Source organism: Streptacidiphilus jeojiense, assembly GCF_000719095.1.
In the GTDB taxonomy this organism is placed as follows: Bacteria; Actinomycetota; Actinomycetes; order Streptomycetales; family Streptomycetaceae; genus Streptacidiphilus; species Streptacidiphilus jeojiensis.
This window is the reverse complement of the sequence record NZ_JOEH01000005.1, coordinates 1-57,671: the sequence shown is the minus strand read 5'-3', so window position 1 is coordinate 57,671 and position 57,671 is coordinate 1. Positions and strand designations below refer to the sequence as shown.

At 71.1% G+C, this 57,671-nt stretch carries 39 protein-coding genes (1 of these 39 running past the window's edge); 31 read left to right on the top strand and 8 right to left on the bottom strand.

Annotation, left to right across the window (positions count from 1 at the left end; translation table 11 throughout):
* On the bottom strand, positions 1-1,513 hold the start of the coding sequence (locus IF29_RS0107840) for an ATP-binding protein (RefSeq protein ID WP_051725036.1). 1,763 nt of this gene lie to the left of the window's left edge; only the first 1,513 of its 3,276 coding nucleotides appear in the window; its start codon is at positions 1,511-1,513; the stop codon falls past the left edge of the window.
* Positions 1,514-1,595: 82 nt separating this feature from the next.
* Here IF29_RS0107840 and IF29_RS0107835 point away from each other — a divergent pair, with 82 nt between their 5' ends.
* The 7 genes from IF29_RS0107835 (at position 1,596) to IF29_RS0107805 (ending at position 7,806) form a co-directional block, all read left to right on the top strand.
* On the top strand, positions 1,596-1,964 hold the full coding sequence (locus IF29_RS0107835; protein WP_030251502.1) for a holo-ACP synthase: 369 nt from the start codon (positions 1,596-1,598) through the stop codon (positions 1,962-1,964).
* A 37-nt stretch (positions 1,965-2,001) separates the two neighbouring features.
* Positions 2,002-3,504 carry a bifunctional ADP-dependent NAD(P)H-hydrate dehydratase/NAD(P)H-hydrate epimerase gene (locus IF29_RS0107830; RefSeq protein WP_030251499.1) on the top strand — a complete coding sequence of 501 codons (1,503 nt, stop codon included), beginning with the start codon at positions 2,002-2,004 and terminating at the stop codon, positions 3,502-3,504.
* A gap of 106 nt (positions 3,505-3,610) precedes the next feature.
* On the top strand, positions 3,611-4,189 hold the full coding sequence (locus IF29_RS0107825; protein WP_051725035.1) for a L,D-transpeptidase: 579 nt from the start codon (positions 3,611-3,613) through the stop codon (positions 4,187-4,189).
* Between the two features lie 119 nt (positions 4,190-4,308).
* Positions 4,309-5,541 carry an alanine racemase gene (gene alr / locus IF29_RS0107820; protein WP_051725034.1) on the top strand — a complete coding sequence of 411 codons (1,233 nt, stop codon included), beginning with the start codon at positions 4,309-4,311 and terminating at the stop codon, positions 5,539-5,541.
* Entirely contained in the window at positions 5,538-6,953 is a 1,416-nt protein-coding gene (locus tag IF29_RS0107815) for an alpha/beta fold hydrolase (RefSeq protein ID WP_084713718.1), read from the top strand. The genes alr and IF29_RS0107815 overlap by 4 nt, the downstream gene beginning before the upstream one ends.
* Before the next feature lie 60 nt (positions 6,954-7,013).
* Positions 7,014-7,532 carry a tRNA (adenosine(37)-N6)-threonylcarbamoyltransferase complex ATPase subunit type 1 TsaE gene (gene tsaE, locus IF29_RS0107810; protein WP_030251488.1) on the top strand — a complete coding sequence of 173 codons (519 nt, stop codon included), beginning with the start codon at positions 7,014-7,016 and terminating at the stop codon, positions 7,530-7,532.
* Between the two features lie 94 nt (positions 7,533-7,626).
* Entirely contained in the window at positions 7,627-7,806 is a 180-nt protein-coding gene (locus IF29_RS0107805; protein WP_030251486.1) for a hypothetical protein, read from the top strand.
* 9 nt (positions 7,807-7,815) lie between these two features.
* On the opposite strand, the gene IF29_RS0107800 is transcribed toward IF29_RS0107805, so the two are convergent.
* Positions 7,816-8,382, bottom strand: a complete 567-nt coding sequence (locus IF29_RS0107800; RefSeq protein WP_051725033.1) for a hypothetical protein — start codon at positions 8,380-8,382, stop codon at positions 7,816-7,818.
* A 78-nt stretch (positions 8,383-8,460) separates the two neighbouring features.
* Here IF29_RS0107800 and tsaB point away from each other — a divergent pair, with 78 nt between their 5' ends.
* The 4 genes from tsaB to IF29_RS0107780 all read left to right on the top strand — a co-directional run bounded on the left by tsaB (position 8,461) and on the right by IF29_RS0107780 (position 11,787).
* Entirely contained in the window at positions 8,461-9,135 is a 675-nt protein-coding gene (gene tsaB, locus IF29_RS0107795; RefSeq protein WP_030251481.1) for a tRNA (adenosine(37)-N6)-threonylcarbamoyltransferase complex dimerization subunit type 1 TsaB, read from the top strand.
* Positions 9,132-9,686 (top strand): ribosomal protein S18-alanine N-acetyltransferase, encoded by a 555-nt coding sequence (gene rimI, locus IF29_RS0107790; protein ID WP_030251479.1) that lies wholly within the window; start codon positions 9,132-9,134, stop codon positions 9,684-9,686. Before tsaB ends, rimI begins: the two co-directional genes overlap by 4 nt.
* Entirely contained in the window at positions 9,679-10,761 is a 1,083-nt protein-coding gene (tsaD, locus tag IF29_RS0107785) for a tRNA (adenosine(37)-N6)-threonylcarbamoyltransferase complex transferase subunit TsaD (protein ID WP_030251477.1), read from the top strand. The genes rimI and tsaD overlap by 8 nt, the downstream gene beginning before the upstream one ends.
* Before the next feature lie 138 nt (positions 10,762-10,899).
* The gene (locus IF29_RS0107780) at positions 10,900-11,787 is read left to right on the top strand and encodes a polysaccharide deacetylase family protein (RefSeq protein ID WP_030251474.1); all 888 of its coding nucleotides are present in this window, start codon (positions 10,900-10,902) and stop codon (positions 11,785-11,787) included.
* Here the strand turns inward: IF29_RS0107780 and IF29_RS0107775 are convergent.
* A complete protein-coding gene (locus IF29_RS0107775; protein ID WP_030251471.1) occupies positions 11,784-13,025 on the bottom strand; it encodes a class I SAM-dependent methyltransferase in 1,242 nt (413 codons plus the stop codon). The two genes, IF29_RS0107780 and IF29_RS0107775, sit on opposite strands and share 4 nt — an antisense overlap.
* Positions 13,026-13,244: 219 nt before the next feature.
* On the opposite strand from IF29_RS0107775, the gene groES reads away from it, so the two are divergent.
* The 3 genes from groES (at position 13,245) to IF29_RS0107760 (ending at position 16,461) form a co-directional block, all read left to right on the top strand.
* On the top strand, positions 13,245-13,553 hold the full coding sequence (gene groES, locus IF29_RS0107770; RefSeq protein WP_030251468.1) for a co-chaperone GroES: 309 nt from the start codon (positions 13,245-13,247) through the stop codon (positions 13,551-13,553).
* 126 nt (positions 13,554-13,679) lie between these two features.
* Entirely contained in the window at positions 13,680-15,311 is a 1,632-nt protein-coding gene (gene groL, locus IF29_RS0107765) for a chaperonin GroEL (protein WP_030251466.1), read from the top strand.
* A gap of 151 nt (positions 15,312-15,462) precedes the next feature.
* A complete protein-coding gene (locus IF29_RS0107760) occupies positions 15,463-16,461 on the top strand; it encodes a LysR family transcriptional regulator (protein WP_030251464.1) in 999 nt (332 codons plus the stop codon).
* Between the two features lie 59 nt (positions 16,462-16,520).
* Here IF29_RS0107760 and IF29_RS0107755 read toward each other — a convergent pair whose 3' ends face one another.
* Entirely contained in the window at positions 16,521-16,898 is a 378-nt protein-coding gene (locus IF29_RS0107755) for a WhiB family transcriptional regulator (RefSeq protein WP_051725031.1), read from the bottom strand.
* Positions 16,899-17,405: 507 nt separating this feature from the next.
* Here IF29_RS0107755 and IF29_RS0107750 point away from each other — a divergent pair.
* The 9 genes from IF29_RS0107750 to IF29_RS0107710 all read left to right on the top strand — a co-directional run bounded on the left by IF29_RS0107750 (position 17,406) and on the right by IF29_RS0107710 (position 30,542).
* The gene (locus tag IF29_RS0107750; RefSeq protein ID WP_030251459.1) at positions 17,406-18,017 is read left to right on the top strand and encodes a response regulator transcription factor; all 612 of its coding nucleotides are present in this window, start codon (positions 17,406-17,408) and stop codon (positions 18,015-18,017) included.
* 294 nt (positions 18,018-18,311) lie between these two features.
* The gene (gene shbA, locus IF29_RS0107745; RefSeq protein WP_030251448.1) at positions 18,312-18,950 is read left to right on the top strand and encodes an RNA polymerase sigma factor ShbA; all 639 of its coding nucleotides are present in this window, start codon (positions 18,312-18,314) and stop codon (positions 18,948-18,950) included.
* A 225-nt stretch (positions 18,951-19,175) separates the two neighbouring features.
* Positions 19,176-20,678, top strand: coding sequence for an IMP dehydrogenase (gene guaB, locus IF29_RS0107740; RefSeq protein WP_030251444.1), 1,503 nt, complete (start codon positions 19,176-19,178; stop codon positions 20,676-20,678).
* Positions 20,679-20,773: 95 nt separating this feature from the next.
* Positions 20,774-21,898 carry a GuaB3 family IMP dehydrogenase-related protein gene (locus IF29_RS0107735; protein WP_030251441.1) on the top strand — a complete coding sequence of 375 codons (1,125 nt, stop codon included), beginning with the start codon at positions 20,774-20,776 and terminating at the stop codon, positions 21,896-21,898.
* 126 nt (positions 21,899-22,024) lie between these two features.
* A complete protein-coding gene (locus IF29_RS0107730) occupies positions 22,025-23,734 on the top strand; it encodes a glycerol-3-phosphate dehydrogenase/oxidase (RefSeq protein ID WP_030251438.1) in 1,710 nt (569 codons plus the stop codon).
* A gap of 47 nt (positions 23,735-23,781) precedes the next feature.
* Positions 23,782-25,563: a serine/threonine-protein kinase gene (locus IF29_RS0107725; protein ID WP_051725030.1), complete on the top strand. Its 1,782-nt coding sequence runs from the start codon at positions 23,782-23,784 to the stop codon at positions 25,561-25,563.
* 76 nt (positions 25,564-25,639) lie between these two features.
* On the top strand, positions 25,640-27,010 hold the full coding sequence (locus IF29_RS0107720; protein WP_051725029.1) for a hypothetical protein: 1,371 nt from the start codon (positions 25,640-25,642) through the stop codon (positions 27,008-27,010).
* A gap of 279 nt (positions 27,011-27,289) precedes the next feature.
* Entirely contained in the window at positions 27,290-29,062 is a 1,773-nt protein-coding gene (locus tag IF29_RS0107715) for a serine/threonine-protein kinase (RefSeq protein ID WP_030251431.1), read from the top strand.
* A gap of 100 nt (positions 29,063-29,162) precedes the next feature.
* On the top strand, positions 29,163-30,542 hold the full coding sequence (locus tag IF29_RS0107710; RefSeq protein ID WP_030251428.1) for a dihydrolipoyl dehydrogenase family protein: 1,380 nt from the start codon (positions 29,163-29,165) through the stop codon (positions 30,540-30,542).
* Between the two features lie 46 nt (positions 30,543-30,588).
* On the opposite strand, the gene IF29_RS0107705 is transcribed toward IF29_RS0107710, so the two are convergent.
* Positions 30,589-31,908, bottom strand: coding sequence for a UDP-glucose dehydrogenase family protein (locus tag IF29_RS0107705; protein ID WP_030251424.1), 1,320 nt, complete (start codon positions 31,906-31,908; stop codon positions 30,589-30,591).
* Positions 31,909-32,258: 350 nt separating this feature from the next.
* Between IF29_RS0107705 and IF29_RS43295 the strand changes: the two genes are divergently transcribed.
* From IF29_RS43295 to IF29_RS0107685, 3 genes are all read left to right on the top strand, one after another.
* Positions 32,259-33,662: a glycosyltransferase family 2 protein gene (locus tag IF29_RS43295; RefSeq protein WP_051725028.1), complete on the top strand. Its 1,404-nt coding sequence runs from the start codon at positions 32,259-32,261 to the stop codon at positions 33,660-33,662.
* 190 nt (positions 33,663-33,852) lie between these two features.
* Positions 33,853-35,268 carry a cellulose binding domain-containing protein gene (locus IF29_RS0107690; protein ID WP_232242062.1) on the top strand — a complete coding sequence of 472 codons (1,416 nt, stop codon included), beginning with the start codon at positions 33,853-33,855 and terminating at the stop codon, positions 35,266-35,268.
* A 263-nt stretch (positions 35,269-35,531) separates the two neighbouring features.
* On the top strand, positions 35,532-36,620 hold the full coding sequence (locus IF29_RS0107685) for a LamG domain-containing protein (protein ID WP_030251417.1): 1,089 nt from the start codon (positions 35,532-35,534) through the stop codon (positions 36,618-36,620).
* 100 nt (positions 36,621-36,720) lie between these two features.
* Here the strand turns inward: IF29_RS0107685 and IF29_RS0107680 are convergent, their stop codons facing one another.
* Together IF29_RS0107680 and IF29_RS0107675 are read right to left on the bottom strand one after the other, a co-directional pair.
* Positions 36,721-38,442, bottom strand: a complete 1,722-nt coding sequence (locus tag IF29_RS0107680) for a glycosyltransferase family 39 protein (RefSeq protein WP_051725027.1) — start codon at positions 38,440-38,442, stop codon at positions 36,721-36,723.
* Between the two features lie 181 nt (positions 38,443-38,623).
* On the bottom strand, positions 38,624-41,209 hold the full coding sequence (locus tag IF29_RS0107675) for a hypothetical protein (RefSeq protein ID WP_157623648.1): 2,586 nt from the start codon (positions 41,207-41,209) through the stop codon (positions 38,624-38,626).
* A 311-nt stretch (positions 41,210-41,520) separates the two neighbouring features.
* Here IF29_RS0107675 and IF29_RS0107670 point away from each other — a divergent pair, with 311 nt between their 5' ends.
* The 3 genes from IF29_RS0107670 (at position 41,521) to IF29_RS48775 (ending at position 54,358) form a co-directional block, all read left to right on the top strand.
* Positions 41,521-42,036 (top strand): BMP family ABC transporter substrate-binding protein, encoded by a 516-nt coding sequence (locus tag IF29_RS0107670; RefSeq protein ID WP_051725025.1) that lies wholly within the window; start codon positions 41,521-41,523, stop codon positions 42,034-42,036.
* 203 nt (positions 42,037-42,239) lie between these two features.
* Complete coding sequence (locus tag IF29_RS0107665) at positions 42,240-53,276, top strand: LamG-like jellyroll fold domain-containing protein (protein WP_157623646.1); 11,037 nt, start codon at positions 42,240-42,242, stop codon at positions 53,274-53,276.
* A gap of 449 nt (positions 53,277-53,725) precedes the next feature.
* Positions 53,726-54,358: a hypothetical protein gene (locus IF29_RS48775; protein WP_332262526.1), complete on the top strand. Its 633-nt coding sequence runs from the start codon at positions 53,726-53,728 to the stop codon at positions 54,356-54,358.
* 272 nt (positions 54,359-54,630) lie between these two features.
* On the opposite strand, the gene IF29_RS0107655 is transcribed toward IF29_RS48775, so the two are convergent.
* The gene (locus IF29_RS0107655) at positions 54,631-55,833 is read right to left on the bottom strand and encodes an NsdA family TPR-like regulatory protein (protein ID WP_030251399.1); all 1,203 of its coding nucleotides are present in this window, start codon (positions 55,831-55,833) and stop codon (positions 54,631-54,633) included.
* Positions 55,834-55,938: 105 nt separating this feature from the next.
* On the opposite strand from IF29_RS0107655, the gene IF29_RS46775 reads away from it, so the two are divergent.
* A complete protein-coding gene (locus IF29_RS46775) occupies positions 55,939-56,112 on the top strand; it encodes a hypothetical protein (protein WP_198037343.1) in 174 nt (57 codons plus the stop codon).
* Positions 56,109-56,351, top strand: coding sequence for a DUF7848 domain-containing protein (locus IF29_RS41650; RefSeq protein WP_157623645.1), 243 nt, complete (start codon positions 56,109-56,111; stop codon positions 56,349-56,351). Before IF29_RS46775 ends, IF29_RS41650 begins: the two co-directional genes overlap by 4 nt.
* Positions 56,352-57,671 lie beyond the last annotated feature (1,320 nt).

Genomic DNA, 57,671 nt, shown 5'->3' with positions numbered 1-57,671 from the left:
GCTCGGAGATCTGCGCCGGGGACAGGCTGCGGATCCGGGCGGCGGCGAGCTCCAGGGCCAGCGGCTGGCCGTCCAGGGCGCGGCAGACGGCGAGCACCGGCGGCAGGTCGGCGGCGGTCAGCCGGAAGCCGGGGCGGACGGCGGCGGCGCGCTCCTGGAACAGCCGCACGGCGGGGAAGGCCAGGGCCTGGTCCACCGTCAGCCGCGGGTCCTGCTGCGGGTCGGCGGGGAAGCCCAGCGGCAGCACCGGGTACTGCTGCTCGCCGGTGATGCCCAGCGGCTCCCGGCTGGTGGCCAGGATGCGCAGCCCCGGGCAGCCGGCCAGCAGCCGGGCCGAGAGGTCGGCGGCGGCCTCGACCAGGTGCTCGCAGTTGTCCAGCACGATCAGCAGTTCGCGCACCCCCAGCGAGTCGACGATCCGGTCCACCGTCTCGCCCGGCGGATGGGTCCGGCTGCCGGCCCGCTGGGCGCCGGTGGACTCGCGGAGCTGGAGCGCGGCGAGCAGGGTGGACGGGAGGTCGCCGGGGTTGGCCACCGGGGCCAGTTCCACCAGCCGGACCGGGGTGCGGTTCCGGGCGGCGACTTCCAGGGAGAGCCTGGTCTTGCCGGCCCCGCCGGGGCCGGTGAGGGTGACCAGCCGGGTCCGCAGCAGGGCGTCGGCGACCGCGGCGAGGTCGCTGTCGCGGCCGAGGAAGCTGGTGAGCTGGGCCGGGAGGCGGGGGGCCGCCGGTGCCGGCTCCGGGGGCGTCGCCGTCGCGGCGCGGCCGGGCTGCGGGCCCGGGGCGGTGGGCGGGGTCGGGGCCGCTGGCGTGGTCGGGTCCTCGGCGGTCAGCACCGCCTGGTGGGCCGCCCTGAGCAGCGGGGAAGGGTCGGCCCCCAGCTCCTCGGCGAGCAGGGCGCGGCCCTGCTCGTAGACGGTGAGCGCGTCGGAGCTGCGGCCGGCCTGGTGCAGCGCGCGCATCAGCAGGGCCCGGGGCCGGTCCCGGATCGGGGCGGCGGCGCTGAGGGCGTCCAGCTCGGCGACGGCCTCCGCGCCGCGGCCCGCGCCGATCCGGGCCTCGAAGAGGTCCTCGCGGGCATTGGCGCGCAGCGCCTCCAACCGGGCCGCGGTGGGCTCGAACCCGGGGACGTCGGCCAGCGCGGGGCCGCGCCAGAGGTCCAGTGCGGCGGCCAGTTGTTCCTCGGACGGCTGACCACCGAGCAACTGCTCGAAGCGGAGTGCGTCGACCTGTCCGGGGTCCAGCGCCAGCCGGTAGCCCTGCGGCGCGGCGGCCACCAGATCGCGGCCGACGGCCGAGCGCAGCCGGGAGACCAGGGCCTGCAGGGCGTTGGCCGGGTTGGCCGGTACCGCGCCGTCGGGCCAGAGCGCCTCGGTCAGCGCTGCTGCGGAGACGGAACGTCCCGCCTCCAGCGCCAGCGCGGTCAGCAGGACCCGCATCCGGGCGCCGGCGAGCTCGACCGGGTCACCGGCAGGGTCGGTGACCTGGAAGGGTCCGAGCAGCTGTATCCGCACCCGCCCATTGTCCAGGCAATCGGGCGCCCCTGGTGCACGATGGGGTGACCTTGCCGCCGGGCGGGGGACGAGGGAGTTGCGAATGATCATCGGGGTCGGCATCGATGTGGCGGAGATCGCACGCTTCGAGGCGTCGCTGCTGCGCACGCCGAACCTGGCCCAGCGGCTGTTCACCGAGGCCGAGCTGGTGCTGCCGAGCGGGGAGCGGCGCGGCGCGGCCTCGCTGGCGGCCCGGTTCGCGGCCAAGGAGGCGCTGGCCAAGGCGCTCGGCGCGCCGGGCGGAATGGCCTGGACCGACGCGGAGGTGAGCACCGAGCCGTCCGGCCGACCGCTGCTGGCGGTACGCGGCACGGTGGCGGCTCGGGCGGAGCAGTTGGGCGTGCGGTCGTGGCATCTCTCACTGAGCCATGACGCGGGCGTAGCGTCGGCGGTGGTGATCGCGGAGGGTTGAGCCGTGATCCGGGTCGTCGGCGGCTGAGGAGTGGGCCATGCGGTATGCGCACACGGTGGAGCGGGTGCGGGCGGCGGAGGAGTCGCTGATGCGGCGGCTGCCCGAGGGCGCGCTGATGCAGCGGGCGGCGGCCGGCCTGGCGGCCACCTGCCTGCAATTGCTGGCCGGGGGAGCGGAGCGGGGAGCCGGCCGAAGGGGCCGCGGCAGCCGCCGGGTCTACGGCAGCCGGGTGGTGCTGCTGGTCGGCAGCGGGGACAACGGTGGTGACGCCCTGTTCGCCGGCGCGCGGCTGGCGGCGCGCGGGGTCCGGGTGACCGCGGTGCTGCTGGCGGGGGAGCGGACCCATGCCGCCGGGTCGGCGGCCCTGCTCGGCGCCGGGGGCGTGCTGACGCAGGATCAGGCCGCGGGGCTGGCCCAGCTCGGGCGGGCCGACCTGGTGGTCGACGGGATCGTGGGCATCGGCGGCCGGGGCGGCCTGCGCGATTCGGCGCTGCCGTACGTACGGGCGGCGGAGCGGGCGGGGGTGCCGGTGGTGGCGGTGGACCTGCCCAGCGGGGTGGACGCGGACACCGGCGAGGTGGCCGGCGCGGCGGTGCGCGCGACGGTGACGGTGACCTTCGGGACGCACAAGCCGGGGCTGCTGGTCGATCCGGGGGCGCAGTACGCGGGCGTGGTGCGGCTGGTGGAGATCGGGATCGAGCCGGGCCCTGCCGCGGTGGAGGCGCTGCAGCACGCGGACGTCGCCGGGCTGCTGCCGCGGCCCACGGCCGAGAGCGACAAGTACCGGCGCGGTGTGGTCGGCATCGCGGCCGGCTCCGACCGCTACCCGGGGGCGGCCGTGCTCGCGGTCTCGTCCGCGCTGCACGGCGGCGCCGGAGCGGTGCGCTACGCCGGTCCGGCGGCGGCCGAGGTGGTCCGGGCGCATCCGGAGGTGCTGGTGACCCAGGGCGGCCCGAAGGCCGCCGGACGGGTGCAGGCCTGGGTGGTCGGCCCGGGGCTGTCGGACGGCCCGGAGGCCGAACGCACCCTGGAGGAGGCGCTGGCCGCGGGCGTGCCGGTGCTGGTGGACGCGGACGGGCTGCGGCTGCTGGCCCGCCGGGGCGCGGCGCCGCGTGCCGAGCTGCTGCTGACCCCGCACGCCGGGGAGGCGGTGGCGCTGCTGGCCGGGGCCGGGGTCGAGGCCACCCGGGAGCAGGTCGAGGGGGCCCGGATCGGCTACGCGCGCCGGATCGCCGAGCTCTACGGCTGCACGGTGCTGCTCAAGGGCTCCACCACGGTGGTCGCCGGACCCGATCCGGCGGCGCCGGTCCGGGTCAACCCGACCGGAACGCCCTGGCTGGCCACCGCGGGCAGCGGCGACGTGCTCTCCGGGCTGGCCGGGTCGCTGCTCGCGGCCGGGCTGGCGCCGGTCGACGCGGGTTCGGTGGCGGCCTATCTGCACGGCCTGGCGGCGCGGACGGTCGGCGAGGGCCCGGTCACCGCCGCGGAGGTGGCGGCGGCGCTCCCTGCGGCGTGGCGCGGGGTGACCGGGGCGGCCTGATCCGTACTGTCCGAAGCACTGTCCGAAGCGGAACAGGCGTCCCGCCGGCCGAGCGTGACGGTGTGCCGGCTTCGACGGACAGCGGGAAAGGGAACGGTGAGGGCAGGTGCTGGAGGGCAGGGTGCAGGAGGGCGGGGTGCAGCCGACCAGGAGGGTCCGGCGTGCGGGGGGACGGCTCGCCGGCCTGCGGCGGGCGGTGGTGCTGCTCGCGGTGGCGGGGATGGCCGCGGCCGGGATCGTCACCGGCGGGATCGTCGCGGGCGGTGGCGCCCGGGCCCAGGCCGCCGCCGGGCCGAACGCCTCCGGCCGGTGTCCCACCACGCAGGGCCGGATCGCCTGCGTGGACCTGACCCACCAGCGGATGTGGGTGCAGGTCGGCTCCCGGGTGGTCTTCGGCCCGGTCCCGGTCCGGACCGGTCGCCGGGGCCATGTGACCCGCACCGGGCTGTGGCACGTCTACTGGCGCGACGCCCACCACCGGTCCTCGCTCTACGGCGGCGTCGCCATGCCGTACAGCCAGTTCTTCTCCGGCGGCGAGGCGTTCCACGCCGTCCAGGAGGCCATGTCCACCCCGCCGGGCTCGCACGGCTGCGTCAACCTGAGCAACCGGGACGCCCGTGCGCTGTGGGGCGTGCTCCGGCTGCACGACCCGGTCGAGGTGTTCGGCCGCAAGCCCGGTACCTGACCGGCGTCCGAGCGGAGTCCGACCGGCGTCCGAGCGCCGCCGACCCGGTCCGGCCGGATCCGGGCCCGCCGTCGACCGGACTCCCGGGAGCCGCCCGCGGTCTGGGACAATGTCCGGCAATGGACTCCAACCTCCCGGGGAGCAACCCCCCGGACTCCCAGCCGGCGGTGCGCGCCGAAGCCCTGGTCGACCTGGCGGCGCTGCGGGGGAACCTCGACGCCCTGCGCGCCCGTACCGGGTCGGCCGCGGTCATGTCCGTGGTCAAGGCCGACGCCTACGGCCACGGACTGGTGCCCTGCGCCCTGGCGGCGCTGGACGCCGGGGTGACCTGGCTGGGTACGGCGACGCCCGAGGAGGCGCTGGCGCTGCGGGCGGCCGGGATCACCGCCGACCGGGCCAGGGTGCTCTGCTGGCTGTGGACCCCCTCGGGGCCCTGGGAGCAGGCCGTGACCGCCGAGATCGACATCTCGGTCAGCGGCGAGTGGGCGCTGCGCGAGGTCCTGGCCGCGGTACGGGCCACCGGCCGTCCGGCCAGGATCCACCTCAAGGCCGACACCGGGCTGGGCCGCAACGGCGCCCAGCCGCACGACTGGCCCGCCCTGGTCGCCGCCGCCCGCGCGGCCGAGGCCGAGGGGCTGCTCACCGTCGCCGGGGTCTGGTCCCACTTCGCCTGCGCGGACGAGCCGGGCCACCCCGCCAACGAGGCCCAACTCGCGGCCTTCCGCGAGGCGCTGGCGGTCGCCGAGGCGGCCGGGCTGCGTCCCGAGGTCCGCCATCTGGCCAACTCCCCGGCCACGCTGCTGATGCCGGAGGCGCACTTCGACCTGGTCCGGGCCGGGCTGGCCCAGTACGGCCTGTCCCCGGTCCCCGAGCTGGGCGGCCCCGCCGACTTCGGGCTGCGGCCGGTGATGACCCTTCAGGCCAGGCTGGCCCAGGTCAAGTCGGTCCCGGCCGGACACGGCGTCAGCTACGGCCACACCTACACCACCGCCGGCAGGACCACGCTGGCGCTGGTCCCGGTCGGCTACGCGGACGGCATCCCCCGGCACGCCAGCAGCACCGGACCGGTCTGGCTCGGCGGCAAGTGGCGCACCGTCGCCGGACGGGTCGCGATGGACCAGTTCGTGCTGGATCTGGGCGGCGACCAGGCCGAGGTCGGCGACCTGGCGGTGCTGTTCGGTCCCGGCGACCGGGGCGAGCCCACCGCCGAGGACTGGGCCAGGGCCTGCGGGACGATCTCCTACGAGATCGTCACCCGGATCGGGGTAAGAGTCCCCCGGCGCTATGTCGGGGCCCTGGGCGGGGCCTTGGGCGGAACCCCGGTCGAGCGCCTGGAGGGCGGTGGCGGATGAGCAGCGAGGAGGGCGGCCTCGCCGGGGCGGCCGCCGGAGCCGCGGTCGAGGCGGTCCAGCAGGTCAGGGCGGCGGCCGGTTCGGTGGCGAGCGACGTCGCCGCGGGCCGCTGGCGCCGGGCCGGGCTGGTCGGGCTCTCCCTGGGCGTGGTCGCCGCGGGCGCCGCCGCCGGTGTCGCCGTCGAGCGCCTCACCATCGGACGGGACATGCGCCGCCGGGCGGGCGCCGAGGTCGAGGCCGCCGCGACCTTCGGCTCGCTGCGCGGCCGACCGCGCACCGTCGCCGCCCCCGACGGCACCGAGCTGTACGTGGAACTGGACGGCACCGGCTGGCAGGAGGGGCCGCAGACCCCGCCCGCCGCCGTTGCGGCCGAGGCCTCCGCACCGCGCAAGGGCTGGCTGGGCCGGTTCCGCCCCGGCGGCGGCACCTCCTCCGCCGGACCGCTGGGCGGGGTGCTCTCCGGCGTCGGCAGCATGCTCGGCATGGTGCCCACACCACCGCTGACCGTGGTCTTCTGCCACGGCTACTGCCTCAACCAGGACTGCTGGCACTTCCAGCGGGCCGCCTTCCGCGAGGGCCTGCGGCTGGTGTTCTGGGACCAGCGCAGCCACGGCCGCTCCGAGCGCAGCCGCAGCCACCTGGCCGGCGAGCCCGCCAGCATCGACCAGCTCGGCGGCGACCTCAAGGCGGTGATCGACGCCGTCGCCCCGACCGGGCCGCTGGTCCTGGTGGGCCACTCGATGGGCGGCATGACCGTGATGGCGCTCGCCGACCAGCACCCCGAACTGTTCCGCGAGCGGGTGGCCGCCGTCGCCCTGCTCGGCACCACCGCCGGCGGCTGGTCCGGCGTCACCCTCGGCCTGCCCGCCTACGGGGCGAAGATGCTGCACCGGGTCGCCCCCGGGGTGCTGAAGGCGCTCGGGCGGCAGCGCGATCTGGTGGAGCGCAGCCGCCGCCTGGGCAGCGACCTGACCTCGGTGGTCTACCGCAAGTTCTCCTTCGGCCGGGAGGACGTCGACCCGGCCGTGGAGCGCTTCGCCCAAAGGCTGCTGGAGGCCACCCCGATCGACGTCGTCGCGGAGTTCTTCCCGGCCTTCGACCTGCACGAGAAGACCACCGCGCTGGCCGCCTTCCGCGACATCCCCACCCTGGTCATGGGCGGGGCCAAGGACCTGCTCACCCCGCCCCGGCACAGCGAGGCCATCGCCGCCGAGCTCCCGGACGCCGAGCTGATCATCGTCCCGGACGCCGGCCACCTGCTCATGCTGGAGCTGCCCGACCTGGTGAACACCCAGCTGGCGCTGCTGCTGGAGCAGGCCGCCCGGGGCTCGGGCGCACCGCTGCCGCAGCCGGTACGGGACCTCGCGCTCGGCACCGTCCCGGCCGTGGCCGTGGACGAGTCCCTGACCTGATGCGACCCGACCTGACCTGACCCGACCGCCGAGCACCCCGTCGAAAGGACCCACCGCACCATGGCCAGCAGCCGTACCACCGTGACCGTGCCCGACGCCGCGGCCATGCAGGACCTCGGCCGCGGGCTGGCCCCGCTGCTGCGCCCGGGCGACCTGGTGCTGCTCTCCGGCGAGCTGGGCGCGGGCAAGACCACCCTCGCCCGGGGCCTCGGCGCCGGCCTGGGCGTGCGCGGCGCGGTCACCTCGCCGACCTTCGTCATCGCCCGGGTGCACCCCTCGCTGACCGGCGGCCCGGCCCTGGTCCACGTCGACGCCTACCGGCTCGGCGGCGGCCTGGACCAGATGGAGGACCTGGACCTGGACGTCTCGCTGACGGACTCGGTGGTGGTCGTGGAGTGGGGCGAGGGCAGGGTCGAGGAGCTGTCCGAGACCCGGCTGGAGGTACGGATCGAACGGGCCCTGGGCGACGAGGCCCCGGACGAGGGCGAGGGCGACGACGAGCGCCGGGTCACCCTCACCGGTCTGGGCGACCGCTGGGCAGGCACCGACTGGGGTGTGCTGCGGCCTGCCGGCGTCTGAGCCCCGACAAGATCCCGGCCCCTGGTTGTTATTCCGACGCGCTGTCGGGAAGATGGTGCATGCCAGCACTTGGAAGCCGGTCACGGGAGGCGACATGTCCGGTACGACCCCCCGCCCCGGCGGGGACGAGCAGCCCGTCGGTGTGGCCGCCCTGCTGGCCGCGACGGGCGCGGCCGCAGCCGTGAGCACGCCGCCGACGGAGCCGGAAGCGGAGCAGGAGACGGCGGGCGAGGAGCCCGGGCTGATCGTCCTGGAGTCGCGCGAAGCCGCCTGACCTGCGCGGTCAGGCGATGACGACGACCTTGCTGCCGGCCACGGTGAAGTCGAACAGGGCCTGGCCGTCGCCCAGGGTCTCCCTGATGCCGCCGGTCTTCTTGGCCGGGTCCGGAGCCGGGGTGGTGCCGTCCGTCGCCGAGCTGAAGCCGAAGACGGTCGAGCCGCGCTGGGCGAAGATCACCACGTTCTTGATCTCCACACCGTCCGAACCGGTCCTGGTGTCGGCACTGTGGGAGTACACGTTGTAGGTCCCGGCGCTGGGGCTCAGCGTGCTGGGCTGGACCGTGAAGGTACGGGTGGCGGTGCCCGCCGCGGTCACCAGCCAGACCCGCTTGGCGCCCAGCGCGTACACCACCCGCTTGCCGGTCCCCGAACGCGCCGGGACGGCGACCGGCTTGGGGGCGCTCGCCTTCGCCGATGCGCCCGCCGAGGCGGAGGCCGAGGCCCCGGGCTTGCCGGAGGCGGCCGGGGTCACGTTGGCCGAGCTCTTGGCCTGCAGCGCCAGCACGGTGACAAGCGCGAGCGCAGACGCCGTCAGGGTGGTGACGACAGCGCCCGTACCGATCCTTGCCACTCTGTCCTCCAGCGGTGGTTGCCCTCAGCGGAGTCCCAGCTTCTCATCCCGCATCCCCGGAACGTCTAACCTGGTGCCGTGCTTCTGCTTGCGTTCGACACCGCGACCCCCGCCGTCACCGCCGCGCTCCTGGACACGGACGGCGGGGTGGTCCTCGCCGCCGAGGACCAGATCGACGCCCGGCGCCACGGTGAGCTGCTGCTTCCCGCCGTCGACCGGGTGCTGCGCACCGCCGGGGTCGGCAAGGAGCAGCTCGGCGCGCTGGTGGTGGGCGTCGGTCCGGGCCCGTACACCGGGCTGCGGGTGGGGCTGGCGACGGCCGCCGCGCTGGGCCACGCCCTCGGCATCCCGGTGCACGGCGTCTGCACGCTGGACGGCATCGCCCACGCCGCCCGCCTGGCGGGCCTGCAGGGCCCCTTCACCGCCGCCACGGACGCCCGGCGCAAAGAGGTGTACTGGGCCTCCTACGACGCCGCAGGGGCCCGCGTGGACGGTCCGCACGTGGACCGTCCGGCCGAGGTCGCCGAACGGCTCGGGCAGGTGCCGGCCGTGGGCGCCGGCGCGCTGCTGTACCCGGAGGTGTTCCGCGACGTGCCGGCGGGCATGCCCGAGCACCAGTCCGCGGCGGCGCTGGCGTCCTACGCGGCCGCCGAGCTCGCCGCCGGACGCCCGCTGCTCGCGCCGACGCCGCTGTACCTGCGCCGTCCGGACGCCGAGGTGCCCAAGAACTACAAGACGGTGCTCCCGGCATGAGCCCCGGCACCCACCCCGGCCCGGACGCCGTCCCGGCCCTGCGGGAGATGCGCTGGTGGGACATCGCCCCGGTGCTGGAGCTGGAGCGCGAGCTGTTCCCGGAGGACGCCTGGTCGGCCGGGATGTTCTGGTCCGAACTCGCCGACACCCGGCACCCCCGCGCCACCCGCTGGTACACCGTCGCCGAGGACGCCGCGGGGGCGGTCGTCGGCTACGCCGGGCTGATGGCGGTGGCCGGCAGCGGGGACGTGCAGACCATCGCCTCGGCCACGCCGTACTGGGGCAGCGGCCTGGGCGGACGGCTGCTGGCCCGGCTGATCGACCAGGCCGCAGCGGTCGGCTGCGAGGAGCTGCTGCTGGAGGTCAGGGTCGACAACCCGCGCGCCCAGCGGCTCTACGAGCGCTTCGGGTTCCGGCCGATCGGGATCCGGCCCAAGTACTACCAGCCCTCCGGGGTCGACGCCCTGGTGATGCGGCTGGACGAACCCGGAACGAAGCACGCCGCCACGAAGAACCACGACAACGTAGGAGCACTGAGCCAGGATGGCTGACGAACCGCTGGTCCTCGGCATCGAGACCTCCTGCGACGAGACCGGCGTCGGCATCGTCCGGGGCACCACCCTGCTCGCCGACGCGGTCGCCACCAGCGTCGAGGAGCACGGCCGCTTCGGCGGCGTGGTCCCGGAGATCGCCAGCCGGGCGCACCTGGAGGCGATGGTCCCCACCGTCCAGCGCGCCCTGGACCAGGCCGGGATCAAGGCCAGCGACCTGGACGGCATCGCCGTCACCGCCGGCCCCGGCCTGGCCGGTGCGCTGCTGGTCGGCGTCTCGGCCGCCAAGGCCTACGCCTACGCCCTGGACAAGCCGCTGTACGGGGTGAACCACCTGGCCTCGCACATCTGCGTGGACCAGCTGGAGCACGGACGGCTGCCCGAACCGACGATGGCGCTGCTGGTCTCCGGCGGGCACTCGTCGCTGCTGCTGACCTCCGACATCACCAGCGACGTCCGCCCGCTGGGCTCGACCATCGACGACGCGGCGGGCGAGGCCTTCGACAAGGTCGCCCGGGTGCTGGGCCTGGGCTTCCCCGGCGGTCCGGTGATCGACCGCTACGCCGCCGAGGGCGACCCGGCGGCGATCAGGTTCCCGCGCGGGCTGAGCGGTCCGCGCGACCCCGCCTACGACTTCTCCTTCTCCGGGCTGAAGACCGCCGTCGCCCGCTGGATCGAGGCCCGGCGGCGGGCGGGCGAGGAGGTGCCGGTGCGGGACGTCGCGGCGTCCTTCCAGGAGGCGGTCACCGATGTGCTGACCCGCAAGGCGGTCCGGGCCTGCCTGGACCAGGGCGTGGAGCATCTGATGATCGGCGGCGGGGTGGCCGCCAACTCCCGGCTGCGGGCCATGGCGCAGGAGCGCTGCGAGCGCGCCGGCATCGAGCTGCGGGTGCCCCGGATGAAGCTCTGCACCGACAACGGCGCGATGGTCGCCGCCCTGGGCTCGGAGATGGTGTGGCGCAACCGTCGGCCCTCCGCCTTCGACCTGTCCGCGGACTCCTCGCTGCCGGTGACCGAGACCCACGTCCCGGCCGCCCCGGTCTCCCACGACGAGCTGCACCGGATGTCGGAGTAGAGGTCGGAGTAGGTCGGAAAAGGTCGGAGCAATCCTTACCTGTTTGGTTACTGGGAACTGTCTGGGAGTCGCTAACGTCCTGTTCGTGCGTATGCGCATGCGTACGAACGGGCACGTCGGGCGGGGAGTGGACAGACGGTGGAACGGCACGGCAGGGCCCTGGGCACGGCAGCGGGGGCACTGGCCCTGACGGCGTTGGCGACGGCGTGCGGCGCGGGCGGCGGAGCGACCCCGACGGGCAGTCCCACGGCCGGAGCGGTGCCCGTGGTCGCCCCCTCGTCCGCCGCGACCCCGACCGGCTCCGTGGATCCCACGGCGATGTCCACCGATCCGGCGCTCTGGTCCAAGTGGGGCCTCAAGCCGATGCGGCCCTCGCCCGCGCCGCCCGCCGACAAGCCGATCAAGCTGACGAGGACCGGCAAGGTCCCGGTCTTCCGCTCGGTGCCGACCGACCAGAAGGTGGTCTTCATCACCCTGGACGACGGCGCCGAGAAGGACCCGCGCTTCGTCGCGATGATGCGCGACCTCAGGGTCCCGTTCACGATGTTCCTGATGAACGACACCATCAAGGACGACTACGGCTACTTCAAGCCGCTGCAGGCGCTGGGCAACAGCATCCAGAACCACACCCTGCACCACCCGGCGATGAGCACCGTCTCGGCGGCCCGGCAGCGGGAGGAGGTCTGCGGCGACCAGAAGGTCATCACCACCGAGTACGGCGTCGCGCCCTTCCTGTTCCGCCCGCCCTACGGCGACGGCGCCTACTCGTCCACCCTGAACTCCTCGGTCCAGGCCTGCGGTCCGCGCGCCATCGTCTACTGGAAGGAGACGATGCAGATAACCGGCCTGCAGTACCAGACCGGCGACCGGAAGCTGCAGGACGGCGACATCATCCTGGCCCACTTCCGCGGCCCCTCGGAGCTCAAGGGCGAGACCATGACCGCGATGTTCGTCAACCTGCTGAAGCGGATCCAGGAGCAGGGGTTCACCGTGGCCCGGCTGGACGACTACATCCGGAAGCCCTAGCCCGCCGGGGGAGTCGCCGGCTGACCCAGCAGCATGGTCGGGGCGCCGGCGACCCGGGTCAGGAAGACCGTGCAGGAGTTCGGCCCCTCCGGCTTGAGCTTGCGGCGCAGCTCCTCGGGCTCGATCGCGGAGCCGCGCTTCTTCACCACCACCGTGCCGACCCGGCGTTCGCGCAGCAGGGCCTTGAGCTTCTTCAGGCCGAAGGGGAGCACATCGGTGATCTCGTAGCCGGTGGCGAAGGGCGTGGGGCGCAGCTCATCCGCCGTCAGATAGGCGATGGTGGGGTCGATCAGGGCCGCGTCCAGCTGCTCGGCGACCTCGGCGACCAGGTGGGCCCGGATCACCGCGCCGTCCGGCTCGTAGAGGTAGCGGCGGACCGGTACGGCCTCCGGATCCGGGAGCCGACCACCCGTGAGGGTGACGCCGGCGGGAAGCAGGGTCGCCCGATGGGGTTGTCCCTGGGCGGGCCCGGTGCCGAACCAGAGCACGGCCTCCTTGACGTCCCCGCCGTCGGACACCCACTCGGCCTCGGCGCCCTCGGGGACCGCCTCGTGCGGGATGCCGGGGGCCACCTTGAGGGCGGCGAACCGGGTCTGCCGGGCGGCGCCGACGGCCCAGCTCAGGGGCGGTGAGTAAGCCTCGGGATCGAAGATCCGCCCGCCCGTCGCCCGACCACCACCCCTGCCCGAGGCGCTTCGCGCCGCACCTCTTGTTCCTCCACGTCGCGCGGGATCGACGAACACGGCGTCAAAACCGTTCAGCGGCACGTCCGCCACATCGCCGCAGTGCTGCTCGATCAGGCCGTCCAGGCCCAGTGCGGCGGCGTTGGCCTCGGCGACCGCGCAGGTCAGCGGGGAGCGGTCGACGGCGAGCACCTCGATGCCGGCCCGGGCCAGGGCGATCGCGTCGCCGCCGACGCCCGAGCAGAGGTCGGCGAGGCGGCGCACCCCCAGCGCCTTGAAACGCTCCGCGCGCCATGCGGCGACGCTGGTGCGGGTGGCCTGCTCGACCCCGTCCGGGGTGAAGTACATCCGGGCCGCGTCGGCGGCGCCGAACTTCGCCGCCGCCCGCTGCCGCAGCCGGGCCTGGCCGATCGCCGCCGACACCAGCTCGGCGTCGTGGTCGCGCCGCAGCCGGGTCGCAACCGCCAGCTCCTGCCCCGGCGAGTGGTCCGCCAGCTCGGCCAGCAGGGCCTGGCCCTCGTCGGTCAGCAGGGCACGGAACGATTCGATCTCCACCGCACCATCATCCACCGCGTCCCGGTCATCGAATAAGCGCGTCGTTGGCACTCTGGTTGACTGAGTGCTAACCGCGGCCTAGTGTCGTCGTTGGCACTCTCCCCCGGAGAGCGCTAACCGCGAGAGGGCAGGTCCGGCACCGCGACGACGGGCTTGCACCACACCTCTGGCACCCAAGACATGTATCACCCCGTGATCTCCGAAGGGGGAGGTCGGAACGTGACGACCACCAGCTCCAAGGTTGCCATCAAGCCGCTCGAGGACCGCATCGTGGTCCAGCCGCTCGAGGCCGAGCAGACCACGGCCTCTGGCCTGGTCATCCCGGACACTGCCAAGGAGAAGCCCCAGGAGGGCGTCGTCCTGGCCGTGGGCCCGGGTCGCTTCGAGGACGGCCAGCGTCTGCCGCTCGACGTCGCCGTCGGCGACATCGTGCTGTACAGCAAGTACGGCGGCACCGAGGTCAAGTACAACGGCCAGGAGTACCTGGTCCTCTCGGCCCGCGACGTGCTCGCGATCGTCGAGAAGTAGGCAGTACCGCACTACTGCAGCACCAGCTGACGCTGACCGCAGAGTCGTGACCCCGCCCGGGCCCCCAGTCTTCACTGTGTGAGACCGGGTGTCCGGGCTCGGTTGTTTGAGAGGGAAACCCTAAGCATGGCGAAGATCCTGAAGTTCGACGAGGACGCCCGCCGCTCGCTCGAGCGTGGCGTCAACAAGCTGGCCGACACCGTGAAGGTGACGCTCGGCCCCAAGGGCCGCAACGTCGTCATCGACAAGAAGTTCGGCGCCCCGACCATCACCAACGACGGTGTCACCATCGCCCGTGAGGTCGAGCTCGACGACCCGTACGAGAACCTTGGCGCGCAGCTCGTCAAGGAGGTCGCGACCAAGACCAACGACATCGCGGGTGACGGCACCACCACCGCGACCGTCCTGGCCCAGGCCCTGGTCAACGAGGGTCTGCGCAACGTCGCCGCCGGCGCGGGCCCCTCGGGCCTGAAGAAGGGCATCGACGCCGCCGTCAAGGCCGTGTCGGACCACCTGCTCTCGGTCGCCCGTGAGATCGACGGCAAGGAGGACATCGCCGCTGTCGCCGCGCTCTCCGCGCAGGACCAGCAGGTCGGTGACCTGATCGCCGAGGCCATGGACAAGGTCGGCAAGGACGGTGTGATCACCGTCGAGGAGTCGAACACCTTCGGCCTGGAGCTCGAGTTCACCGAGGGCATGCAGTTCGACAAGGGCTACCTGTCGCCCTACATGGTCACCGACCAGGAGCGGATGGAGGCCGTCCTGGAGGACCCCTACATCCTGATCCACCAGGGCAAGATCTCCTCGATCCAGGACCTGCTCCCGCTGCTGGAGAAGATCCTCCAGGGCGGCGCCAGCAAGCCGCTGCTGATCATCGCCGAGGACGTCGACGGCGAGGCGCTGTCCACCCTCGTGGTGAACAAGATCCGCGGCACCTTCAACGCCGTCGCGGTGAAGGCCCCCGGCTTCGGCGACCGCCGCAAGGCCATGCTCGGCGACCTGGCCACCCTCACCGGTGCCACCGTCATCGCCGAGGAGGTCGGCCTCAAGCTCGACCAGGCCGGTCTGGAGTCCCTGGGCTCCGCCCGCCGGGTCACCGTCTCCAAGGACAACACCACCGTCGTCGACGGCGCCGGTGACTCCTCCGAGGTGGCCGGCCGGGTCGCGCAGATCAAGGCCGAGATCGAGAACACCGACTCGGACTGGGACCGCGAGAAGCTGCAGGAGCGCTTGGCCAAGCTGGCCGGCGGGGTCTGCGTGATCAAGGTCGGCGCGGCCACCGAGGTCGAGCTCAAGGAGAAGAAGCACCGTCTCGAGGACGCCATCTCGGCGACCCGCGCGGCGGTCGAGGAGGGCATCGTCGCCGGTGGCGGCGCCTCCCTCGTGCACTCCCAGAAGGTGCTCGACGGCGGGCTCGGCCTGTCCGGCGACGAGGCCGTCGGTGTCGCGGTGGTCCGCCGCGCGCTGGTCGAGCCGCTGCGCTGGATCGCCCAGAACGCGGGCCTCGAGGGCTACGTCATCACCACCAAGGTGGCGGAGCTGGACGAGGGCCAGGGCTACAACGCCGCGACCGGCGAGTACGGCGACCTGATCAAGGCCGGCGTCATCGACCCGGTCAAGGTGACGCGCTCCGCGCTGCAGAACGCCGCGTCGATCGCCTCGCTGCTGCTCACGACCGAGACCCTGGTCGTCGAGAAGCCGGCCGAGGACGAGGGCGACGCGGGCCACAGCCACGGTGGGCACGGCCACAGCCACTAGGTCGTAGCGCGCCGATCGGGGCGCGGGGAGCTGTCTGCGGCGGGTGCACCTTTCGGGGCGGCCCGTCGCGCAGCTTCTCGCGCCCCTTGGCGTTTCATAAGCGCGTGCACAGGTTTCGGTCCGGTGTCATAGGGGCGCTTATGCTGGGGGGATGATCGAGGCCCGTCATCTTCGTGTGCTGCGCGCCGTCGCGCGCACCGGTTCGTTCTCCGCGGCCGCGCGGGAGCTGGGGTACACCCAGCCCGCGGTGAGCCAGCAGATGAAGGCGCTGGAGAAGTCGGTGGGGACCCCGCTGGTGGTCCGGGTCGGGCGCGGGGTGCAGCTCAGCGAGGCCGGCGAGGTGCTGGTGCGGCACGCCGCCGGGATCCTGGCGGGGCTCACCGCGGCCGAGGAGGAGCTGGCGGCGATCGCCGGGCTGCGGGCCGGGCGGGTGCGGCTGGTGTCCTTCCCCACCGCGAGCTCGACGCTGGTGCCGGCCGCGGTGGCCGGGGTGCGCGAGGCGCAGCCGGGCATCCGGGTCTCGCTGACCGAGGCCGAGCCGCCCGAGTCGCTGGCGATGCTGCGCGGCGGGGACTGCGAGGTGGCGCTGGCCTTCCGCTACCCGGGACGCGTTACGGAGCTGCATCTGCCGCTGGACGATGCGGGCGGGTCGCGGCGGCAGGCGCGGGCCGAGGCAGTGGTGGAGGCCTCCGTCTCGGCCGCCGCCTGTGACTGGTCCGACCTGGTGGTCCGGCCGCTGCTGGAGGACCGGCTGGTCGGCGTGGTCGCCGCCGGGCACCGGCTGGCCGGGCGCGGCGCCGACGATCCGGTGGAGCTGGCCGAGCTGGCCGACGAGCAGTGGATCGCGGGGTGCCCGCAGTGCCGGGGCCACCTGGTGGACATGTGCGCCGAGGAGGGGTTCGCGCCCCGGATCGACTTCGCCACCGACGACTACCCCGCGGTGCTGGGCCTGGTCGGCGCGGGGCTGGGCGTCGCCGTGCTGCCGGAGCTGGCGCTGGCGTCGGTGCGGTCGGCCGGGGTGGCCGTGGTGCCGCTGGCCTCGGGGGTGTTCCGCGAGGTCGTCGCGCTCACGCTGCCGGACCTGGCGCAGGTGCCCGCGGTGGAGCTGATGCTGGACCGGCTGGCCCGGGTGCCCGTCCCGTCCCGCTGACGCGTTCGGGGGCGGGGACCCGGGCGGTTGAAGAAACGATTCTTCTTTGTTTCCGCTGGTCAGCGCCGGACCGACTCGAAGACATCGGCGTCCAGGTCCACGTCCGCGTCCTCATCGGCGTCGGCCTCGGCGTCCCGGTCGGCGTTGGCGCTCGGCCGGTGCCGGGTCCGGCCCAGCAGCTCCTCGCGGTCGTCCTCGGTCAGTCCGCCCCAGACCCCGTACGGCTCGCGTACGGCCAGGGCGTGGGTGGCGCACTCGGTGCGCACCGGGCAGCGGGAGCAGACCTCCTTGGCGGACTGCTCGCGGGAGCTGCGTGCAGCCCCTCGCTCGCCCTCGGGGTGGAAGAAGAGGGAGCTGTCGACACCGCGGCAGGCGGCGGAGAGCTGCCAGTCCCAGAGATCGGCGTTGGGGCCGGGGAGGCGGGAGAAGTCTGCCATTGCTGCTCATTCCCTCAAGTTGTTGTGCGGTCCGGTCCTAGTAGCTGAAAATATGACTCACATAGATCTAATCGGACAAGAGGCCATCAGCGTTGCATATGTGTCGTATGTTCTGAAAATCTCATAAAACGGACGAAGGGAGTAGCCGCGTGTCCTGCGACTGGGGGTACTCGTTGGGGCTGGAGGTAGGCCGAATGCGGCCGCCACGCCGGGTCCGGTCGACGGCTGCGGAGCCGTGTGCGACGTGCGTGCGCTGTGCGCGCGGCGCCTGTGCGCCGGAGTGCACTGCGCGGTGGATGATCCGTAACGGGTCGACCACATAGAGTGGTGGAGGCGATCGTCGGGCCCGTAACTCATTCGGGTGACGGTCGTTGGTTGTGCGGAGGCGGTCAGCGGGTCGGACGTCGGGGAAGACGTCTGTCGCCACGGCCGTGCCGGTGACGCTTTGTACCAGCTCGTACCAGCCAGGAGGCTCAACGTGACGCGGATCAGCTGCGGAGGACGGTCATGACTTCCGTTCTCGTCTGTGACGATTCACCGCTTGCCCGGGAGGCGCTCCGCCGTGCGGTCGCGACCGTGCCCGGTGTCGACCGGGTGACCACCGCCACCAACGGTGAGGAGGTGCTCCGCCGCTGGGTGGCCGACCGGTCCGACCTGGTCCTCATGGACGTGCGGATGCCCGGCCTCGGCGGTGTCGAGACCGTGCGGCGGCTGCTGTCCGCCGACCCGGGTGCCCGCATCATCATGCTCACCGTCGCCGAGGACCTCGACGGTGTGGCACTCGCGGTGGCCGCCGGCGCGCGGGGCTACCTGCACAAGGACGCCTCACGGGCGGAGCTGCGCGCCACGGTCACCCAGGCCCTCGCCGACCCGACCTGGCGGCTCGCGCCCCGGCGGCTGCGCTGCGCCGAGATGGGGGCCGCGCCGACACTGACGGCGCGTGAGATCCAGGTGCTGGAGGGGATGAGCCACGGTCGCAGCAACGCCGAGATCGGCCGGGAGCTGTTCCTCTCCGAGGACACCGTCAAGACCCACGCCCGTCGCCTCTTCAAGAAGCTCGGCGCCTCGGACCGGGCCCACGCCGTCGCCCTCGGCTTCCGCTGGGGCCTGGTGCGCTGACGGTGGTGTGCAGCCCCCCGCCCGACGGGCGGGGGAGGGTTGCCCGGGTTCCGCCGGGTAGGCTCCGAGCGTGGCCCGTCCGCCACCCGGGGTCTGCGTGGGGGCGCGGGGGGTCGTTCCCCCGGAGACCGGAGCGCGGGGATTCCCGGCCGAGGGCGCACCATGGAGTACATGGACCGAATGCGGAGTCCGGCGGCCGGTGGGCGGGAGGGGTCAGTGGTGGCGCATAACGTTCCGATGCACAAGTCGGGGTGCGGTGCCGCGTTTTCCTCTGCGACCAGGCACCATGGACCGGTGCGTGACGACGAAGTGACGGCTGCCGCAGGCGGCGTCCAGACCACCGGTGGGGCTGCTGTTCCCATCGGTGCGCTCGTGGTCCGTGCGGTCGGCGGCGACGCCGAGGCCACCGACGAGCTGCTGGCCCGGGTCCACCCGCTGGTGCTGCGCTACTGCCGGGCCCGGCTGGTCCGGCTGCCCGGGGGCGCTCGGCACCATGTGGACGACGTGGCCCAGGAGGTCTGCCTCGCCGTGCTGTGCGCGTTGCCGCGCTACCGCGACCAGGGGCGTCCCTTCGAGGCCTTCGTGTACGGGATCGCCGCGCACAAGGTGGCCGATCTGCAGCGGGCCGCGATGAAGGGGCCCGGGCAGTCGGTGTTCCTCGCGGAGGAGCTGCCGGAGACCCCCGACGACGCGCTGGGGCCGGAGGAGCGGGCGCTGCTGAGCAGTGACGCGGCGTGGGCGCGGGAGCTTTTGGCCTGTCTGCCGGCCAGGCAGCGGGAGCTGGTGCTGCTGCGGGTGGCGGCGGGGCTGACGGCTGAGGAGACCGGGGAGGTGCTGGGGATGTCCGCGGGGGCTGTGCGGGTGGCTCAGCATCGGGCTCTTAGTCGGTTGCGGGCTTTGGCGCTGGGTGGGCCCGAAGGGCTGTCCGCGTAGCGGTGCGGCTTGTGCATGGTTGGCCGCGCAGTTCCTCGCGCCCCTGGGTGCTGCATGGCGGGGCGCCGGGAGAGTGTGGCGCTAAGCACATGAGGGGGTTGTGGCGCAAGAGGTCTTTCTGTGTACCGGTAGACTCAAGTATCGGTGCCTAAGCTGCCTTGCTGGAAGGCCCCCGGTGGCGCCGACGTCGAGTGGTTGATCGGGTCGGTACGGGAAGGTGCCCCAATGTCTTTGAATGCCGCAGGTGTCCCCGAGAAGTTCGCGATGCTCGGGCTCACCTACGACGACGTCCTGCTGCTCCCCGGAGCCTCCGAGGTGCTGCCGAACATGGTGGACACCTCGTCACGGGTGTCGCGGAACGTCCGGGTGAACATTCCTCTGCTGTCCGCCGCGATGGACAAGGTGACCGAGTCGCGGATGGCGATCGCCATGGCCCGTCAGGGCGGCGTCGGTGTGCTGCACCGCAATCTCTCCATCGAGGACCAGGTGAACCAGGTCGACCTGGTGAAGCGGTCCGAGTCCGGCATGGTCACCGACCCGATCACGGTCAGCCCCGAGGCCACGCTGGCCGAGGCGGACGCGCTCTGCGCCAAGTTCCGGATCAGCGGCGTACCGGTGACCGACCCGTCCGGGCGGCTGCTGGGCATCGTCACCAACCGTGACATGGCCTTCGAGTCGGACCGCAGCCGCCAGGTGCGCGAGGTCATGACCCCGATGCCGCTGATCACCGGAGAGGTCGGGATAAGCGGTGAGGACGCCATCGCCCGGCTGCGCCGCCACAAGATCGAGAAGCTGCCGCTGGTGGACGCGGAGGGCAGGCTCAAGGGCCTGATCACGGTCAAGGACTTCGTCAAGGCCGAGAAGTACCCGCTGGCCGCCAAGGACGCCGAGGGCCGGCTGCTGGTCGGTGCCGCGGTCGGTGCCAGCGCCGAGTCGCTGGAGCGGGCCCAGGCGCTGGCCGAGGTGGGCGTGGACTTCCTGGTGGTGGACACCTCGCACGGCCACAACAGCAACGCGCTGAGGTGGATGGCCAAGATCAAGTCCGCGGTGGACGTCGACGTGGTCGGCGGCAACGTCGCCACCCGGGACGGCGCCCAGGCGCTGATCGACGCCGGCGTGGACGGGGTCAAGGTCGGCGTGGGCCCCGGCTCGATCTGCACCACCCGGGTGGTCGCCGGCATCGGCGTCCCCCAGGTCACCGCGATCTACGAGGCGGCGCTGGCCTGTCGCGAGGCCGGCGTGCCGGTCATCGGCGACGGCGGCCTGCAGTACTCCGGCGACATCGGCAAGGCCCTGGCGGCCGGCGCCGACACGGTGATGCTGGGCAGCCTGCTCGCGGGCTGCGAGGAGTCGCCGGGCGAGCTGCTGTTCATCAACGGCAAGCAGTTCAAGTCCTACCGCGGCATGGGCTCGCTGGGCGCCATGCAGTCCCGCGGCCAGGCCAAGTCCTTCTCCAAGGACCGCTACTTCCAGGGCGACGTCAGCTCCGACGAGAAGCTGATCGCCGAGGGCATCGAGGGCCAGGTGCCCTACCGCGGCCCGCTGTCCGCGGTGCTGTACCAGCTGGTCGGCGGCCTGCGGCAGACCATGGGCTACGTCGGCGCGGGCACCGTCGCCGAGATGGAGTCCAAGGGCCGCTTCGTCCGGATCACCTCGGCGGGGCTCAAGGAGAGCCACCCGCACGACATCCAGATGACCGTCGAGGCACCGAACTACCACGGCAAGTAGCCGCGCGTTCCACCGGAAGGGCCGCCTCGGCGGCCCTTCCGTGGTTGTACGGGATACTGGGCGATGGCAGTAGCAGGTTGAGCGAAGGGCTGGACGTGACCGAGATCGAGATCGGGCGGGGCAAGCGGGGCCGGCGGGCGTACGCCTTCGACGACATCGCCGTCGTACCGAGCCGGCGGACCCGGGACCCGAAGGAGGTCTCGATCGCCTGGCAGATCGACGCCTACCGCTTCGAGCTCCCGTTCCTGGCCGCGCCGATGGACAGCGTGGTCTCGCCGGAGCAGGCCATCGTCTTCGGGCAGATGGGCGGCCTGGGGGTGCTCAACCTGGAGGGGCTGTGGACCCGCTACGAGGACCCGCAGCCGCTGCTGGACGAGATCACCGAGGTCAAGGACGAGGCCGTGGCCACCCGGCGGCTCCAGGAGATCTACCGGGAGCCGATCAAGGCCGAGCTCATCGGCCGCCGGCTCAAGGAGATCCGTGACTCCGGCGTGGTCACCGCCGCCGCGCTGTCGCCGCAGCGGACCGCCGAGTTCTCCAAGGCCGTGGTCGACGCCGGGGTGGACATCTTCGTGATCCGCGGCACCACGGTCTCCGCCGAGCACGTCTCCGGCGCGGCCGAGCCGCTCAACCTCAAGCAGTTCATCTACGAGCTGGACGTCCCGGTGATCGTCGGCGGCTGCGCCACCTACACCGCGGCGCTGCACCTGATGCGCACCGGCGCGGCCGGCGTGCTGGTGGGCTTCGGCGGCGGTGCCGCGCACACCACCAGGACCGTGCTGGGCATCCAGGTGCCGATGGCGACCGCGGTCGCCGACGTCGCGGCGGCCCGGCGGGACTACATGGACGAGTCCGGCGGCCGCTACGTCCACGTCATCGCGGACGGCGGGGTCGGCTACAGCGGGGACCTGGCCAAGGCCGTGGCCTGCGGCGCCGACGCGGTGATGATCGGCGCGGCGCTGGCCCGGGCCAACGACGCGCCCGGCAAGGGCTTCCACTGGGGCATGGAGGCGGTGCACGAGGAGCTGCCGCGCGGAAAGCGGGTGGACCTGGGCACCGTCGGCAGCACCGCCGAGATCCTGCACGGCCCCTCGCACACCCCGGACGGCACCATGAACCTGTTCGGCGCGCTGCGCCGGGCGATGGCCACCACCGGCTACTCGGAGCTCAAGGAGTTCCAGCGGGTCGAGGTCACCGTGGCGCCCACCGCGCACCACTGACCGTTGTCCTTCCATCCACGTCCCCGGCGCGTTCCCGTGCCGGGGACGTGTGCTTTTCCCTGCGATTCTGGAGCAAAGCGGCAGACTTGCCGTGAGTAGGTCCTGTCGGAGCACACGGAGGCAGCCTTGCGTAGCGCGAAACTGGGACCGGCCGAGCGGGCGGGCGCACTGGCCCGGATGGCCGAGCAGGAACTCGACGTGCTGGTGGTCGGCGGCGGGGTGGTCGGTGCGGGGACGGCGCTGGACGCCGTGACCCGCGGCCTCGCGACCGGTCTGGTCGAGGCGAGGGACTGGGCGTCGGGGACGTCCAGCCGTTCCAGCAAGCTGATCCACGGGGGGTTGCGCTATCTGGAGATGCTGGACTTCGCGCTGGTCAAGGAGGCGCTGAAGGAGCGCGGGCTGCTGCTGGAGACGCTGGCGCCGCATCTGGTCAAACCGGTGCCGTTCCTCTACCCGCTGCAGCACCGCGGCTGGGAGCGGCCCTACGTCGGCTCCGGGGTGGCCCTGTACGACGCGATGTCGGTGGCCGGCGGCCACGGCCGGGGGCTGCCGGTGCACCGTCACCTGACCCGCCGCCAGGCCCTGCGGCAGGCACCCTGTCTGCGCAAGGACGCCCTGGTCGGCGCGGTGCAGTACTACGACGCGCAGATGGACGACGCCCGCTTCGTCACCACCCTGGTGCGCACCGCGGCCTCCTACGGGGCGCTGGCCGCCAACCGGGCCCGGGTGGTCGGCTTCCTGCGCGAGGGCGAGCGGGTGGTCGGCGCCCGGGTGCACGACCTGGAGCAGGGCGGCGAGTTCGAGGTGCGCGCCCGGCAGGTGGTCAACGCGACCGGGGTGTGGACCGACGAGACCCAGGCGCTGGTGGGCGAGCGCGGGCAGTTCCACGTCCGCGCCTCCAAGGGGATCCACCTGGTGGTGCCGCGGGACCGGATCCACTCCTCGACCGGGCTGATCCTGCGCACCGAGAAGAGCGTGCTCTTCGTCATCCCCTGGGGCCGGCACTGGATCGTGGGCACCACCGACACCGAGTGGAACCTCGGCAAGGACCACCCGGCGGCCAGCAGCGCCGACATCGAGTACCTGCTCGACCATGTGAACTCGGTGCTGGCGGTGCCGCTGACCAGGGAGGACGTCGAGGGCGTCTACGCCGGGCTGCGCCCGCTGCTGGCCGGGGAGTCGGACGCCACCTCCAAGCTCAGCCGCGAGCACGTGGTGCAGCACGCGGTGCCGGGGCTGGTGGTGGTGGCCGGCGGCAAGTACACCACCTACCGGGTGATGGCCGAGGACGCCGTGGACGAGGTGGTGCACGGGCTGGATCAGCGGGTCGCGCCGTCCTGCACCGAGCGGGTGCCGCTGCTGGGCGCCGAGGGCTACCAGGCGCTGTGGAACGGCCGGGCCGAGCTGGCCCGGCGCAGCGGACTGCACATCGCCAGGATCGAGCACCTGCTGAACCGCTACGGCTCGCTGGCCGAGGAGGTGCTGGCGCTGATCGCCGAGGACCCCACGCTGGCTGACGCACTGTCGGGCTCGGACGACTACCTGCGCGCCGAGGTGGTCTACGCGGCCCGCTACGAGGGCGCCAGGCACCTGGACGACGTGCTGGCCAGGCGGACCCGGATCTCCATCGAGACCTTCGACCGCGGCACCGCCGCGATGGTGGAGACGGCCGAGCTGATGGCCGGTGAACTCGGTTGGGACAAGGGGCAGGTGGACCGCGAGGTGGAGCACTACCGGAAGCGGGTGGAGGCGGAGCGCGAGTCGCAGCAGCAGCCCGACGACCTGACCGCGGACGCGGCCCGGCTGGGGGCGCAGGACATCGTGCCGCTGGGGTAGGGGAGGATTGGTACGTACGTACCGAAGGTGGAGGGGACCTCATCCGGATGACCAACGAGCGTGCCAGTGCCCAGCAGGCCGAAGCCCGGCAGGCCGGTGCTGAGAAGTCCGGTGCCGAGAAGTCCGGGGCGAAGGCGGCAACGCCCGCGGAAGGCGGCGGCGCGGCGGCCGGTCGGCTGCTCGCCGGCCGCTACCGGCTGGCGTCCGTGCTCGGGCAGGGCGGTATGGGTACGGTCTGGCGTGCCAAGGACGAGATGCTGGGCCGCGACGTCGCGGTGAAGCAGCTGCGGCTCACCGGGGTGGACGAGGACGAGCGGCATCGGCTGATCGCCCGCGCCCTCACCGAGGCCAAGGCGATCGCCCGGATCCGGCACACCGCCGCCGTCACCGTCTACGACGTGGTCGAGGAGGACGACCGGCCGTGGATCGTGATGGAGCTGGTCGAGTCGCGCGCGCTGAGCCAGGTGATCCGCGAGGACGGGGTGCTGACGCCGCGCCGGGCCGCCGAGATCGGCCTGGACCTGCTGGGGGTGCTGACCGAGGCGCACCGCTCGGGGATCCTGCACCGGGACGTCAAGCCGTCCAATGTGCTGATCGGGCACGACGGCAGGGTGGTGCTGACCGACTTCGGCATCGCCCGGGTCGAGGGCGACCCCTCGGTGACCTCCACCGGGATGCTGGTCGGCGCCCCCTCCTACATATCGCCGGAGCGGGCCCGCGGCCGGATACCCGGCGCCCCGTCGGACCTGTGGTCGCTCGGGGCGACGCTGTACGCGATGGTCGAGGGGCACCCGCCGTACGACAAGGGCTCGGCGCTGTCGACGCTGACGGCGGTGATGACGGAGGAGCTGGCGCCGCCGAAGGGCGGCGGCGCGCTGGTCCCGGTGATCGAGGGACTGCTCCGCAAGGACCCGGACGACCGGCTGAACGAGGCCGAGGCCCGGCGGATGCTGCAGGCGGTGCTGGACCAGCCGGACGAGCCGGTGCCGGCGCCGGTCACCGGGGCGCAGCCCGAGCAGACCCGGATCCAGCCGGTCCCGCCGCTGCCGCCGTCCGGGGTGCGGCACTCCGTCCCGTACGGGCCGGCGACGCCCTACGGGACGCCGACCGTGTCGACGGCGGGGCGGCGCCGGGTGCGGCCGCTGCTGGTCCTGCTGGTGCTGCTGCTGGTGGTGGCGATCGGGGTGGTCGCGGCCGTGGCCGCCGCCCGGAACGGCAACCACCGGAACGCCTCCCGGGGCGCCTCGGTGCAGGGGAGCACGGTGGCGTCCGTCTCGGCCTCGGCCTCGGTGTCCGGGGCCGCCTCGACGGGAGCCGGTACGGGCACAGGCTCGGGCTCGGCTGCGGCCGGCTCGGCTGCCTCCTCCGCCGCCTCGGGGACCGCAGCGGCCGGGGCGTTCCACCGGGTGCAGGGCCCGGGCGGCTCCACGGTGGAGATCCCGGTCGGCTGGACCCTGGTGAGCAGCAGCGGCACCAGCTGGAAGTACCACGGACCGGCGGGGACACTGCAGTTGGACGCGACCAGCACCCCCGGCAGCAGCGCGGTCGGCGCCTGGCGCACCGAGGAGGCGGCGATCTCCGGCGGCTTCCCCGACTACCGGAGGGTCGCCCTGCGGACCGTCGGCTACCGCGACGGTTGGGACGCCGCCGACTGGGAATGGACCTACTCCCACGCGGGGACGACGCTGCACTCGCTCAACCGCGGCTTCGTCACCGACGCGCACCACGGCTACGCCATCTACTGGACCGCCCCGGACGCCACCTGGAAGGACGCCAGGAACCAGCAGCTCCTGAACCGTTTCTTCTCCAGCTTCCAGCCTGCGGGCTGACGGCTCGTCGGGACGTACGCTGAGGTCGAGCACTCGCGTGCGGACGGGCGGACGGGCTGACGAGGGAGGTGGCGGCATGAGCAGGACGGACCGGACGGCCAAGGCGGACCGGACGGCCAAGGCGGATCGGACGGCCAAGGCGGGCAGGGCCGCCAGGACGGGGCGGGGCGCCCGCGGCGCCGTTCCGGCTCCCCGGGCGGCGGCCGGCGGCCGGGTGCTCGCCGGGCGCTACCTGCTGGAGGGGCGCGGCCAGGAGAGCGGTGCCGCGGCGCTGGACCAGCGCAGCGGCGCCGAGGTGCGGCTCGACGCCGTACCGCTGCCCGAACTGGTGCTGCCCTACGACCAGGTGGCGCTCGCCGCGCAGGCCGACAGCACCGTCGGCCGGGCGCTGACCCAGGCGACCTATGTCGCCGGGATCGTCCCCGACCACCCCCGGCTGACCCAGGTCTTCCAGGTCTTCGACGAGAACGGCTACCTGTGGGTGGCGGGGGAATCGCTGCCGGGGGTCCCGCTGCGGACCCTGCTCGACCGCGGCCCGCTGTCGCCCTACCGGGCCGCCGAGATGGGGCACGACCTGCTCTCGGCGCTGCGGGCGGTGCACGCCGTCGGCCTGGTGCACGGGAACCTCACCCCGGACACGGTGACGGTGTGCGCCGACGGCACCGCGCTGGCCGGCGGACTGGTGGTGGGAGCGGCGCAGGAGGCGCTCTGCGGCGGCCCCGGGGCGGAACTGCCGGCCGCCGGTGTGCCGGACATCCCCTGGTCGCTGGCCAGGGTCCGGGCCAGGGACGCCAGGGCGGTGATCGTCGGGGCGGTCGCCGAGCGCTGGTCGCCGGAGCAGGCCGGTCCGCAGCCGATGGACGCCGAGGCGGTGGCCGCCGGCGGTGCCGCCGGTACCGGAACTGGGGTCGGCCCCGAGGCGGACGCCTGGGCGCTGGGGGTGCTGCTCTACCGCTCGGTGACCGGTGCGTCCCCGTTCCCGGAGCAGGACACCGAGGAGCTGTTCGCCGCCGCGCGCTCCGGCCGGATCCGATCGGTCGGCGGCGATCCCCACCCGGCGATCGCCGCCAGGGGATCGGCCCGGCAGCCGGGCCGGCCGCCCGCCCCGCTGCCGGAGTGCGGCCCGCTGGGCCCGCTGGTGCAGGCGCTGCTGCGGCCCGACCCCGCCGAGCGGCTGGGACTGCCCGAGGCGGCCGAGCAGATACGACGGCTGCTGGTCCGCGCCCCGGAGCCGATCGACCAGGACGAGCTGCTCACGGTGGCCGCGCTGCTGCCGGCCCGCCGCGGGCGCGGCGAGGTGCTGGAGCATCCGGACTTCCCGCACGAGTCGCACCATCGACACGCCGCACCGCATCGGCACCCTGCGTTACTGGGCGTGATGCTGATCAGTGGCATCATGCTCTTCGTCCTCATTGCCCTGATGGTGACCGTTCTGGTGGCCCGCTGACCGGTTCCGGACCATTACAGGCCGGTCACATGAGTCACCCCGGCTATCCAGCAGACCCGGGTGTTGCCTAGGCTGTGCAGCAAACCCTGGGGTTGTCGTGCAGTGCCACCGGCTGATTCTTCTCGGACAGGCCAGTCGCCGCAGGCTTGGACGCAAACGGCAGGACACTGGCGAGGGGGCACGGTGGGTAGGGAAGAGGACTCGGTACTCGGGTCCGAGCGGGGTGAGGGGCGTGACGGACAGTCGTCGCGCCGTCCTGCCACGCAGGCGGACGCCCAGGTGCCCAGGACCCTGGCCGGTCGCTATCTGCTGGGGGCACGGCTGGGCCGGGGCGGGATGGGGACCGTCTGGCGGGCCGAGGACCGGATGCTGGACCGCGAGGTCGCGGTCAAGGAGCTCTCGGTCGGGCACCTGGCCGAGGAGGACCTGCTGATCGTCCAGTCCCGGATGAAGCAGGAGGCCCGCGCCGCCGCGCGGATCAAGCACCCCGGCGTGATCACCATCCACGACGTCGTCGAGCAGGACGGCAAGCCGTGGATCGTGATGGAGCTGATCGACGGCCGTTCGCTGGCCGAGCTGGTGGAGCAGGAGGGCACGCTCAGCCCCCGCGAGGCCGCCGGGATCGGCGCCCAGGTGCTGGCCGCGCTGTACCGGGGGCACCAGGCCGGGGTGATCCACCGCGATGTGAAGCCCGCCAACGTGCTGCTGGAGCGGAGCACCGGGCGGGTGGTGCTCACCGACTTCGGCATCGCCACCTTCGAGGGCGACTCCGCGCTCACCCGTACCGGCGACCTGATCGGCTCGCCCGACTACCTGGCGCCCGAGCGGGTGCACGGCTCTCGTCCCGGCCCCGAGTCGGACCTGTGGGGCCTGGGGGCGACCCTCTACGCGGCCGTGGAGGGCCAGTCCCCGTTCCGCCGCGACTCGCCGCTGACAACGTTGGCTGCGGTGGTCACCGACCCGCTGCCGGAGCCGCGCAACGCCGGGGCGCTGGCGCCGGTGCTGCACGCCCTGATGAGCAAGGACCCGGCCGAGCGGCCGTCCGCTCCTGAGGCGATCCGGATGCTGGAGAACGTGGCGGCCGGCCACACCACCGCGCTGTCCGCCCCGCAGGGCCCCAGCCCGCTGTACAGCCCCACCGCGGGGGTCCCGCTGGCGGACCGCAGCGGCCTCTCCGAGCACACCCACGCCCCCACGGCCAAGTCCGAGCCGATCCGGCCGACCTTCGTGGAGGCCGAGTACCGGCCCACCGCCGCCCAGGGCCGGCAGCCCGCGCCGCAGCACACCGGGACGCAGCACACCGCACCGCTGCAGGACGGGCCGCCGTACGGCGGCACGCAGCACGGCGGGCCGCATCACGGCGGCACGCAGCACCAGGCGGCGGGCCACGGCCGCCGCGGGCGCCGGGTCTGGCCGACCCTGCTGGCCGCGGGCCTGGTCGCGGCGCTGATCGGCGGCGGCGCCGCCTACGAGCTCACCCGCCACAACCACACCAGCGGGTCCGCCGGCGGTCAGGTCTCGCCGCCGCCCTCGCCCACCGGGTCGGCGCCCTCCACCGGCGCGCCCAGCTCGGCCGTACCCAGCCCGTCGCTGGCGGACGGCTACAGCTGGCAGCAGGACCCGGCCGGATTCACCTTCCCGCTGCCGCCGGAGAGCGGGGGCGTGCCCTGGACCGCCTACCAACGGGACGGTCGTCTCGCGATCAAGTACAGCCCCGACAACGGGATGCACCAGGTGATCTTCGGGGTCACCCCGAACCAGGGGGTCACCCCGCTCCAGCACGCCCAGGCGATGGAGAAGGACCTCCTCACCAACGACAAGACCTACCAACGGGTCAGCATGGACCGGAACACCTTCCAGAAGCAGTACCCGGGTGCCGTCTGGGAGTACACCTTCACCAACGCCGACGGCGTCCCGCACCACGCCATCGAGCAGCTCTTCGACGAGAACGGGACCGAGTACGACATCCTCGTCGACTATCCCGTCGCCGACTGGCACACCGGGCTGCTGCGCTTCCAGGACATCACCGTGGGCTTCTCCGCCGACGGCTGAGGCCGGCGACCGGCGCCGTCCCGGACCGCGAGACACTGTCTCCGACTGCTAGTACTTTGGAACGACGCAGGCCACATCCCCCCAACTCAGGGAGCCGGTCATGGTCGCCGCCGCAGTCTCCACGCCCGACGCAGTCGTCATCGGAATGGGTCCCGGAGGGGAGGATGTGGCCGGCAGGCTCGCCGACGCGGGCTGGGACGTCGTGGGGGTCGACGAACGGCTGGTCGGCGGGGAGTGCCCGTACTGGGGCTGCATACCCTCGAAGATCATGGTGCGGGCCGGCAACCTGGTCAGGGAGGCCCACCGGGTGCCGGGTTCGGCCGGGATCAGCCGGGTGCAGAGCGACTGGCGGCCGGTGCACCGGCACGTCCAGCAGGCCACCGACGACTGGGACGACAAGGTCGCGGTGGACCGCTTCACCAGCCGCGGCGGTACCTTCCTGCGCGGCACCGCCCGGCTGACCGGGCCGGGCGAGGTCAGCGTCGTCGGCGCGGACGACTCGGAGACCGTGCTGCGCCCGCGCCGGGCGCTGGTGCTGGCCGTCGGCACCCGGCCGTCCGCGCCGCCGGTGCCGGGGCTGGCCGGGACGCCGTACTGGACCAACCACGAGCTGATCGAGGCCGAGGAGCTGCCGTCGTCGCTGCTGGTGCTGGGCGGCGGGGCGATCGGTCTGGAGCTCGGGCAGGCGGTGCAGCGCTTCGGCTGCGACGTCACGGTGCTGGAGGCGCAGCAGCGGCTGCTGGCGCGGGAGGAGCCGGAGGCGGCGGAGCTGCTGATGCGGGTGCTCGCCACCGAGGGCCTGGCCTTCCACACCGGCGCCGAACTGGTCTCCGTCGGCTACGACGGGCAGCGGTTCAACGCGGTCTGCCGGCGCGGCGAGCGGCTGAGCGCGGAGCGGCTGCTGGTGTCCGCGGGGCGGCGGGTGGACCTGGAGCGGCTGGGCGCCTCGGTGCTGGGCGTACCGGCCGACGCCAGGGCGCTGCCGGTGGACGACCGGATGCGGGTGCTGGGCGCCCCGGGGGTGTGGGCGATCGGCGACGTCACCGGCAAGGGCGCGTTCACGCACATGTCGATGTACCAGGCGGACGTGGCGGTGCGGGCCATCCTGGGCCGGGGCGGCCGCCCGGCGGAGTACCACGCGGTGCCCCGGGTGACCTTCACCGATCCGGAGATCGGCGCGGTCGGCCTGACGGAGGCTCAGGCCCGGGCCCAGGGACTGGCGGTGCGGACCTCGGTGACCGACCTCGCCGCGAGCGCCCGCGGCTTCGTGCACGGCTCGGGCAACGACGGCTTCATCAAGCTGGTGGCCGCCGGCGGCGTCCTGGTCGGCGCCACCGCGGCCGGCCCGACCGGCGGCGAGGTCCTCGGCCTGCTCACCCTCGCGGTGCAGGCCCGGCTGCCGCTGGCCGAACTGGCGGCGACGATCTGGGCCTACCCCACTTTCCACCGGGCGGTGGGGGAGGCCGTGAAGGGGCTGTGACCGGCGCCGCCGGCCGTGGAGACCGGCGCCGCCGACCGACGACTGCTCAGGGGCGGCCGAGCGCCCGGTAGGTCCAGCCGGCGGCGCGCCAGGCCCCGTCGTCCAGGGCGTTGCGTCCGTCGATGATCCGGGCGTGGGCGACCGCCTCGCGGACCGCGGCCGGGTCCAGTGCCCGGAACTCCTTCCACTCCGTCAGGTGCAGGACCAGGTCGGCGTCCTGGGCCGCGGCGAGCGCGCCGGTGGCGAAGTCCAGTGCCGGGAAGCGCTTGCGGGCGTTGTCCATGGCCTTGGGGTCGTAGACGCACACCTCGGCGCCGAGGCGCTGCAGCCGGTCGGCGATGTCCAGGGCCGGCGAGTCGCGGATGTCGTCGGAGTCGGGCTTGAAGGCCGCGCCCCAGACCGCGATCCGACGGCCGCTCAGCGTTCCCTCGCAGAGCTCGCGGGCCAGATCCACCACCCGGTCCCGGCGGCGCAGGTTGATGCTGTCGACCTCGCGCAGGAAGCCCAGCGCCTGGCCGGCGCCCAACTCGTCGGCGCGGGCCAGGAAGGCGCGGATGTCCTTGGGCAGGCAGCCGCCGCCGAAACCGACGCCGGCGTTGAGGAAGCGGCCGCCGATCCGGGTGTCGAAGCTCAGCGCCTTGGACAGCAGGGCCACGTCGGCTCCGGACGCCTCGCAGACCTCGGCCATCGCGTTGATGAAGGAGATCTTGGTGGCCAGGAAGGCGTTGGCCGAGGTCTTCACCAGCTCGGCGGTCGGGAAGTCGGTGACCACCAGCGGGGTCCCGGCCTCCAGCAGCGGGGCGTACACCGCGCGCAGGTCGGCCTCCGACTCCGGTGCCGCCTCCCCGATGCCGAAGACCAGCCGGTCCGGGCGCAGGGTGTCCTCGACGGCGAAGCCCTCGCGCAGGAACTCGGGGTTCCAGGCCAGCCGGGCCTCGGCGCCGACCGGGGCGAGCGCGGCCAGCCGCTCGGCGAGCCGGGCCGCGGTGCCGACCGGGACGGTGGACTTGCCGACCAGCAGGGCCGGCCGGGTCAGGTACGGCGCGAGGGAGTCGATCACCGCGTCCACGTAGCGGAGGTCGGCCCCGGGACCGTCCTGCCGCTGCGGGGTGCCCACGCAGGAGAAGTGCACCTCGCCGAACTCGGCGGCCTCCTGGTACGAGGTGGTGAAGCGGAGCCGTCCGCTCGCCACGTGCTTGGCGAGCAGCTCCTCGAGGCCGGGTTCGTAGAAGGGAACGCGGCCCGCCCGGAGCGCTGCGATCTTGTCCGGTTCGACGTCGACTCCCAGGACCTCGTGCCCCAGCTCCGCCATACAGGCGGCATGGGTCGCACCGAGGTAGCCGGTTCCTATGACGGTAAGACGCATTGAAGTGGGCGCTTCCTCGAGAGGTGTCCATGGTGTGAGTTCGGAGAGCTTAGCCGTTGTGCCGCGCGTTCCCCACGCCGGAGTGTCGGCTAAACCCGACATTGCCTAAAAATTCGGGTGCAATCCGTCTTGGTTGTGGTGGTTTCAGGCCAGGTCGACGGCGGTCCGGACCTCATGGCCGGAGCGGTCGGCGCGCATGTCCCACCAGGGTGAGTTGTCCGGGTGCCAGGTGATGATCTTGTGAAGGGACGGCACTCATGGGTTATCCTCCTCTTGCCAAACTCTTGTTCCCGTATCGAACAGTGATCCACTGCGACCTTTCAGGGGCCTCTTCCGTCATGCACACACTCATGCGTCTCGGAGGTCACCTGCACTGGTACGGCGTGACCGTCGGATCGCTGCTTCTGATAAAGCTGCTGCTCTCCATACGCCGACGTCAGACCGTGGATCCGACCTGGCTGCAGTCGGCGCACTCGCACTATATTCACGGGGTCATCACCGTCTACAACGAGTCGCCCGCGATGCTGCGGCGGTGTCTGGACTCGGTGCTGGCGCAGACCCTGCGGATCCAGTCGCTGACCGTCGTCGACGACTGCTCGACCGACGAGTCGGCCGCCGCCCTGGTCGAGGAGATGCGGCCGCAGTTCGAGCGGCTGGGCATCGGCCTGGGCTTCATCCGCTTCCCTGAGAACCGGGGGAAGCGCCACGGCCTCGCCGCCGGGTTCGAGCAGGAGCCGGGCGCGGACATGTACCTGTGCATCGACTCCGACACGGTCATCGACCGGAACTCCGTCGCCGAACTCGCCCAGCCCTTCGGCAAGCGCCGGGTCCAGTGCGTCACCGGCCTGGTCCTCGCCCACAACCGGGCGACGAACCTGCTGACCAGGCTCATCGACATGCGCTACGTCAACGCCTTCCTGGGTGAGCGCGTCGCCTACTCCCGCCTGGGTTCGGTGCTGTGCGCCTGCGGATCGCTGGCGATGTACCGCGGCTGGGTGGTCCGCAAGCACCTGGACGACTTCCTCGACCAGCGCTTCCTGGGGCGGCCCGCCACCTTCGGCGACGACCGGCGCCTCACGTACTACTGCCTCATCGAGGGACAGTCGCTGATCCGGCCCTCGGCCGTCGGCTACACGGACGTCCCCGAGCGCCTGGGCCACTACATGCGCCAGCAGATCCGCTGGGGCAAGTCGTTCATCCGGGAGGGGTTCCTGCTGTTCTGGGAGTTCCGGGTGACACGGATGTACTGGTGGCTGAACCTGGTCGAGCTGGTCACCTGGGTGGCCTTCACCGCCGGCCTGATCACCGCCCTGGTGGTCAGCGTCCTGCATCCGACCGGCTGGGCGGTGCTCGCGTCCTACGTGGTCTACATGTGCGTCATGTCCTGGGTCCGCTCGATCCACTACCTGCGTGGCGCCATCCAGATCAAGATGACCGAGCGTCTGTTCACCTTCTTCTGCGCGCCGCTGTACGCCCTCATGAACCTGCTGCTGCTGCTCCCGCTGCGGCTCTGGTCGCTGGCCACCCTGCGCAGCACCAACTGGGGCACCCGCGGCACCATCGAGGTCGGCGAGGAGCTCGAAGCCGGGGGCCAGGCCGTGCCCGTGGCCCCCGCCGGAACCGACGACGGGTTCGCCGACCCGAATGACGGGGCTCCGGCATGGGATGAGACGATTAGCCTCCGGCAGCTTCCGGCCCAGCGCCAGGCCGCCACCGCGGACGGCCCCTACTCCTGGTCGGACGCCTCTCGGTGAACGACGACCGGGGCGTCTGCCGCGTCCACGAGCGCCGCGGCAGGCCGGCCCCGGCGGGTTCCGCTGCCGTCCCCACCCATCAATCGCCAGGTGTACCCTCGGGCTCGCCGCTGTCCCCCTGCTAGGAGTTCCAGTGGGCTCATCCCGTGGCCGTTCTGACGACCGGAAACGTGTCAAGACGGTATTCAGGGTGCTCTTCATCGTGGGCGTGCTGATTGCCGGAGCCACCGCACTGCGGCCGGTCCTGAAGGGCGGCACCAGCGGTGGCGGCAGTTCCGGCAGCACCGGCGCCACCGCGGTGAAGTCGGTTCCGGGGCAGCTGAGCCTGCGTTACAAGTCCGGTACCGCGGCCGCGGCAACGGCCGCCCAGCCGTGGCTGCAACTCGTCAACACCTCAGCACAGCCGATACAGCTGAGCCAGGTGACGATGCGCTACTACTTCTCCGCGGACGGCGGCTCCTACTCCTTCAACTGCGTCCAGGCCGCGATCGGTTGCTCCAACATCACCGAGAGCGTCGTCGCGTTGGACAAGCCCACGGCGACGGCCGACCACTACCTGCAGGTCGGCTTCACCGCGGCGGCAGGGACCCTCGCCGTGGCCAAGAACACCGGGGACATCGAGGTGCAGCTCTACCGTCCGGGCGGTACCAAGCTGAACCAGGCGAACGACTACTCGTTCAGCGCCCCCAGCGGCGCGAAGTCGCCCTTCAAGCCGTGGAAGCAGATGACCGCCTACCTGGCGGGCGCGCTCACCTGGGGCACCGCCCCCGGCGCCGACGACTCGGCGGCGACCGCTGCCGCGGGAACGGTCGCCGCCGCCGCTCCCACAGGCGTCCTCTTCGACGACTTCCACTACAGCGGTGCGGCCGACCCCGCCCTGTACCAGCACGGCTGGCTGGTCCGGACCGGTGCCGGACGGCCCGGAATCCTGGACACCTGGTCGTCGAAGGGCGTGAGCTTCCCGTCGGACCAGGAGGCCCAGGGCGGAGAGGTCCTGGACCTCAGCGCGGCAACCGACGGGACCAAGGCCGGCACCACCCAGGCCGAGGTGCAGAGCTCGTCCAGCGACTTCTTCACCGGGACCTACGCGGCCCGGATCTACTTCAACGACAAGCCCACGACCGGGGCCAACGGCGACCACATCAACGAGTCCTTCTACATGATCTCGCCGGACAACTCGAAGTACAGCGAGCTCGACAACGAGTACCAGCCGAACGGGGGCTGGGGTGCGCCGGGACCGCGGCTCGACACCACGAGCTGGTACAGCGCGGACAACAGGGACCGGATCACCCAGAAGAACATGTTCAGCATCGCGGGCTGGCACACCATGGTGATCACCGCGGCGGACGGGGTGGCCACCTACTCCATCGACGGCAAGAAGCTGTTCAGCACCTCGGGGAAGTACTACCCGCGCGAGGGCATGTCCGTGAACTTCAACACCTGGTTCGTCGACCTTCCCTTCACCGGGCAGCGGAGCTGGGACATGAAGGTCAACTGGTTCTACTACAACTCCAAGGACGCCCTCTCCCTGGACCAGGTGCAGCAGCAGGTCGACGGCTTCTACAAGGGTGGGACGAACTATGTCGACACCCTGGCCAAGCCCTGATCCGAGGTTCGTGGTCGGAGCGGTGGCCGGCCGGGGTGCGCGCGCCCGTACAACGGTTTGAAACGGCGACGGTAAGAGCCCCGGAGCATGGCTTACTATTCCGACACATGAGCGATCGACCAGTAGCGCCAGACGATTCGGGGGACGCCGCAGGACGGCCTGTTCGTCCGACTCCGTCGGACGTTCCCCCGCAGGGGCGGCAGCCCTCCGCTGCCGCCCCGCCGGAGTCCAAGCAGCAGCCGCCATTCGCGCAGCAGCCGACCGTGACAGCCCCTCAGGGCTTCGGTCCCGCCCCGGCCGCGTTCCAGCCGCAGCGGCCGGCCCAACCGCAGCAGCCGGTCCAGCCGCAGCAGTCGGCCCAGCCGGGCTGGCCCGCCCAGCCGACCCAACCCGGCTGGCCCGCCCAGCCCGGGCGCCCGGTGCCGCCGCCCGTCCAGCAGGGTTTCGGAGCTCCCGCATGGCCGCCGCCCGGGGCGGCCTCCGGTGTCGCGGAACCGGACTGGTCGGCGCTGGCGACGCAGAACGACAAGCGGCTGAAGCGGCGCAGGAGACTGCTCATCGGTGGCGCGGTGGTGCTCGTACTGGCCCTGGGCGCCGGGACCGGTGCGGTACTGATCAGTCACGGCAAGTCGAAGAACCCCGTTGCCGGACCCACGCAGAGCTCGCAGCCGTCGAGCCCGGAGCCGGTCACCGTCGGGTCGCTGGCCGCGGCCGTCGGGACGACCCCGCTCGGCCTCGGCCGGGATGCCGCGGTCGCGCCGGTGGCGGGCAACCCGGGGAAGGCACTGACCCTGCCCAGCGGGCAGGACTCCTTCGCCGCGACGACCGCTCCGGTGGTGGACGCCAGCAAGAGCTTCACGGTCTCCGCGAGGGCGCTCGTCGACGTGTCGTCGGGCCACCGCACGATCGTCAGCCAGGGATCCGGGACCTACAGCTCGTTCTCGCTGGCCAGGGGCCTGGTGAACGGTGTCGAACGCTGGATCTTCAAGGTCCAGCTCACGGGTGACATATCGAAGTCGGTGCTGTCCCAGGTGCCGGCCGCCGCCGGAAAGTGGACGGTGCTGACCGGGTCCTACGACGCCGAGCACCACCAGATACAGCTGTATGTGAACGGGACGCTGCAGGGAACCACTGTCCTGAGCGGGATCCAGCCGTCGACGGGCGGTGGACTCCAGATCGGCCGGGTCAGGTTCAATTCGGCGTGGGCGGACCCGTGGCACGGAGACATCTCCGACGTCGCGCTGTGGGACCGCACGCTGACCGCCCCCGAGATCGCGGAGGTCGTCGCCGGAGCGTCGACCGGCAGTGCGAAGGGTGTTCCCGCCCCCACTGCGGCGTGGTTGACCGGATGAGCGGTGGGGGTACGTCGGCTCCGGGCTGACTGACCGACACCGGTGGAGAGCGGTGCGCCGGAGGAGGAAGCCCCTCCTCCGGCCCGCGATCGCCGAGGTGTCAGCCCTTGATCCACACGGTGTAGGCACCCCTGCCGTTGGTGTTGGTGTACGGCACCGTCGCGGCGAGGTGGTACTTGCCGCTGGCGGCCAGCGCGTTGTCGATGGCGGTGTCGTTCGCCGAGGGGGAGGAGTCCAGCACCACCATGTCGTACTTGCCGTCGTCGACAGCCGCCGTGTAGGCCGCAGGCCCGCTGAGGCGGACGCCCTTGCTGTCGGTGTACTTGAGGACGTAGGTGTTGTCCCACCGGCTGGCCGCGGTGACGTCCCTGAAGTAGAAGATCGGCACATCGGCGACGTCGGCGAGGTACTTGCCGCCGCTGGTGACGTGCGGGCGCAGCACACTGATCAGCTGGGACGAGTCGGGCCAGGTCGCATAGCGCCGGCCGGACTGCTCCACGCCGTTGAACAGCGCGACCGCCAGCACCGCGACCCCGAGCGCGATCCGCAGGAAGTGCGGTCCGACGATGCGGCTCAGACCGAGACCGGCCAGCGGTGCGACGAAGACGAGGCCGAAGCCGACGTGCTTGTACAGCGAGATCGACGTGGACAGGTGGATCTGGTAGGCCGGGGCCAGGAGCGCGGATCCGAACAGCAGCAGGCAGAGCAGTGCGCGCCAGTACCGCCCCGGCTCGGTCTCGCCGGTTCGCGCGGCGACGTCGGAGATCTCGCTCAGTCGCCCGCGCCGGATGTACGAGATGCTCCCCCAACAGGCCGCTGCCAGCATCACCCAGGTCCAGTCGGCGGACATATTGATCAGTGACGAGGTGCTGTTGGTTCCGTGCTGTCGTGAGGTGGTCGTGGCCTGAATACCCGTCATGACCTGACTGTGGTACAGGACCGCGACGCCGAGCACGCCGGTCCCGACGCAGAGGAGCACCGCACGCCACAGGGCGGCGGCCTGCCGGTACGGCCACGCGGTGAGGACCGCGAGCCCGATGACGGGCGGGATGAAGATCCCGGAGGCGTACTTGGTGCAGAAGGCGAGGACCAGCACGGGAACGGCGAGCAGCACCAGGGCCGCATGGGCGCGCGCGAAGCGGACCACCAGCCAGGCGGCGAGGGTGATCAGGAACAGCGCCGGAGCGTCGTAGGTCGCGAACCATCCCAGCACGATCGTGGACTGGGCGGAGGCGAACAGGCCGGTGCCGAACAGGGCGACACGTTCGTTGAACAGCCGTCGGCTCGTCGAGTAGATCAGTGCGGTGGCGCCGAGCATGAAGAGCAGGCTCACCGCCCGCACGCCGTCCACACCGAGGACGGAGTCGACGGCCCCGGCCAGGACGGGGTAGAGCGCCGGTGATCCCGAGAAGTAGCTGGCATAGCTGTAGACGAGCGGGGCGCCGTGGAAGATGTGGGCGATCTCCATGTGACCGGCGTAGATGTAGAGCGCCTCGTCCTGGAACGCGGTGTTGTGCAGCCGTACCGACAACAGTGCCTGGGCCAGCAGGATGACCAGCAGCGCGGCCCGTCCGAGCCAGGCGCGACGGCGAGCGGCCTCGGCGGACCAGGCGGCCGGGACCGGTGCGGGGCGGTCCGGACCGGGATCGGGCCGGGGCCCGACCTCCTGCGGATCCGTCGGCTCCTGCGGGTTCCACTGGAAACCGGGGTGTTCCAGCCCCTGGGGATACGTCTCGGCCCCGGCCTCCCAGTAGCCGGCCTGCTGCGCACGAAGGAGCGGTGCCTGCGGCACGTCGGTGCGCGGGCTGAAGGGATCGGTCACGAATGCTCCATATCGAATCCACAGTGGCTGCGTCTGGGCACAGCCGCCACAGCCTATAGCGCGTTCAGCTGCTCGTATGAAGAATCGGTGTGGTTGGAAACGGGACTTCCCGCGGGGCGGCGACGCCGTGGACCGCATCGTCGACGGTCGGCGACGGCCACCCCGCGGGCCCGTCAGGTCGTCAGTACTTGACGGTGAAGTACTGCCAGGCGCCGGTGGTGTTGAGGTTGGCCTGGTCGGTGCTGCTGTGGAAGTACGCGGCGTTCCACCGGAACAGGTGTCCGGTGGCGCCGCTCGGCAGCGTGTAGCTGCGCGAGGCGGTGCTGCTGCTGTTCAGGGCGTAGCAGCCGGACTGGTTGATCGTGCGCCAGGCGCCGGACAGGTACTCCTGCAGCTGGAACTTGACGCACTCCGCGGGCTTGCCCGGGTACACCGTGGTGCTGACCGCCGGCTTGGCGGTGTGGTGGTAGACCGCGTACTTCGTGCCGCCGGAGGACGTGGTGGTGTAGTAGCCGGACTGGTGCTCCGCGAGGCTCGCGTACACGTGCACACCCGTGCTCACGGTGGCGGGGGCGAACTCGAAGTCGCCGGTGAAGGCGGCCGTGAAGGTGGTCCCCTTGATCACGCGGTAGCTGGCGGTGAGCTTCCCGCTGCTGTTGACGGTGCCGGTGGCGATCGCCGTCCTGGAGCCGCCGTAGCGCTGCGCGTAGATGGTGACGGCGCGGTTGGCGTACGTGGAGCCGAGTTGGGCGGTCACCGTGGCCGTGGTGCCGTAGGTGAAGGTCGAGGCATTGGTGTGCACGCTCAGGTAGGGCGTGCTGTAGCTGACCTTGACGTTCGCGGAGCCCACCGCGGAGGAGCGGATCGGGTCACCCGCGTAGGTGACGGTGTAGGTGTTGGTCCCGCCGTAGTGCGGCGCGTCGGTGAAGCTGAACGTCCCGTCGCCGGCGACGGCGACCGTGCCCAGGCTGACGCCGGACGGGTGCGCCGGGTCGATGCGGGTGATCTTCACCGTCTCACCCGTGGGGTACGGGCCCTGGTTCAGCCCGCCCTTGACCGTGAGCTGGCCGTTGCGGACCTGCGAGGACGGGGCGCTGAGACTCACTGTCGGGGCGAGCGGCGCGACCTTGACGGTGACGTCGGTGCCGGCCGCGGTGTAGGTCGTGGCGCCCGGGTAGGACAGGTGGTACACAAAGCTGTGCGCGGCCTGCGGAGCGTCCAGGACCTGGAACGTGCCGGTGGAGGAGGTCACGTCGACCGACGGCAGTTGCACCGTCTGGCCGCTGGTCAGGTCGGTACGGCTGACGGCCACGGCCGTGCCGATCGGCGGCGCGGTCATCAGGTGCCCGGCCAGGTTGAAGGCCATGAGACTGCCGTTCAGTTTCACCAGGCTCGGGGTGGCCGAGAGCGTGCCGACCACGATGCGGCTGGTGTACGGCTGGACCGTGACGTGGACCGTGGAATTGCCGCTGCGGTGGGTCGTGTCACCCGGGTAGCTGACGGTGTAGTCGTAGGTGCCCGCGACCGACTGGTTGTCCTTGAAGGAGAAGGTGCCGTCCGCGGCCAGGTGCACGTCGGGGAGGGCCGCGCCGTCGCGGCTCACCTGCAGGGCGGTGCCGGTCGGTAGCGGCACGGTGCTCCAGGCGGAGCCCTGCACGGTGAAGTCCTGGCCGGGCAGAGCCTGGTCCTCGTCCTGGTTCCAGCCCAGAATGACGTAGACGGTGGTGACCCTGGCGTCCGGCACCAGGTGCAGACCGTAGCCGCCGCCGGAGGTGCTGGTGACCGCGTAGGCGCCGATGTTGTCGGGCATCCAGGCCAGCCCGTCGGGGGCGAGGCGGTCGGTGGTGCCGTCGTTGTGCAGGTCGACGGAGTTGAGCTGGTTTCCGGTGGCGGCGTCGGTGATGAGGTCGGTGCCGTCGGCGGCAGCGGTGCCCGTGGCGATGGTGCCGTCCGCGGCGACTGCGAGCGCGACGGACGGAGTCTGGGTGGCGCCGTAGCTCCGTGTCGCGGCGAGGCCGGCGGTGGTGAAGCCCTTGACGAGGGCCTGACCGGGCGAGGCGGCCAGCACCTCGGTGCCGTCGGGGCTCACCTGCAGCGATCCGGTGGTGTTGCCCGTGGCGACGGTGCCGTCGGCCTGCAGCACGGGGGTGCCCGAGGTCTGCCCGAAGGTGGCCATGTGCTGGGCGGAGAAGTCCTCGGCGACCAACTCGTCGGAGGCGGAGGCGGAGGCGAGTACCGGGGCGCTCGCCCAGGTGGACATGGTCGGCTGCGCGGTCGCGGCGGGGCTGTCGTCCTGCGCGTCGATCACGCCGATGCCTCCGGCGTCGGCCGCGGTGGTGTAGCTGTACCAGACCTTGCCGCCGGAGACGGCCAGCGACGCCGGCGCGCTGGAGGCACCGGTGGCGTACCGCGCCTTCTCGGTCAGGCTGGTGGTGTCGATGGCGGCCACGGCGTCGCCGTCGGACAGCGCCGCGTACAGGGTGCTGCCGTCGGCGGAGAGCGCGAGGGCGGTGGCGCCCTGCTCGTCGTCGATCGTGCCGACGTCGTGGCCGGACAGGTCGGTGACCAGGATGGTGCTGGTGCCGGAGCCCTGACTGAAGTACAGGTGCTGGTGTGCGGCGTCGACCAGCAGGTGCGAGTAGTGGCTGAGCGAGAGCGGCACTGCTGCGGGCTCGGCGGCCCCCGCGGAGCCGGCGGCCCCGATCACGCCGGCTGACACGGAGCCGGCCACGACGGCTATGGCCGTGGAGAGCGCTGAGAGTTTCACGGTGGGCGGCCCCCTGAGTTGCCTCTGCATATGAGATGTGCGTGCGCACACTAGCGCACCGGCGCTATCAGGGGCACGAGTGTTCCGCCTGCGTACCAAGTTGTGGGCTGCGGTGTCACCTTGGCGAATCGGCCGCAGTTTCTTCCGCTTGCCCGGTTGTCACCGATATGCCCACGCGGACTGGCGTCAGCGCCGGAAAACGCGCGTTCCACCCCCTCCGGCGGGGCCCATCGCCCGAATCGGTCCCCGTATGCTGCGGATCCCCCGGTGCGGACGGACCCGTCGGGGCTGGAACCCGATGGAGTCGCGACATGATCGACCAGGGGCGCCGTTACCGGTGGGCAACGGCCGCGGCCGTCGTACTGGCGCTGGGGGCGACGGCGCTCGTGGTCCGGTGGCCGTCCTCGTCCGCGGCCCCGAAGGCGGCCACCCGGGCCCGTACCTACTCCCGGAAGCAGGCCTGCATGCTCACCGGTCCGACCGGCCTCGCGGATCAGCACGCCGCCGCGGCCTGGGCCGGGATGCGCGAGGCGTCGACCGAGTCGGCGGCGCAGGTCCGGTACCTGTCGGCCACGGGACCGGACACGCCGGGCAGCGCGGGACCGTTCCTGGCCTCGCTGGCGGTGAGCGGATGCCAGGTGATCCTTGCCGTCGGAGCCGCGCCGACGCAGGCGGCCGAGAAGGTCGCCGAACAGTTCCCGAAGGTCGAGTTCCTCACCGTGGACGGCAGCGCGACCGGGAAGCGCCTTGCACCGGTTTCTTACTCGTCAACGGGCGGAGAGCGGGCCGCGGTGGCGGCTGCGGTCGAGTCCGCCCTTGCCTCCTAGCCGCGGCACCGGGGGAGCCTGCGCGTCCTTACCAGGGAACCCTGTCACTGGCCTGTGGATCCGAGAACGTGAGATCCGCATGAGTAAGGAACGCGTGTGACCGCCTTATGTGATCTTGCGTCGCACACGGTCGAACGTGGTCCACTTCGCCTTGCCCTGAAGGTGTGACAGGTTCAGGTTCAAGACACGGGTGGGGATTGTCGATGCGTACGCGTTCGGTGCGGCGGTCCAGCTGGTCGTTGACGGGACGTCGGATGCGGCCCCTGGTGCGGTTGGTGACGGTGCTGCTGGTGGCCGCCCTAGCCGTCGGCAGTGGGGTGAGCACCGCCGGAGCGGCCACCCGTGGCTTTCCCGCGCTGAGCCTGCCGTCGTTGACGGAGATCGCCGGCTGGTTCTCCAGTCCGCACTGGGGCCGGCTTCCGCAGCAGGCCGGCGGGACCGCAGCTGGGCGCAGCCATGTGGCGAGCGCGGCGTCGACGCGCTCCGGTCGCGGGACAGGTGGGGCACCGGGCACCGGACGCGGCCAACTGGCCTCGTACACAGTCCGGGCACGCAAGGTCAGCAGCGGCCTCAGCGCCGCGGCGCCGGTCGGATTCAACGCCCGCACCAGCAAGCGGGTCGCCTCCAAGTCGTCCGCCACCGTCGACTACTTCCAGAACGCCGACGGCTCCGTCACCCGCCGGGTCCGCCAGACCCCGGTGAACTACCGTGATGCCAAGGGTGACTGGCAGCCCGTCAACACCACGGTGTCGGTCGGCACGGACCAGCGGTGGCACGAGGCGGCCAACTCCCTGGCCGTCGACTTCGCGCCGAAGGCGTCCACGACCTCGCTCGCAGCCTTTGCCGTGGACGGCAGCCACAAGCTGACCTACGGCCTGCAGGGAGCAGCCGCCGTCACCGGCACCGCGCGGGGCTCGACGGTGACGTACCCGGGCGTGCTTCCCCTCACGGATCTTCTGGTGGCGCCCACGACCACGGGCCTGAAGGAGTCCGTGGTGCTGCACAGCGCTGCTGCCGGTAACCAGTGGGTCTTCCCGTTGCAGCTGCAGGGTCTGACGGCAGTGCAGGGCACCGCCGGGGCGATCGACCTGCGCAACGCGGCCGGGCGGACGGTGGAGGAGATCCCGCCGGCGTACGCGTTCGACTCCAAGGTCGATCCGCACTCGGGCGACCCGGCCACCACGCACGCGGTCAGCTACACCCTGCAGCAGAGTGCGGGCCACACCGCTCTGGTGGTCACCCTGGACAGGGCATGGCTGGACAACCCGGCGCGACGGTTCCCGGTCACGGTGGACCCCTCCATCAACGACGCCTGGACGACGACCTACGCCGAGTCCGCCAACCTGGGCGACCACTCCACTGAGCTGTCCATCAAGGCCGGGTCGTACGACTCGGGCACACACAGCGCGGTGGGCTACATCGCCCCGCAGCTGGGCACCTTCGACGGTTCCAAGGTCACCGTCACCGCGGCCAGCCTTCAGCTGTTCGACACCTGGGCGTCCACCTGCGCGTACGCCGAGGAGTTCGACGTCGCCGCCGTCAGCGCCGCCTGGACCCCGTCCGGGGTGACCGGGTGGCCCGGTCCGGCCTACGGCGCCTCGATCGGGAGTCTGACCCCGGCGACCAGCACCCTGACGGCCGCCTGCGGCAACACCGCGGCCGACCGTACGGTCGGAGACTGGCTGACCGTTCCGCTGTCGACCACGACCTTCCAGGGCTGGGCCAACGGCACCACCGCCGACCACGGGCTGGCGGTCTACGCGGCCACCACCAACGACCTGACCTGGAAGCAGTTCGGCTCGTTCTACGACCCGGGCTACGCCCCGATCCTGACGCTGACCTACACCGGCAACGTGGCTCCCCAGCTCACCCAGACCTATCCGGCCAACGACACCACCGTCAGCACGCTGACCCCGGAACTGGCGGCGGCCGCCATCGACGACGGCTCGCCGAACACCACGCTGGAGTACGACTTCCAGATCTACGACTCCACCGACACCAAGGTCGTCGACTCGGGGCTGGTCACCGGCGGCGACTGGAGCGTGACGGCCGGCAAGCTGAAGTGGGGCCAGACCTACGAGTGGACCGTCCAGGCCTACGACGGTTCCGCGTACTCGACGGCAGCGGCCTGGGCCTCGCTGACGCCACAGGTCCCGCAACCCGTGACCACGTCCAGCCTGTCCCAGAACAGCAGCGACCACGGCTACGACGCCTCGATCGGGAACTACACCACCGAGGACACCGACGCCTCGGTGTCGGTCACCGGTCCCTCGCTGGACGTGGTGCGCGACTACAACTCACGCGACCCCCGCACCACCGGTGGCTTCGGTGCCGGTTGGTCGAGCATCTTCGACGCCCGCGCCGCCGAGCAGTACGACACCGGCGGCGCGGTGGCCAGCGTCCAGGTCACCTATCCCGACGGTTCGGTGGTCGGCTTCGGGAAGAACAGCGACGGCAGCTACAGCCCGCCCTCGGGACGCTTCGCCACGTTCAAGCCGGTCACCGGCGGCTACACGCTGACCGACAAGAACGACACGGTCTACACCTTCACCCAGGCCCTGGGCAGCGGGGTGTACGGGATCACCTCGGTCACCGACGCGGACGCCCGCGCGGTCACCTTCACCTGGTCCTCCGGACAGATCACCACGATGACCTCGGTCACCTCGGGTCGTTCCCTGCACCTGGTGTGGTCGACCCCCAGCGGCGCCACCAGCGCGCACATCGCCACGGTCTCCACCGACCCGGTCACCGGCACCGACCAGAGCACCGACCTGCTGTGGACCTACTCCTACACCGGTGACGCGCTGAGCAGCCTGTGCGCCCCCGCGGACGGCACCCACTGCACCAGCTACGGCTACACCACCGGCTCGCAGTACCAGGCGGCCGGCCTCGACCTGGACCCGCACTCGCTGTGGACGCTCTCGGACGCCTCCGGCACCACCGCCACCAGCGCGGTGATCGCCAACGAGGGCAGCGACAACGCCACCTACAGCAATGTGACCCTCGGTCAGAGCGGCCCGCTGAGCGGAAGTACCGCCACCGCGGCCGGCTTCAACGGCACCAGCTCCACCGTGACGCTGCCCAACTCCCTGGCCGTGGCCGCCAATGCGCAGACCGTGTCGCTGTGGTTCAAGACCAGCAGCAGCACCGCGAGCGTCCTGTACGGGGCCTCCTCCGTGCCGGTCAGCAACGGCAGCACGCCCGGCTACTACCAGCCGATGCTGTACATCGGCAGCTCCGGCTACCTCAACGCGGAGTTCTGGTACAGCGCGGGCGTCTCGCCGATCAGCGAGACCCTGAAGAAGGTCAACGACGGCCAGTGGCACCACGCCGTACTGGCCGCAGCCGGCGCCTCGCAGACGCTGTACCTGGACGGCGTCAACGCAGGCACCGCGTCCGGCACCGTCTCGGTCGGCGGCGGAGTACCCGTCCAGACGCTCAGCTACCCCACGGTCGGGGCCGGATTCCTCGGCGGGGCGTGGCCCGACGAGCCGAACGAGGGCAAGAGCGGCAACACCGGCTACGCCAGCTACTTCAACGGCTCCATCGCCGACGTCGGCCTGTACTCCTACCCGCTGTCGCAGGCGCAGGTCACCGCCCTGCACGCGGCCGGTACCAGCAGCGCCAGCCTGCTGTCCTCGATCACCCGTCCCTCCGGCAAGGCGTACGCCGCGATCGCCTACAACGCCTCGACCGCGACGGTCACCCAGGTCACCGACGAGAACGGCGGCACCTGGAAGCTGGGCACGCCCACGGTGACCGGCTCCAGCCAGGTCTACCGCTCGGCGGTGCTGGGCGCGGCGCCCACCGAGTACTTCCGGCTGGGCGAGGGGGCCGGCGCAGCCAGCGCCCTCGACGAGACCCGCGGCGGCCTGGGTAGCTACTCCAATGTCACGCTGGGTGCGGCCGGTCCGTTCTCCGACAGCACCGCTGCGTCCTTCAACGGCACTTCCTCGCTGGTGTCGTTGCCGACCAACAACCAGGTCACCGCCGGGTCGAACTCGGTGGAGCTGTGGTTCAAGATGCCCTCGGGCAGTACCGCGGGCGGCGTGCTCTTCGACTACGCCGGGGCGTCGCTGACCGGCGGCAGCCCCGCCTCCAACAACTACGTCCCGGCCCTGTACGTCGGCGTGGACGGGTTGCTGCACGGCCGCTTCTACGGCTACGGGTACGTCACCAGCACCGGCAAGGTCAACGACGGCCAGTGGCACCACGCGCTGCTGGCCTCCGGGGGAACCACCGAGGCGCTCTACCTCGACGGCACCCAGCAGTCCAGCTCCACCGGCGCGTTCGCCACTGCCGTCTCGACCTACCTGTACGTCGGGGCGGGCGAGTCCTCGGGCTGGACCTCGGCGCCCACCAACACCCTGGGCTACTTCCCCGGCTCGATCGCCGACTTCGCGCTGTACCACAGCCAGCTCACCGCCGCGGACGCGTCCGCGCACTTCCAGGCCGCCCACAACTCCGCGGGCCTGCTGCCGCTGGAGACCGTCACCGTCACCGACCCCGCCGGGAAGACGCTGAGCAGCCAGTACGACGTCACCAACGGCAACCGCACCATCTCGGAGACCGACGCGCTGGGCAACAGGACCAGTTACGGCTACGACACCGGCGGCTTCGAACACACTGTCATCGACCCCGACGGGGCCATGACGATCACCGGCCACGATGTGCGCGGCAACACGGTGTCCAGCACCACCTGCCAGAACCAGGCTGCGAACCAGTGCTCCACCCAGTACTTCAGCTACTACCCCGATGACACCACCGCGGAGCTGACCACCGCCGATCCGCGCAACGACCTGCCGCTGACCGCCCGCAGCGGCCGTTCCACCTCCGCCACCGACAACACCTTCCTGACCTCGTACGGCTACAACACCGCAGGTGACGAGACCAGCGTCACCACTCCGGCGGTGCCGGGATCCCCCTCCGGCCGCACGACCAGCACGGTGTACTCCGACGGGACGGCCACCTATCCGGCTGCCGACACCGGCAACGTCCCCAAGGGACTCCCGGTCTCGACCACCTCACCGGGCGGTGCGGTCAACACCGTCGCCTACCTCCACAACGGCGATGTCGCCTCCACCACCGACGCGGACGGCCAGGTCACCAAGTACAGCTATGACGGCCTGGGCCGGGTGCTGACCGAGACCGTGGTCTCCGACACCTATCCCAACGGCCTGACCAGGACCTTGACCTATGACGCCAACGGACAGGTCACCAAGGAGAGCGACCCGCCGCTGACCGACCGGGTCACCGGCGCCGTGCACACCGCGGTCAGCACCACCGTGTACGACGCGGACGGGGACGTGACCTCGCAGACGGTGGCCGACGCCACCGGCGGTGATGCCCCGCGTACCGACACCACCACCTACAACGCGTACGACCAGGTGGCCAGCCACACCGACGCGAACGGCAATGCGGGCGCCGCCGACGGCAACACCACCACCAGCAGCTACGACGCCTACGGCAACCGCATCTCGGACGTCGACCAGAACGGCACCACCACGCGGTACGCCTACGACGCCGACGGCAATCTGCTCACCCAGAGCCTGGCCTCCTACACTGGCGACCCGGTCAACCCGTCCACCGCCACCACCCTGATCGAGTCCTCACGGGCCTACGACCCCGCGGGGCGGCTGGCCTCAATCACCGACTCGATGGGCAACACCACCAGCTACACCTACACCGACAACGGGCTGACCTCCACCGTCACGCGCACCGACGCCACCGGCAAGAACAGCTTCGTCCTGCAGTCCAACAGCTACGACGCGGCCGGCGACCTGGTCCAGCAGGTCACCAACAACGGCGCCACCGTCACCAACTACACCGTCGACGCGGCCTCGCGCACCACCAGCACCGTCACGGACCCCACCAGCACGGACCGCACCACCCAGGTCTCCTACACCCCAGACGACCTGGTGGCCACCTCCACCCAGCACGACTCCTCCGGCTACGACCGCACCACCAGCAAGACCTACGACCCGATGGGGAACACGCTCACCGAGACCCTGTCCGGCGACGCCTCAGGACACCCTTCCGCCTGGTACCCGCTGAACCAGACCGCCGGGACCGCCGTCACAGACGCCTCCGGCAACGGTTACACCGCCACCGCCGACAGCGGAGTGACCTGGAGCGGCAGCGGCGCCACCTTCGCCGGCAGCACCACCGGCACCGGCGGCCTGATCTCCGCCAACGCCCCGGTGCTGACCACCAACTCCTCCTACACCGTCTCGGCCTGGGTCGACCCCGCCGACGTGTCCACCTACCGCACCTTCGTCGGCCAGGCCGGCGCCAACATGGGCGCGTTCTACCTGCAGTACAGCAAGTCCTACGGCGGCTGGGCGTTCATCACCACCAGTGCGGACGCGACCACCGCCACCCAGACGATCGCGCACACCAGCAGTGCGACCGCCAACACCTGGACCCACCTGGTGGGGGTGTACAACTCCAGCACCGGGGCGATGAGCCTGTACGTCAACGGCGCCCTGGCCGCCAGCGCCACCGCTGCCACCACCTGGAACGCCTCGGGTCCGCTGACCGTGGGAGGCGTCAAGACCACCGGCGGCACGATCTCCAATGTCGTCAACGGTCAGGTCTCCGACGTACAGGCGTACCAGCGGGCCCTCTCCGCCGCCGAGGTCGCCACCCTGTACGGGAACGGGCGCTCCGGCGGCACCGTCGGGTCCAGCAACGCCCAGACCACGACCTACACCTACGACAAGCGCGGCCTGCCCACCAGCATGACCGACGCCGACGGCAACACCACCAACTACTCCTACGACGAAGCCGGGAACCTCGCGGTCACCACCGCGCCCGCCGTGTCGGTGGAGACCAACGGCGGCACCGCGGTCAGCGCACGCCCGGTGACCACCTCGGGCTTCAACACCTTCGGGGAAGCCACCGAGGAGGTCGACCCCGACGGGAACCAGACCGACACGGCCTACGACGCCAACGGGCAGAAGGTCTCGGAGACCCTGCCGTCCTACACGCCGCCGGGTTCCAGCACCCCGATCACCGCCACCAGCACCTGGACCTACGACGCCGACGGCAACGTGGTCGGCACCGCCCAACCCGACGGTGAGACCACCAGCACCAGCTACGACCAGATCGGTGACGCGGCCCAGGTCACCGCCGCCGACGGCTCGAAGACCCATGCCGTCTACGACACCAACGGCGAGCTGGTCTCGCAGACCGACGGCACCGGCGCCACCACCCAGGCCACCTACGACTGGATGGGCCGTCAACTCACCTCAACCACCCTGGAGCGGTACCCCACCGCCCAGGCACTGACCTCCACCAACTCGTACGCGGTCAGCGCCGGCAACGCGTACGGGGCGTTCCTGACCTCCACCACCACCCCGGGCGGGGTCACCACCGGCTACAAGTACAACAGCCTCGGTGAGACCACCGCGGTCACCGACGGCGCGGGGAACACCACCACCTACTCCTACGACTTCATGGGCAACCAGCAGAAGACCACCCTGCCCGACGGTACCTGGTCCGACACCGACTACAACGTGTCCGACCAACCCTTCAAGACCACGCAGTACGACGCCGCCAGCACGGTCCTGTCGCAGACCGGGGAGACCTACGACGGCGTCGGCAATCTGATCTCCTCGACCGACGCGAACGGCCACACCAGCCACTTCACCTACGACGCGGCCGGAACCGTGACCCAGGAGACCCAGCCGGTCTCGGCAACCTCCTCGATCACCACCAGCTTCGGCTACGACGCGGCCGGGCAGCGCACCCGCTACACCGACGGGCGCGGCAACTCCTGGATCTACACCTACACCCCCTGGGGCCAGCCCCAGAGTGTGGTCGCCCCCGCCACCAGCAGCTACACCAGTGCCGCTGACTCCACCACCACCGACACCTACAACGGCGACGGCCAACTGGTCTCCGCGGTGCAGCCCGGTGGCATCACCACCACCCTGGGGTACGACAAGGTCGGCAACCTCACCAGTGAATCGGGCACCGGAGCCGACGCGGCCACCGCCAGCCGCTCCTTCACCTACGACTCGGCCGGTCAGGTACTGACCGCCGGCACCAGTACGGCCGGCACCAGCGGCACGACCGGATACCAGAGCGCCACCAGCGAATCGTTCACCTACAACGACCGCGGCTCCCTGCTGACCGCCTCCGGTTCCGCGGGCTCCAGTTCCTTCGGCTACAACAGCGACGGCAGTCTCACCTCGCGCACCGACGCCGCCGGAACCACCAGCTACGGCTACGACACCGCCGGGCGGCTGTCCACCCTCGACGACGCGTCGACGGGCACCCAACTCGGCTACAGCTACAACACCCTGGACCAGCTCGCCGCGATCAAGTACGGCAGCACCGGACAGACCCGCACCTACAGCTACAACACGGCCCACGAGCTGACCGGCGACACCCTCACCCAGGGCAGCACCACGCTGGCGTCGATGAGCTACGGCTACGACGCCGACGGCAACCTGACCACCAAGACCACCACCGGCGTCACCGGGGCCTCCAGCAACACCTACACCTACGACTGGGCCAACCGCCTCACCTCCTGGAACAACGGCAGCACCACCACCGCCTACGCCTACGACGCCTCCAGCAACCGGGTCCAGGTCGGCTCCAACGTCTACACCTACGACGCCCGGGACGAACTCACCTCCGACGGCGTCAACTCCTACCGCTACTCCGCCGCAGGCACCCTGCAGATGGAGACCACCCCCAGCGGCAGCACCACCTACACCACCGACGCCTACGGCCAGCAGATCACCGACGGCACCCAGGGCTACACCCTGGACGCCTCCGGCCGGAACATCACCGACACCGACAACCCCCTGGGCACCAGCCGCACCTTCCAGTACTCCGGGGGCGGCGACACCATCGCCGGCGACGGCGACTACACCTACACCTACGACCCCAGCGGTGGCCTGATCGGCCTCAACACCGCGGGCGCCGGCTCCACCAGCACCGGCACCCTGGCGCTGACCGACCAGCACAGCGATGTCGTCGCCGGCTTCACCTCCGGTGCCACCACCCTGACCGGCTCGGCCACCTACGACCCGCTCGGCAACGTCACCGCCAGCAGCGGCACGGCGGGAGGCCACCTCGGGTTCCAGTCCGGCTGGACCGAGAACTCCACCGCCCAGGTCGGCACCGCGTCCCGCTGGTACAACCCGGCCACCGGCACCTTCCTCAACAAGGACAGCGTCTCCCCGAACCCCGTCCCCAACTCCGCCAGCGCCAATCCCTTCGCCTACATCGGCGGCAACCCGCTCAGCGCGACCGACCCCAGCGGGCACTGCTGGTTCGGCTGCAGCATCTTCAACGCCGTCAGCAACGCGGTCTCCAGCGCGGTGGACGACGTCTCCAGTGGCTGGGACGACTTCTCCTCCACGTTCTCCAGCGGCTGGGACGACTTCGCCCACTACACGTACCACGCGGTCGCCGCCGTCGTTCACACCGTCAAGCACGCGGTGTCCAAGGCCGTCCACCGCATCGCCGACGTCTACCGCTCCACCGTGCGACGGGTCCGCCGCTACTACCACTACGCCGCGCGCCGCATCCGACGCGCGTACCACGCCGCGGTACACGCCGTCAGCAGCGCCTACCATGCCGTCAGACGGGCGGCCAAACGCGTGGTCCATGCGATCAAGAAGGCGGCGCATGCCGTCGCGCATGCCGCCAGGAGCGCCTACCACGCCACCGTCAAGGCGGTGAAGACCGCCGCCATCTATGCCAAGCACCATGCTGCCGCCATCACCTCCTTCGTGGTCTCGGCGGCGGTCGGTATGGGCTGTGAGGCCGTCACCGCAGGCATCGGCACCATCGGCTGCGCGGCCATCGCCGGCGCCGTGGGCTCCTTGGTCACCCAGGGATTCGCCTGCGCCGACAAGGGAGGATCGTCCTGCAGCGCGGGTGCCTTCGCTTCGAGCGCGGTCGACGGCGCGGTAGCCGGCGCGGTGGGCGGGGCGCTGGGCGCGCTGGGCGGCAAGCTCCTCTCCAAGGTGGCCCCCAAGGCCCTGGACGCGGTCGGAGGCCTCTTCGGCAAGGGCGCCACCGAGGCCGGCGACAGCGCGGCTGCGGACGCCACCGACCAGGTCGCCAACGACAGCGTTGCCGACGAGGCAGGATCCGCCTCGCAGTCGCCGACCTGCCATAGCTTCACGGCGGGCACTCAAGTCCTGATGGCGAACGGCTCCACCAAGGCCATCAGCACCATCAAGGTCGGCGACACCATCGCCAACGCCGTTCCCGGCCTCAGCGGCACCCAGAGCCACCAGGTCACCGCCGTCATAGTCACCCACACCGACCACGACTTCGCTGACGTCACCATCGCCCCGACCAGGACTGCAGCAGGCAAGGCGGCAACGACCTCCCTCAAGTCCAGGGTCCTGCGCAAGGCCGCCCTCGGACTCGCAGCCTCCGCCGCCGGCATCGCCGCCCTAATGGCCACCCACCACCAGTCCGCCACGCCGGCCCAACCCGTCGCCTACACCGCCCCGGCCGCAACCTCCACGGCGACACCCGCTACCACTGCGGACCAGGGCGGAGTCCTCCACACCACCTTCCACCATCCGTTCTACGACGAGACCCAAACCGCCTTCGTCGAAGCCGAAAACCTCCACATCGGCGACCGCCTCCAAACCCCCACCGGCACTGCCGAGGTCACCAACCTCCATCTCTTCCACGCCAACACCACCACTTACGACCTCACTATCGGCACCCTCCACACGTACTATGTGGAGGCCGGATCCATACCGGTGCTGGTCCACAACTGCGACGGCGACCGCTATAGCCACGGTGGGAGTGTCCGGTACGAAGGTCTAGACGAACTCGGGCGGCCGCAGGGCGTGCATGCTTCGATCGACAAGTCGATGCTGGACACCGGTAGCGAGGCTGGAGGCACGAGGCCGCCAGGATGGCGTGGTAACGGCACCGACTACAACGAGGCAAGGGGGCATCTTCTGGCCAATCGTTTGGGAGGTGCAGGCAAGGGCCCGCTTGCGCGCTACAACTTGGTGACCTTGACGCAGAATCCTGTCAATTCGCCGTTGATGCGAGACCTCGTCGAGCAGCACATCTACGATGCGGTGGATGTGGATGAGATCGTGCAGTATTCGGTGAAACCGATCTATGAAGGGGCGAATAGAATCCCGACTAGCCTAGAGTTTTCCGCCGTGGGCAATAAGGGATTCAGTCTCTCGGGTTTCTTGGAGAATCCGGCAGCTGGAGTAATTTCGGGTAAATTCAGCTACTGACTGTGCTGAGGACCGCACGTGAACGTTGACCTCAGCGCAGTTGGATATACTTAAAACCCGTATTCTCGGAGGTCAATTTGCCCCGGACGACACCACCGCGCCCTATTGACATCGAGGGTGTTTTCCCAGAGCTTCACGAACATGCCGCGGTTGCGACGCGACTCCACCCGCGACCAGGCAGTCCTGCGCCGGCGGAGAGTTCGGTGGGGGGAATGCTGCTCTGGCCTGCAGACGAGCCTTGGCCAGTCTGCACGGAAGCTCATCAGAAGTCCCGAGGTGAGCTGCTGCGTAACGTGAGAGAGAGGCGACGTATACTCGACGCCGCCTGGAGTCGGATTGACGCGAGGGGTCGACCTACCGGGCCGACAGACGAAGAGCGTGAACTGCTGTCTTCTCTGAACAAGCGCGGCAGATACGCTCCAGAGCTGACCGAGGACACGCCTGTTCCCATGCTGCCGGTGCTGCAAGTCTTCCGGAAGGATGTCCCGGCGCTAGGCTTTCCGGAAGGGGCGGACCTGCTGCAGGTTCTCTGGTGTCCGTTTGATGCACACGGTGAGGGTCTGGCAATTGACCTCCGGCTGGTGTGGAGAGATTCGGCGATGATTTCTGCGCCGATGGTGGAGGCTCCGGAGCTGAAGGTAGTAGGGCGAGCCGGATATGTCCCTGACGTTTGCGTTCTGCATCCAGAAGAAGTTGTCGAGCATCAGAGCTTCGAACTACTTCCCAATGCGATCCAGAATGCCCTGGAGGAATGGGAAGACTGGGAGAGCGAAGAGGCCCCGCACTATCAGTACGACCTGTCGGTGGCACCCGGATGGAAGGTGGGCGGCTTCGCCTCATGGCACTTGACGGGACCTCAGGAGATGGTCTGCGGCTGTGGTGCTCCGATGCGATTGTTGCTGACGGTTGACACCAAAGAGTGGGACAACGGGAGCCTGAGTTGGATGCCCTTTGAGGATGCAGAGCTTTCCACCTACGGGCTCAGCACCCCGACGCGTGTTGTCGTGGGGCGAGCTGGCTCGCTGCGTGTTTTCGTCTGCAGCAAGGACGTTAAACACCCTCACAAGATTAATGAACAGTAGTCAACCTCTGTCCCTTTGTCCGCAATCACATCTTTGCAGGCCAGTAGCACCCCTCTCTAACTCGGCATCAGATCACCATGCCCGGTTGAACACCCGAGGCTGGTGCGGATCCGTCGTGGTGAGGGGTCGCGGGTCGGGTGGCGAGCCCCTCGCCACCCGACCCCCGGAGAACCCTGGAATGGCGAAGTTGCCCGACCGACGAGGGAGCCGCCCCACTCAGGCCGGCAGCATGCCGAAGGCATCCGCGGTCGGCTGGGTCCGTGCAGGGATGGTCAGGACGCCAGTAGTTCGGTGACCTCAGGAACGTCCCGGAAGGCCCGTAGCCGGTCCAGGACGATCCGGGTGCGTTCCGCTGTGCGCTCGCTGCCGCTCTGTCCCAGAGCGAGCATGCGGCTCGCCGTCCCGGCCGCGGCCTCGGGTTCATTGGCGTCGGCGTAGGCCACGGCCAGCCAGGACAGGTACAGCGCCAACTCGCGTGCGTGGCTGGCGTCGTAGCGGCCGAGCACGTCAGTCAGCAGAGGTACGGCGCGCAGGGGCCGCCGCAGCTCGGTGTAGACGCGGGCCTCCATGACCTGGAGTTCTCCGGCGTCCATCCAGTACAGGTAGGAGGGCGATTCGGTTCCGGCCGAGTCCTCGGCCAGGGCGTCGCCTGCCTCCCCGAGGGCGGCCATCGCCGGGCGGTCCTGCCCGGCCCGGGTGTGCGCCCAGGCCACCCTGTCCAGGTAGAGTGCACGGGCCTTCGGCGGGGCGTCACTTCCGGCGCTGTCCAGGGCGGCGCGGGCCAGGTCCACGGCATCGCCCGCGCGGCCGGTGTTGCTCCACTGGTAGGCCAGCGAGCCCGCCACGTTCCCTGACAGCACCTCGTCGCCCGCCGCATGTGCCGCGCTCATCCCGAGCCGGTAGATGCGCTCCGCCTCGGCGTGCTCGCCTGCGTCGGAGGCGACCCAACCAGCGATCTGTGCCAACTCGCCGATGGCCCGCAGCAGTTCGTGCCCTACCGCGTCGGTGTGTGTCCCTTCGCGGTAGAGCTTCACGGCCGCACGCAGTTCGCGCAGGGCCGGTCCGATCAGGTCCTTGCCGTACACCACGTCGTCGGCTAGCCGCAGGCCATGGACCCGCTGGCCCAGGTCTGCCACCTGCCCAGCCCCGATCCGCCGGCCGGTGCGGGAATGCAGCGGGGCCAGCAGGTCGCCGTCGGGCAGGAAGTCGGCCACGGTCAGCACGTGCGGCGCGGGCTCGGGGGACTTGACGGCCTTCGCGGCTTCCAGCAACTCGCGCGGGACCTCCAGTACCTGGGCGAGGAAGGGAAGCCATTCACGCGGTGACCGGGTGCCGATCTCCCAGCGGGACACGTCGTTTCGCGTCGGCGGGATACGTTCGGGGGCAGCCTGGGCCAGCGCCTCGGCGAGCCGCTGCTGACTCCAGCCGCGCGCCAGACGTAAGCGCCGCACCAGTTCGCCGACCGTCTCCCGCACCAGGCCAGCTTGGCAGACACCGGGGCAGACACGCTGGCTCCTCCGCAAGGTTCAGGCCAACGAGACCCTGATCAAGAGAGCCGAGCGGGAGCAAAGGAGCGGGAGATGGGTGAAGCGTTGGTGCAGTGGCAGGAGTATCCCGGTCCGGTGTGTGAGGAGTGCGCCAGGCTGCGCGAGCAGGCCCGTGCTGCCGTGCTCTGCGGGGACAAGTCCCGGCTCAGCGACGTACGCGTGATGCAGGGCCGCCATCGCCGGGCCGAGCACGGCCAGGCGGCATGAGCGTGCGCAAGCGGATGCGGTTCCGCGAGTACCACGTACGCACTGACGAGACCGCCACACCCATCCGCGAGGCCGCCTGCGTCACGGACGAGGAGCTGTGCCAGTGGAGCAGCGGCGAGCGTACCCGTGCCGACGACGTGACCGCTCTGATCGCCAAGCACGCAGCTGAGACCGGCCACCAGTGCTACCGGCGCACCGCCACCGACTATGCCACCGCAGAACCCGGCGCGTTCCTCTGACATGACTTCGAGTGGTCTATATCTCTGACGGCAATGGCGACGGCAACAACCACGCACGCCAGCGCACAACCACGGACCCCGACGGACCGTCATATCGCCGCTTACCTGCGAAGAAGCAGGTAGAGCAGCGCACCGTGCCACACGTACTATGTTGTGGCGGGCGGCGTCCCGATCTTGGTCCACAACACCAATTGCCCCACTATTTCAAAGGGCGATATCCAAGGGCTCCACGACCGGGCTAGGTCGCTATATGACGGACTCGGTCAAGGTAAGGCCACCGTTTCGGTTGCGAGAGTCTGGAATAGTGCAACTCGGCAGACGGAGGAGCAGGTGGCCACACACATGGCGGACCTCCCGGCTTCGGTCGTAAAGAACCTGAATGGCGCAATTTACAAATTCGGCGATGGTGATGCGGAAGTCACAATTGTTTGCGCCCTGGGTGATGAGCACATATTTCTCTGGATCGCGTCTAGCACTCGAATATGTCCCAGCTGTTTCGCTACGATCAGGGGCATTCCTGGGATGATTCAAACCACGATTGGCAGAGGCGCCGAGGATCTGCCGGACTATACTGAGTGGCGAACTGCAATTAACCGAAATTTCTGGGATGGGACCTGAGCCTCGCCTGGTAAAGGTTCACAGGTATGGAGCGATGTGCATAGATCGTTGGCAGCTTCGCTCGAATATTGAGGATAGAGGTGACAGCTTTGCTGTGCGAGATTTGCGGAAGCCGGACGCGGCCGCTGTCGGTATCGAATTATGAACGCGTCTCCGAATGGCGATCGGTCTGTTCTTGGTGCTTTGGATTGAACAGCACTTGGAGTGATGGCCGGGAGGTGAAGCCCGTGTATCTCTCGCCGGATACGCGATGGGAAGTCGCACGTTCCGATGGATTGCCAGAGGACGTCTCGCATGCTTACGGATTCTTTGGCTCGACACTCTGTGGGATTCATATCGAAGATATGACTTCCTCGCCATACCCCTGGATCATGGGGTGGTTTAATGCGTGCAGCGAATGCAAATCTGCTGCACTCGTCATTGACGATCGCTGGCCGATCGAGAAGCGGGCGGGGGGTCTAGCGATTAATGCATCTGCGGCAGATGATGATACCCCTCTCTTCTAATGATATTGGCCCGGTTTGGCTACAGGACCCGATGATCTGAGCTGAAGCGAAGAGGCGGGTGCGACAGTCTCTCGCTTTCAGCTCTTGGCAACGGCATCTAGTGCTGTGACCGCTATGGTTCGCCGGGTTGAGAGGGAGGACCGGGGTGTTCGTCGAGATCGTCTTTGTTGAGCTGTCGATCGATCGTGACGAGGTC

Excerpts from the sequence above, each read along its gene's own strand:
- IF29_RS0107835 (WP_030251502.1), top strand. The coding sequence starts at position 1,596 with ATGATCATCGGGGTCGGCATCGATGTGGCGGAGATCGCACGCTTCGAG.
- IF29_RS0107830 (WP_030251499.1), top strand. The coding sequence starts at position 2,002 with ATGCGGTATGCGCACACGGTGGAGCGGGTGCGGGCGGCGGAGGAGTCG.
- alr (WP_051725034.1), top strand. The coding sequence starts at position 4,309 with ATGGACTCCAACCTCCCGGGGAGCAACCCCCCGGACTCCCAGCCGGCG.
- IF29_RS0107815 (WP_084713718.1), top strand. The coding sequence starts at position 5,538 with ATGAGCAGCGAGGAGGGCGGCCTCGCCGGGGCGGCCGCCGGAGCCGCG.
- tsaE (WP_030251488.1), top strand. The coding sequence starts at position 7,014 with ATGGCCAGCAGCCGTACCACCGTGACCGTGCCCGACGCCGCGGCCATG.
- IF29_RS0107805 (WP_030251486.1), top strand. The coding sequence starts at position 7,627 with ATGTCCGGTACGACCCCCCGCCCCGGCGGGGACGAGCAGCCCGTCGGT.
- rimI (WP_030251479.1), top strand. The coding sequence starts at position 9,132 with ATGAGCCCCGGCACCCACCCCGGCCCGGACGCCGTCCCGGCCCTGCGG.
- tsaD (WP_030251477.1), top strand. The coding sequence starts at position 9,679 with ATGGCTGACGAACCGCTGGTCCTCGGCATCGAGACCTCCTGCGACGAG.
- groL (WP_030251466.1), top strand. The coding sequence starts at position 13,680 with ATGGCGAAGATCCTGAAGTTCGACGAGGACGCCCGCCGCTCGCTCGAG.
- IF29_RS0107760 (WP_030251464.1), top strand. The coding sequence starts at position 15,463 with ATGATCGAGGCCCGTCATCTTCGTGTGCTGCGCGCCGTCGCGCGCACC.
- IF29_RS0107755 (WP_051725031.1), bottom strand. The coding sequence starts at position 16,898 with ATGGCAGACTTCTCCCGCCTCCCCGGCCCCAACGCCGATCTCTGGGAC.
- IF29_RS0107750 (WP_030251459.1), top strand. The coding sequence starts at position 17,406 with ATGACTTCCGTTCTCGTCTGTGACGATTCACCGCTTGCCCGGGAGGCG.
- guaB (WP_030251444.1), top strand. The coding sequence starts at position 19,176 with ATGTCTTTGAATGCCGCAGGTGTCCCCGAGAAGTTCGCGATGCTCGGG.
- IF29_RS0107725 (WP_051725030.1), top strand. The coding sequence starts at position 23,782 with ATGACCAACGAGCGTGCCAGTGCCCAGCAGGCCGAAGCCCGGCAGGCC.
- IF29_RS0107720 (WP_051725029.1), top strand. The coding sequence starts at position 25,640 with ATGAGCAGGACGGACCGGACGGCCAAGGCGGACCGGACGGCCAAGGCG.
- IF29_RS0107710 (WP_030251428.1), top strand. The coding sequence starts at position 29,163 with ATGGTCGCCGCCGCAGTCTCCACGCCCGACGCAGTCGTCATCGGAATG.
- IF29_RS0107705 (WP_030251424.1), bottom strand. The coding sequence starts at position 31,908 with ATGCGTCTTACCGTCATAGGAACCGGCTACCTCGGTGCGACCCATGCC.
- IF29_RS43295 (WP_051725028.1), top strand. The coding sequence starts at position 32,259 with ATGCGTCTCGGAGGTCACCTGCACTGGTACGGCGTGACCGTCGGATCG.
- IF29_RS0107670 (WP_051725025.1), top strand. The coding sequence starts at position 41,521 with ATGATCGACCAGGGGCGCCGTTACCGGTGGGCAACGGCCGCGGCCGTC.
- IF29_RS0107665 (WP_157623646.1), top strand. The coding sequence starts at position 42,240 with ATGCGTACGCGTTCGGTGCGGCGGTCCAGCTGGTCGTTGACGGGACGT.
- IF29_RS48775 (WP_332262526.1), top strand. The coding sequence starts at position 53,726 with ATGCTGCCGGTGCTGCAAGTCTTCCGGAAGGATGTCCCGGCGCTAGGC.
- IF29_RS46775 (WP_198037343.1), top strand. The coding sequence starts at position 55,939 with ATGGGTGAAGCGTTGGTGCAGTGGCAGGAGTATCCCGGTCCGGTGTGT.
- IF29_RS41650 (WP_157623645.1), top strand. The coding sequence starts at position 56,109 with ATGAGCGTGCGCAAGCGGATGCGGTTCCGCGAGTACCACGTACGCACT.